At 69.3% G+C, this 52,684-nt stretch carries 46 protein-coding genes and 1 pseudogene; 19 read left to right on the forward strand and 28 right to left on the reverse strand.

What is annotated here, in order from left to right:
• Positions 1-69: 69 nt before the first annotated feature.
• Entirely contained in the window at positions 70-1,542 is a 1,473-nt protein-coding gene (locus tag ACN469_RS10320) for a serine hydrolase (protein ID WP_498766621.1), read from the reverse strand.
• A gap of 146 nt (positions 1,543-1,688) precedes the next feature.
• On the opposite strand from ACN469_RS10320, the gene ACN469_RS10325 reads away from it, so the two are divergent.
• The 10 genes from ACN469_RS10325 (at position 1,689) to ACN469_RS10370 (ending at position 13,789) form a co-directional block, all read left to right on the forward strand.
• Positions 1,689-2,201: a TlpA family protein disulfide reductase gene (locus ACN469_RS10325; RefSeq protein ID WP_498766623.1), complete on the forward strand. Its 513-nt coding sequence runs from the start codon at positions 1,689-1,691 to the stop codon at positions 2,199-2,201.
• A 35-nt stretch (positions 2,202-2,236) separates the two neighbouring features.
• Positions 2,237-2,539 carry a hypothetical protein gene (locus tag ACN469_RS10330; protein ID WP_498766625.1) on the forward strand — a complete coding sequence of 101 codons (303 nt, stop codon included), beginning with the start codon at positions 2,237-2,239 and terminating at the stop codon, positions 2,537-2,539.
• A 154-nt stretch (positions 2,540-2,693) separates the two neighbouring features.
• The gene (locus tag ACN469_RS10335; protein ID WP_498766627.1) at positions 2,694-2,966 is read left to right on the forward strand and encodes a hypothetical protein; all 273 of its coding nucleotides are present in this window, start codon (positions 2,694-2,696) and stop codon (positions 2,964-2,966) included.
• Positions 2,967-4,523: an efflux RND transporter periplasmic adaptor subunit gene (locus tag ACN469_RS10340; protein ID WP_498766629.1), complete on the forward strand. Its 1,557-nt coding sequence runs from the start codon at positions 2,967-2,969 to the stop codon at positions 4,521-4,523. It begins immediately after the preceding gene.
• Between the two features lie 5 nt (positions 4,524-4,528).
• Positions 4,529-7,657 (forward strand): efflux RND transporter permease subunit, encoded by a 3,129-nt coding sequence (locus tag ACN469_RS10345; RefSeq protein WP_498766631.1) that lies wholly within the window; start codon positions 4,529-4,531, stop codon positions 7,655-7,657.
• A 665-nt stretch (positions 7,658-8,322) separates the two neighbouring features.
• Complete coding sequence (locus tag ACN469_RS10350) at positions 8,323-8,499, forward strand: peptidoglycan-binding domain-containing protein (protein ID WP_498766633.1); 177 nt, start codon at positions 8,323-8,325, stop codon at positions 8,497-8,499.
• Positions 8,500-8,508: 9 nt separating this feature from the next.
• Positions 8,509-10,608 carry a hypothetical protein gene (locus ACN469_RS10355; protein ID WP_498766635.1) on the forward strand — a complete coding sequence of 700 codons (2,100 nt, stop codon included), beginning with the start codon at positions 8,509-8,511 and terminating at the stop codon, positions 10,606-10,608.
• Positions 10,605-12,197 (forward strand): hypothetical protein, encoded by a 1,593-nt coding sequence (locus ACN469_RS10360; RefSeq protein WP_498766637.1) that lies wholly within the window; start codon positions 10,605-10,607, stop codon positions 12,195-12,197. The genes ACN469_RS10355 and ACN469_RS10360 overlap by 4 nt, the downstream gene beginning before the upstream one ends.
• Positions 12,198-12,313: 116 nt before the next feature.
• Positions 12,314-12,817 (forward strand): cytochrome c-type biogenesis protein, encoded by a 504-nt coding sequence (locus ACN469_RS10365; protein WP_498766639.1) that lies wholly within the window; start codon positions 12,314-12,316, stop codon positions 12,815-12,817.
• 3 nt (positions 12,818-12,820) lie between these two features.
• Positions 12,821-13,789, forward strand: a complete 969-nt coding sequence (locus ACN469_RS10370; protein ID WP_498766641.1) for a tetratricopeptide repeat protein — start codon at positions 12,821-12,823, stop codon at positions 13,787-13,789.
• 87 nt (positions 13,790-13,876) lie between these two features.
• Here the strand turns inward: ACN469_RS10370 and ACN469_RS10375 are convergent, their stop codons facing one another.
• From ACN469_RS10375 to ACN469_RS10385, 3 genes are all read right to left on the reverse strand, one after another.
• A complete protein-coding gene (locus tag ACN469_RS10375) occupies positions 13,877-14,449 on the reverse strand; it encodes a tRNA-uridine aminocarboxypropyltransferase (RefSeq protein WP_498766643.1) in 573 nt (190 codons plus the stop codon).
• 132 nt (positions 14,450-14,581) lie between these two features.
• Positions 14,582-15,916, reverse strand: a complete 1,335-nt coding sequence (locus tag ACN469_RS10380; RefSeq protein ID WP_498766645.1) for a hypothetical protein — start codon at positions 15,914-15,916, stop codon at positions 14,582-14,584.
• On the reverse strand, positions 15,913-17,859 hold the full coding sequence (locus tag ACN469_RS10385; RefSeq protein WP_498766647.1) for a hypothetical protein: 1,947 nt from the start codon (positions 17,857-17,859) through the stop codon (positions 15,913-15,915). Before ACN469_RS10385 ends, ACN469_RS10380 begins: the two co-directional genes overlap by 4 nt.
• Positions 17,860-18,340: 481 nt before the next feature.
• On the opposite strand from ACN469_RS10385, the gene ACN469_RS10390 reads away from it, so the two are divergent.
• On the forward strand, positions 18,341-20,020 hold the full coding sequence (locus tag ACN469_RS10390) for a hypothetical protein (RefSeq protein WP_498766649.1): 1,680 nt from the start codon (positions 18,341-18,343) through the stop codon (positions 20,018-20,020).
• Between the two features lie 87 nt (positions 20,021-20,107).
• Here the strand turns inward: ACN469_RS10390 and ACN469_RS10395 are convergent, their stop codons facing one another.
• From ACN469_RS10395 to ACN469_RS10435, 9 genes are all read right to left on the reverse strand, one after another.
• Positions 20,108-21,310, reverse strand: coding sequence for a GNAT family N-acetyltransferase (locus tag ACN469_RS10395; protein ID WP_498766651.1), 1,203 nt, complete (start codon positions 21,308-21,310; stop codon positions 20,108-20,110).
• 52 nt (positions 21,311-21,362) lie between these two features.
• On the reverse strand, positions 21,363-22,541 hold the full coding sequence (locus ACN469_RS10400; protein ID WP_498766653.1) for a DegT/DnrJ/EryC1/StrS family aminotransferase: 1,179 nt from the start codon (positions 22,539-22,541) through the stop codon (positions 21,363-21,365).
• Positions 22,529-23,647 (reverse strand): GNAT family N-acetyltransferase, encoded by a 1,119-nt coding sequence (locus ACN469_RS10405; RefSeq protein WP_498766655.1) that lies wholly within the window; start codon positions 23,645-23,647, stop codon positions 22,529-22,531. The genes ACN469_RS10400 and ACN469_RS10405 overlap by 13 nt, the downstream gene beginning before the upstream one ends.
• 35 nt (positions 23,648-23,682) lie before the next feature.
• On the reverse strand, positions 23,683-24,774 hold the full coding sequence (locus ACN469_RS10410) for a gluconeogenesis factor YvcK family protein (protein WP_498766657.1): 1,092 nt from the start codon (positions 24,772-24,774) through the stop codon (positions 23,683-23,685).
• Positions 24,775-24,870: 96 nt separating this feature from the next.
• Entirely contained in the window at positions 24,871-26,238 is a 1,368-nt protein-coding gene (exoE, locus tag ACN469_RS10415) for a polyisoprenyl-phosphate hexose-1-phosphate transferase ExoE (protein ID WP_498766659.1), read from the reverse strand.
• A 103-nt stretch (positions 26,239-26,341) separates the two neighbouring features.
• Positions 26,342-27,082: a CpsD/CapB family tyrosine-protein kinase gene (locus ACN469_RS10420; protein ID WP_498766661.1), complete on the reverse strand. Its 741-nt coding sequence runs from the start codon at positions 27,080-27,082 to the stop codon at positions 26,342-26,344.
• A gap of 28 nt (positions 27,083-27,110) precedes the next feature.
• Entirely contained in the window at positions 27,111-28,520 is a 1,410-nt protein-coding gene (locus ACN469_RS10425; protein ID WP_498766663.1) for a GumC family protein, read from the reverse strand.
• Positions 28,521-28,553: 33 nt separating this feature from the next.
• Positions 28,554-29,705, reverse strand: a complete 1,152-nt coding sequence (locus ACN469_RS10430; RefSeq protein ID WP_498766665.1) for a hypothetical protein — start codon at positions 29,703-29,705, stop codon at positions 28,554-28,556.
• A gap of 59 nt (positions 29,706-29,764) precedes the next feature.
• A complete protein-coding gene (locus tag ACN469_RS10435; RefSeq protein ID WP_498766667.1) occupies positions 29,765-30,337 on the reverse strand; it encodes a polysaccharide biosynthesis/export family protein in 573 nt (190 codons plus the stop codon).
• Between the two features lie 380 nt (positions 30,338-30,717).
• On the opposite strand from ACN469_RS10435, the gene ACN469_RS10440 reads away from it, so the two are divergent.
• On the forward strand, positions 30,718-30,915 hold the full coding sequence (locus ACN469_RS10440) for a hypothetical protein (RefSeq protein WP_498766669.1): 198 nt from the start codon (positions 30,718-30,720) through the stop codon (positions 30,913-30,915).
• Between the two features lie 111 nt (positions 30,916-31,026).
• Here the strand turns inward: ACN469_RS10440 and ACN469_RS10445 are convergent, their stop codons facing one another.
• Positions 31,027-31,821 (reverse strand): SDR family NAD(P)-dependent oxidoreductase, encoded by a 795-nt coding sequence (locus ACN469_RS10445; RefSeq protein WP_498766671.1) that lies wholly within the window; start codon positions 31,819-31,821, stop codon positions 31,027-31,029.
• Between the two features lie 168 nt (positions 31,822-31,989).
• Here ACN469_RS10445 and ACN469_RS10450 point away from each other — a divergent pair, with 168 nt between their 5' ends.
• Positions 31,990-32,568 carry a TetR/AcrR family transcriptional regulator gene (locus ACN469_RS10450; RefSeq protein WP_498766673.1) on the forward strand — a complete coding sequence of 193 codons (579 nt, stop codon included), beginning with the start codon at positions 31,990-31,992 and terminating at the stop codon, positions 32,566-32,568.
• A 28-nt stretch (positions 32,569-32,596) separates the two neighbouring features.
• Positions 32,597-33,025 (forward strand): EVE domain-containing protein, encoded by a 429-nt coding sequence (locus ACN469_RS10455; RefSeq protein WP_498766675.1) that lies wholly within the window; start codon positions 32,597-32,599, stop codon positions 33,023-33,025.
• Here the strand turns inward: ACN469_RS10455 and ACN469_RS10460 are convergent.
• Genes ACN469_RS10460 through ACN469_RS10475 form a run of 4 tightly spaced genes read right to left on the reverse strand, consistent with a single transcriptional unit; the run spans position 32,988 to position 36,303 of the window.
• Positions 32,988-34,493, reverse strand: coding sequence for an amino acid permease (locus ACN469_RS10460; protein ID WP_498766677.1), 1,506 nt, complete (start codon positions 34,491-34,493; stop codon positions 32,988-32,990). The genes ACN469_RS10455 and ACN469_RS10460 overlap by 38 nt on opposite strands.
• A 51-nt stretch (positions 34,494-34,544) precedes the next feature.
• A complete protein-coding gene (locus tag ACN469_RS10465) occupies positions 34,545-35,135 on the reverse strand; it encodes a periplasmic heavy metal sensor (protein ID WP_498766679.1) in 591 nt (196 codons plus the stop codon).
• The gene (locus ACN469_RS10470) at positions 35,132-35,752 is read right to left on the reverse strand and encodes a hypothetical protein (RefSeq protein WP_498766681.1); all 621 of its coding nucleotides are present in this window, start codon (positions 35,750-35,752) and stop codon (positions 35,132-35,134) included. Before ACN469_RS10470 ends, ACN469_RS10465 begins: the two co-directional genes overlap by 4 nt.
• Positions 35,749-36,303, reverse strand: coding sequence for an RNA polymerase sigma factor (locus ACN469_RS10475; protein WP_498766683.1), 555 nt, complete (start codon positions 36,301-36,303; stop codon positions 35,749-35,751). The genes ACN469_RS10470 and ACN469_RS10475 overlap by 4 nt, the downstream gene beginning before the upstream one ends.
• A gap of 72 nt (positions 36,304-36,375) precedes the next feature.
• Here ACN469_RS10475 and ACN469_RS10480 point away from each other — a divergent pair, with 72 nt between their 5' ends.
• From ACN469_RS10480 to pheA, 3 genes are read left to right on the forward strand one after another with little or no spacing between them, the layout of a single operon-like run.
• Positions 36,376-36,837: a GNAT family N-acetyltransferase gene (locus ACN469_RS10480; protein WP_498766685.1), complete on the forward strand. Its 462-nt coding sequence runs from the start codon at positions 36,376-36,378 to the stop codon at positions 36,835-36,837.
• Positions 36,834-37,973 carry a bifunctional chorismate mutase/prephenate dehydratase gene (locus ACN469_RS10485; protein ID WP_498766687.1) on the forward strand — a complete coding sequence of 380 codons (1,140 nt, stop codon included), beginning with the start codon at positions 36,834-36,836 and terminating at the stop codon, positions 37,971-37,973. Before ACN469_RS10480 ends, ACN469_RS10485 begins: the two co-directional genes overlap by 4 nt.
• Complete coding sequence (gene pheA, locus ACN469_RS10490; RefSeq protein ID WP_498766689.1) at positions 37,966-38,790, forward strand: prephenate dehydratase; 825 nt, start codon at positions 37,966-37,968, stop codon at positions 38,788-38,790. The genes ACN469_RS10485 and pheA overlap by 8 nt, the downstream gene beginning before the upstream one ends.
• A gap of 4 nt (positions 38,791-38,794) precedes the next feature.
• On the opposite strand, the gene ACN469_RS10495 is transcribed toward pheA, so the two are convergent.
• The 9 genes from ACN469_RS10495 to ACN469_RS10535 all read right to left on the reverse strand — a co-directional run bounded on the left by ACN469_RS10495 (position 38,795) and on the right by ACN469_RS10535 (position 49,532).
• On the reverse strand, positions 38,795-39,913 hold the full coding sequence (locus ACN469_RS10495) for a 3-deoxy-7-phosphoheptulonate synthase (protein WP_498766691.1): 1,119 nt from the start codon (positions 39,911-39,913) through the stop codon (positions 38,795-38,797).
• Positions 39,914-40,085: 172 nt separating this feature from the next.
• Positions 40,086-40,652, reverse strand: coding sequence for a tetratricopeptide repeat protein (locus ACN469_RS10500; RefSeq protein ID WP_498766693.1), 567 nt, complete (start codon positions 40,650-40,652; stop codon positions 40,086-40,088).
• 144 nt (positions 40,653-40,796) lie between these two features.
• Complete coding sequence (locus ACN469_RS10505) at positions 40,797-43,028, reverse strand: caspase family protein (protein WP_498766695.1); 2,232 nt, start codon at positions 43,026-43,028, stop codon at positions 40,797-40,799.
• Complete coding sequence (locus ACN469_RS10510) at positions 43,028-43,918, reverse strand: ActD protein (protein WP_498766697.1); 891 nt, start codon at positions 43,916-43,918, stop codon at positions 43,028-43,030. Before ACN469_RS10510 ends, ACN469_RS10505 begins: the two co-directional genes overlap by 1 nt.
• A gap of 132 nt (positions 43,919-44,050) precedes the next feature.
• Entirely contained in the window at positions 44,051-45,109 is a 1,059-nt protein-coding gene (locus ACN469_RS10515) for a DUF3592 domain-containing protein (RefSeq protein ID WP_498766699.1), read from the reverse strand.
• Between the two features lie 13 nt (positions 45,110-45,122).
• The gene (locus ACN469_RS10520) at positions 45,123-46,436 is read right to left on the reverse strand and encodes a GNAT family N-acetyltransferase (protein ID WP_498766701.1); all 1,314 of its coding nucleotides are present in this window, start codon (positions 46,434-46,436) and stop codon (positions 45,123-45,125) included.
• A 52-nt stretch (positions 46,437-46,488) separates the two neighbouring features.
• Positions 46,489-48,135, reverse strand: a complete 1,647-nt coding sequence (locus ACN469_RS10525) for a sigma 54-interacting transcriptional regulator (RefSeq protein ID WP_498766703.1) — start codon at positions 48,133-48,135, stop codon at positions 46,489-46,491.
• A gap of 44 nt (positions 48,136-48,179) precedes the next feature.
• Positions 48,180-49,133, reverse strand: a complete 954-nt coding sequence (locus ACN469_RS10530; RefSeq protein ID WP_498766730.1) for a GGDEF domain-containing protein — start codon at positions 49,131-49,133, stop codon at positions 48,180-48,182.
• 120 nt (positions 49,134-49,253) lie between these two features.
• Positions 49,254-49,532 carry a glutaredoxin family protein gene (locus tag ACN469_RS10535; RefSeq protein ID WP_498766705.1) on the reverse strand — a complete coding sequence of 93 codons (279 nt, stop codon included), beginning with the start codon at positions 49,530-49,532 and terminating at the stop codon, positions 49,254-49,256.
• Positions 49,533-49,553: 21 nt separating this feature from the next.
• On the opposite strand from ACN469_RS10535, the gene ACN469_RS10540 reads away from it, so the two are divergent.
• Complete coding sequence (locus ACN469_RS10540; RefSeq protein ID WP_498766707.1) at positions 49,554-50,714, forward strand: DUF4388 domain-containing protein; 1,161 nt, start codon at positions 49,554-49,556, stop codon at positions 50,712-50,714.
• Between the two features lie 22 nt (positions 50,715-50,736).
• Here the strand turns inward: ACN469_RS10540 and ACN469_RS10545 are convergent, their stop codons facing one another.
• Complete coding sequence (locus tag ACN469_RS10545; RefSeq protein WP_498766709.1) at positions 50,737-52,263, reverse strand: penicillin-binding transpeptidase domain-containing protein; 1,527 nt, start codon at positions 52,261-52,263, stop codon at positions 50,737-50,739.
• Positions 52,264-52,418: 155 nt separating this feature from the next.
• Here ACN469_RS10545 and ACN469_RS10550 point away from each other — a divergent pair.
• A pseudogene (locus tag ACN469_RS10550) lies at positions 52,419-52,684 on the forward strand (ABC transporter permease); the annotation flags it as partial.

The raw sequence follows: 52,684 nt of genomic DNA on the forward strand, positions 1-52,684 counted from the left end.
CTTCAGCCGCCTCAATCATGAGCAGGAAGACTACTCCCGCGGAGCCCAGACCCCGCGGGAGCGGAGACGTCAGGGAGCCTTCGCCGCGCCCTGTTCGATCTCCTTGAGCACCTTCTCCGCGTTCGTGTTCGTGGGATCCAGCTCCAGCGAGCGGCGGTAGCTCGCCGTGGCCAGGGCCTTGTCACCGTGGGCCAGATACGCCTCGCCCAGGCTGTCATGGACGTTCCCATCCTGCGGGAACAGCTCCACGTTGAACTTGAAGATCTCGATGGCCTCCGGCACGCGGCCGCCCTGCATCAACTGATAGCCGACGCGGTTGAGCTCCCCTGGACCGAAGAAGTACTCGGCGGGCTTCTTCGCCTTGACCGTCTTGTACTGCGCGATGGCCTCCGTGGCGGTCCCCTTGGCGAGCGACTGCCACACCACGTCGCTGATCGGCAGCTGCGGAGCCTGGGGCGTGACGCCGTGCAGGACGCTCAAGGCGCCCACCGCCAGGCTTCGCGCCCGCACTCCGCGCCCCACGTTGCTCAGAACGATGACGACCTCTTTCTTCTCCGGCACCCGCAGCAGGAACGAGCTGAAGCCGTTGATGCCGCCGCCGTGGGCCACGGTCGCGACCTTCGACTTCCCGTCATCCAGTTGGGTCGGCTCCATGCTCCAGCCGAAGCCGTAGTCGTCCAGCCCCGGGGTGAACATCTTCTGCTTCAGCGCCGCCGGCAGCACCTTGTCGCCGTAGAGCGCGCGGTCCCACAGATAGAGGTCCTCCACCGTCGAGTACATCGACCCGGCCGCGTAGGGCAGGCCCATGTCGAGGTACGCCGCGTTCACGAACCCATCCGGGTTGCGCTCGTACCCGCTCGCGCGCTTCGCCAGCACCGTCGATGACACGTCGAAGCCCGTGTTCTTCATCCCCACCGGCTCGAAGATCCGCTCGCGCAGCACCTGCGCGTAGGTCTTGCCCGTCACCTTCTCGATGATGGCGCCCAACAAGAAGTAACCCGAGTTGTTGTACGAGTACTTCGACCCCGGCTCGAACTCCAGGTCGCCGCTGGCGAACTGCTTCACGAAGTCGGGCACCGTGTACGGGTTGCGAGAGATCTTCTCACCGAAGTCCGGCCGCGACGTGTAGCTGGGGATGCCCGACGTGTGGTTCAGCAGGTGCGTCACGGTGATGCGCGCGCCCGTGTCCTGACGGTAGTCCGGCAGGTGCTTCGTGATGGAGTCCTCGAGCCCCACCTTGCCCTCTTCCACGAGCTTCAGGATGAGCACGGCGGTGAACTGCTTGGTGACGGAGCCGATGCGGAACTTCGTGTCCGGCGTCACCGGGAGCTGCCACTCGAAGTTCGCCTGGCCATACCCCTTCTTGAGGATGATGCCCTTGTCGTCGGCGACCAGCAGCGCCCCGTTGAACTGCTTCAGCTCGGTGTACTTCGCCGCCAGGCGATCAATCGAATCCTTCCGACTCGCCGCGCTCGCGGGTGACACCCCGAGCAACAGCGCCAGTCCCACGACGACACCAACATTCATCCACCCGCGCTTCATTCAGAGCTCCCGCGACAATTTGAAGAACCAGCACCTGGCGTGCCCATGTGCTCGGGCCCACATCCACCTCCCAGGCACGAACGAAGGCGACTTCAATTGCGTACAGGCATGGCATGGGCCGGAGGCCCGCGCTACCTTGAGACCTGATGCGCAATAATCCCCCTTGGCACGCGCTGGCGATCTGTGTGCTCGCAGCGATGACCTGGGCCTGCCGGAGCGAGCCTCCCCCCAGCTACGTCCGCATCGAAGGCCCTGCGCCGGTCCTCGAGGACGCACCGGATGCACGCGCGGTGCTGGTGGTGTTCTGGGCGTCCTGGTGTCCCCCTTGTCGCAAGGAGACGCCCCAGCTCCGTGCCCTGGCCGAAGCACCTCCCGAGGGGCTCCAGGTCGTCGTCTTCAGCCACGACAAGGACTTCAAGGCCGTGGAGTCGTACTTCGAGGGCCCTCCCCCTCCCGAGCTGCGCGTGCGCCTGGACACGGGCAAGCAGGTCGCCCACGCGTTTGGCGTGGAGCTGCTCCCAACCAGCCTCCTCGTGGTCGACGGCAGGCTGGTCGCCCGCTTCCCAGGCCCTCGCGACTGGGACTCCCGGGCCATGCGGCGCCTCCTGGAGAAATTGACGCGCCCACCCGAGAGCCGGGCCACGGGCTCGGCGAATTGACTCGGCCCCTCCGTCCTGGCTAAGCCAGCGGGTGGATGCGGTTCCTCCTGCGATTCCTGGCCGTGCTCCTCGTCCTGATGACGGGCGGCGTCTTTCAGACGCTGGCCTTCGCATCGGACACGCACGCCGACTGCGCGGAGGACGAAGACGACGAGTGCACCGACTGCGCTCCCAGTTGCGTCCTGTGCCCGTGCTGTCCGCTGAGGGCCACCCCGGCGCCGGTTCCCTTCATCGAGGACCTCGCCACCGCGCCCACTCCCCCCCCGGTGCCTGGCCGCGTGGACGAGCCGGTCCTCTCCGGACTGGCCGCCGACATCTTCCAGCCTCCTAGAGCCTGACGCCTCCCTTCACGGGAGACGTGTGCCCTCCGCATGCCTCCTGGGCGTGCGACCGCACACGCGTTCTCGGTGCCTGAAGCCCTGTCCAACCGCCCCGCGTCCACTCGCGCGGGAATACCTCGCCGTGGGCGACCGCCCCGGCCGGAGCCTCCTCATGCGTTCACTGCGTTCGCTGTCCGTGCTCGTCGCGCTGCTCACCGTCTCCCCTGTCCTGGCCGAAACGCCCAAGGCCCCCGAGAAGTCTCAGACCTCCGAAGCCGAGAAGCCCAAGTGCGAGCACGGCGTGCAGAAGTCCCTGTGCACGCGCTGCAACCCGAAGCTCGCCGCGGTCTTCAAGGCCAAGGGCGACTGGTGCGCGGAGCACGAGCGCCCCGAGTCCCAGTGCTCCCTCTGCCATCCCGACCTCGCCAAGAAGGGCGTGAAGTAGATGTCCGCCTCCCGCGTCGGCCCGGTGATGCTGTGCGCCCTGCTCTGCATGAGCGCGGCGAGCTGCTCGAAGGAGTCCAAGCCCGCAGTGGCGGAGAAACCCTCCGCGTCGCGGGCCGTCGCGGGAGGCGCTTCCGCGCCCATTCCCCTGTGTGAGCACAAGGTGCCCGCGGAGCTGTGCACGCGGTGCACTCCTGACCTCATCGACGTCTTCAAGTCACAAGACGACTGGTGCGCGGAACACGGAGTGCCAGAGTCACAGTGTTTCCAATGCAACCCGAACCTCACCTTCACCGCGAAGGCCACGGAGCCGAAGGACTGGTGCAAGGAGCACGCGGTCCCCGAGTCGAAGTGCACGAAGTGCCATCCAGCGCTCGTCGCGAAGTTCATCGAGGCCGGTGACTACTGTCGGGAGCATGGCTTCCCGGAGTCCGTTTGTCCGTACTGCCACCCGGACCTCGTGAAGGCCGCGGGCGCGGCGCCGCCCACCTTCCCCGAGCCGGGCACGCGCGTTCGACTCGCCTCGGCGGAGACCGCGATCGAGGCGGGCATCCAGACCCGGCGCGTGGTGAAGCGCCCCTTCGCGCGCACGCTGGAGGTCGTCGGGCAACTCGACTTCAACAACAACCGACGGGCCCAGCTCTCGACTCGCGGTGAAGCCCTCATCGTCGAAGTCCGAGCGGATGTCGGCGACGAGGTGAAGGCCGGGCAGCCGCTCGTGGTGGTGACGTCCGGCGCGGTGGGCGCGGACCAGGGGCGGCTCTCCTCGGCCCAGGCACGGGTGGAGGCCGCGCGAGCCGCGCTCACGCGCCAGCAATCACTCGTCGCGGGCGGCATCAGCGCACGCAAGAGCGTGGAGCAGGCCCAGGCGGACGTCGTCGCCGCCGAGGCCGAACGCGACGCGGCCCGCGCATCCCTCACTGCCTCCGGAGCCTCCGTCCACAGTCAGCAGGGCACCTACGTGCTGACAGCGCCGTTCGCCGGCACCGTGGTGAGCCGCGATGCCGTCCCCGGACGACAGGTGGACGCGGGACAGACGCTCCTCCAGATCGCCGACCTGAGCACCCTGTGGGCCTTGCTCGAAGTGCCCGAAGCGGACGCCAGCGAGGTCCGCGCGGGCCAGCCCGTCACCCTCTCGTTCGAGAGCATGCCGGGAGAGACACGCGAGGCAACACTCACCCGCGTGGGAGCCTCCGTGGACCCGGCCACCCGCACGGTGCGCGCCCGCGTGGAGCTGCCCAACCCCGAGGGCGCCCTCAAGGCGGGCCTCTTCCTCCGAGCCCGGGTGCAAGTGGCCGCCGAGCACCCCGCGCTGCTCGTGCCTCGCGAGGCCATTCAACGCGCGGAGGGCCGAACGCTCATCTTCGTGAAGAAGGACGCGGGCCTCTACGAGCCCGTCGCGGTGGAGCTGGGCGCCGGGACTCGTGAGGCGGTGGAGGTGGTGAAGGGCCTCTCCGAGGGACAGGAGGTCGTCACCACGGGCGCCTTCCTCCTCAAGACGGAGATCCTCAAGGAGTCCATCGGCGCGGGCTGCTGCGAGACGTCGGAGGGCCCGTAACCCCCATGCTGACGCGAGTCATCGACTGGTCACTGGCGCATCGCGGGGCCGTCCTCCTTGGCACCCTGGTCCTCATCATCTCGGGGCTCTTGTCCTTCCACGCGCTGCCCATCGACGCCATCCCGGACACCACGCCCACGCAGGTGCAGGTGAACGCCGTGGCGCCAGCCCTCACACCCATCGAGGTGGAGCGGCAGCTCACCATCCCCATCGAACAATCCCTCGCGGGACTGCCGCGCCTGAGCGAGCTGCGCTCCATCTCCAAGTTCGGCCTGTCCCAGGTGACGCTCCAGTTCAGTGACGGCACGGACCTGTGGTTCGCCCGACAGCAGGTCGCCGAGCGGCTCGGCCGGGTGGAGGTTCCCACGGGCATCGAGCGCCCTTCACTGGGGCCCGTGGCCACCGGACTGGGCGAGGTCTTCCACTACCTCGTCAAGAGCCGCACGAAGAGCCTCGAGGAGCTGCGCACGCTGCATGACGGGGTCATCGCGCCACGGCTGCGCGGAGTGCCCGGCGTCGCCGAAGTGAATGCCTGGGGCGGAGAAGAGAAGCAGTGGCACGTCGTGGTGGAGCCGCGCCGCCTGCAACAGTTCAACCTCTCCCTCCAGGACGTCTACCGCGCGCTGGAGGAGAACAACGCGAACGTGGGCGGCGGAGTGGTGGAGCGCGGAGGCGCGGCGAGCCTCGTCCTCGGCGTCGGGATTCTGGAGAGCGGCAAGGCCGTCGAGGACGTCGTCGTCGCGGCGCACGAGGGCGTGCCGGTGCGCATCCGGGACGTGGCCCGCGTGGAGGTGGGCCACGAAATCCGACGGGGTGCCACCACGGCCGACGGTGAAGGCGAGGCCGTCCTGGGCCTGGGCTTCATGCTCATCGGTGAGAACTCCCACACGGTGACGCAGGCGTTGGCGCAGCGGCTCGACGAGGTGAAGCGCGCCCTGCCCCAGGACGTCTCCGTGGAGCCCGTCTACGAGCGCACCGAGTTGGTGGACCACGTGTTGCGCACGGTGCGCACGAACCTGATGGAAGGCGCGCTGCTCGTCATCGCCGTGCTCTTCTTCTTCCTGGGCAACTGGCGCGCGGGGCTCATCGTCGCGGCGGCCATTCCCCTGTCGCTGCTGTTCGCCTTCAACGCGATGCTGCAATTCGGCATCGTCGGCACCCTGATGTCACTGGGCGCCATCGACTTCGGGCTCGTCGTCGACTCGTCCGTCATCCTCGTGGAGAACGCGGAGCGGCGGCTCGCCGAGGCCAAGGGGAGCCGCTCCCTCCTCGAAGTGGTGCGCGACGCCGCTGTCGAGGTGCGCGGCCCCACCCTCTTCGGTGAGCTCATCATCCTGGTGGTGTACCTGCCCCTCCTCGCGCTGGAGGGCGTGGAGGGGAAGCTGTTCCGCCCCATGGCGCTCACCGTCATCTTCGCCCTGCTGGGCAGCGCATTGCTCTCCATGACGCTGATGCCGGTGCTGGCGTCCTTCGCGTTGAAGCGCGGTGGAGGACCTCACCGCGAGCCGCGCCTCGTCGCCTTCCTCAAGCGCTGCTACCAGCCGGTCCTCGACCTGGCGCTGGCGCATACCCGGGCGGTCCTCGTCGGCGCGAGTCTGCTCGTCGTGGGTGCGCTCGCCGCGGCCACGCAGCTTGGCAGCGAATTCGTTCCACGGCTCTCCGAAGGCACGCTCGTCATCAACACCGTGCGACTGGCCGAGGTGTCCCTCACCGAGTCCATCCGCTACGGCACGCAGCTTGAGAAGGTGCTCCTCACCCGCTTCCCCGACGAGGTGCGGCGCGTGTGGACGCGCACCGGTACGGCGGAGGTGGCCACGGACCCGATGGGCATCGAGCTGTCCGATGTCTTCATCACCCTGACACCACGGGAGACCTGGAAGCGCGCGGAGACCCAGGACGAGCTGGTCGCGGAGATGCGGGCGGAGCTGGCGGACATGCCAGGGATGCGCATGGCGTTCCTCCAGCCCATCGAGATGCGCGTCAACGAGATGATCGCCGGCGTGCGCGGCGACGTGGGCATCAAGCTCTTCGGCGACGACCTGGACATCTTGAAGGCCAAGGCCCGCGAGCTGGAGGGACTGGTGAAGTCGCTCCCAGGCGCCACCGAGGTCACCGTGGAGCAGCTCACCGGGCAGCCCGTGCTCGAGGTGACGGTGGACCGGGAGGCGGTGGCCCGTCACGGCATCTCCACTCGCGCGGTGCTCGATGTGGTGGAGGCGGTGGGCACCCGCACCGTGGGCGAGGTGCGCGAAGGCGAGCGGCGCTTCGACCTGGCCGTGCGTCTCTCCGAGGAGTATCGGAACGACCCGGCGATGCTGGCCACGATACCGGTGACCGCACCGGGTGGAGCCCGCGTGCCACTGGGCCGGCTGGCCCGCATCCGTGAGGTCTCAGGTCCCTCCACGCTCCAGCGCGAGTGGGGCAAGCGTCGCATCGTCGTCCAGGCCAACGTGCGGGACAGGGACCTTGGCGGCTTCGTCGATGAGCTGCGCCGCGCCCTGGATGAAAAGCTGGAGCTTCCCGCCGGCTACTACGTTCGCTTCGGCGGACAGTTCGAGCACCTGGAGCGAGCCCAGGCGCGCCTGCTCATCGTCGTGCCCCTGGCGCTGGCCCTCATCTTCTTCCTGCTCTACCTCACGTATCGGCGCGTCCTGGATGCGGTGCGCATCTTCGCGGGCGTGCCCTTCGCGATGGTGGGCGGCGTGCTCGCGCTCCTGCTGCGGGGCATGCCCTTCTCCATCTCCGCCGCCGTGGGCTTCATCGCCCTGTCCGGTGTCTCGGTGCTGGGAGACATGGTGCTCGTCTCGCGCGTGCGGACATTGCTCGCGGAAGGTCACGCGCTGGGCGACGCGCTCCGTGAAGCAGCCCTCTCGCGCCTGCGGCCCGTGCTGATGACAGCCGCGGTGGCCGCCATCGGGTTCCTGCCCATGGCGCTCAATACGGGCGTGGGCGCCGAGGTCCAACGCCCCCTCGCCACCGTCGTCATCGGCGGCATCCTCTCCTCCACCCTCCTCACCCTCGTCGTCCTCCCCGTCCTCTACGCCGTGTTCGGAGCCGGACGACAACAGCCCCCGCAGCGCCTGGAGGAAGCCGTCCCGCCCCCTCTCGCCTCGAACAGGTCAGCGGCGAGCTGACCCACCTGCTCGGGCAGGTCCGTCCCTGGATGGACTACCGCGTCGAGCAGCGATCACTCGCCCTACCCATCGGGCCAGGAGCGCGTCGCCTCCATGACCTGGCAGGTTCGGCGGGTTTCACCCAACCGACAGAATTGTGGATTCCTCACTGTCACGTGATTCCGGGTTCAGGTGCACTGCGCTTATTTTGGCGTCAACGGCATCTCGGTGACGGCACCTGGGCAAGTCGAAGCACGGGGGACGCGGCATGGTCAGTCCGAGGACGGCACCGATCCGGACAGGCAACACGAGCATCTTCACGCTGAAGCAACGACGCCTGCACATCATCCTGTTGGACCCGAGGGAGAGACCCTACGCGGGACGTGAGTATGTCCTGCGCGTGGGACGCACCGAGCACTGCGGAACGACAGCGCCCGACGGCTCGCTCTCGCACGAGGTGCCCGGCCTCGCCACCGGCGAGCTGCTGCTGCACCTGCCCCCACCCGACCCTGGCCCCGATGAGCCACCCACTCCGGTGGCGACCCGGCCCGGCCAACCCCCACGCTATCCCCCGTCCATCGTCGCCAGTGACTTCATGGACACGCACGCCCCAGCGGAGTCCCCGCCCGATCTGCTGAGCTGGGCGCTGCACCTCGAATCCCCCGCGACGTTCGACTGCCGACGCGATGACGGCGGCCCAGGAGCGACTGCACAACCTGGGCTTCCTCATCGAAGGCGAGCGCGGCGCACCGGGGCCCCGCACCCGCGCCGCCGTGCGCGCCTTCCAGCGCCACCATGGACTCGCTGAAACAGGGCAGCTCGCCGACGTGCAACGCGAGCTGATTCGCCGCCACGACACGTGAGCCCCCGCCATGGCACGCCTCGCGCTCTCGGCCCATGTCGCGCTCACTCCTCCCAGTGGACGCAATCGCAACCGGCTTCGTCTCGCCAGCTTCGGCGTCACGGACTTCCGGCTCTCCATTCCCGGCGGCGCCACTTCGCGCTTCCACCGCCCCGGACTTCCCTCGCCCACCACCGAGGCGCCCAAGGACGACTTCCACTTCGTGCCCGAGGTGGAGCCCGCGGAGCTGACGTATCACCTCTCCAATGACGCCAACCTCGTGCGCGTCGGCCGCCTGGAGCTGTTCACCCGCCACGCGAAGAAACCCCTGTGGACCCGAGACCTGTCCGCCGAGGAGCTCACGGGCGGCGAGCACCACCTGCCCTGGGACGGCACCGTCACCGCGTGCGAGGCCTTTCCCGACGGCGTCGTCACCGTGGAGCACTCGCCGTACAAGCTCAAGCTGACGCTCCAGGGCTCGGGCCTCGCGGAGTGCCCCGTGGCGTGGACGTACTTCCATGTCCTGGTGGATGGGATTGAGCTGGAGCTGGGTGACTCCCGCGTGCTCTCGCGCCAGAGGGACCGCGACGTGGCGACCGCGCTCGGACGGCTTCCCTCGGACGCGGAGCGGGCGGAGATTCGCCTCGTCAGCAACCTCTTCAAGACGCGCAGCGCGGAGATGGGCGACGACACCGACTTCCAGCAGTACCGCCGCGCCTGGGGCATGGGGCCCGATGTCCCCATCTTCGCCCGCGCGTGGCTCAAGGACTCACAGAACCGGCGCGTCGATGCACCGCGCGCACTCGGCAGGGTGCGCTTCCTCTGGGACTGGGAAGACGACGCAGAGGACCTCACCTCGCACTCGCCGCTCGCCCGCGCCTACCTGGAGCACGCGCTGGCGCGCCAATGTCAGACATCGCGCCCCAAGGGCGACAACGCCCACCGCGACGTGGGCGGCAAGCGCGGCCAGCCCAGCGCCACGGTGTTTCCAAGGCAGCCGGGTTACACACCCCAAGCCGAGCCACGGGACGGTGAGTTTCCCTTCCGCGTCGTCCCGTGCACGAAGCGCAAGTGGGCGGCGTACAGCCTGCCGTGGACGAGCGGCGCCTTCGCGGGGCGCACGGGTGTGGTGTTCCAGCCCTCGCGCATCGCCGGAGATGCGTGGCGTGTGACGGTGCAGCTTGCCTATGACAAGCGGAAGGACGGAGGTGTCGTCCTGGACATGGAGTGCGACGCGCCCCTCCCCGCCGCCGTGCGAGCCCGCACCGGCATCTTCGAGTCCTGGCGCGAGGTCCACATCGCCCGCGTCCTGCGCAAGCACCCGACTGTCACCGGCGTCAGTCTGGCCGACGTCCAACAACGCTTCGCCCGAGCCTTCCTCCGACTGGAGGACCGCAGCGGCGGCGTCACCGCCATGGACGCGGTCACCTACAACGCACGCATCGCCCGTGCCGTCGCCGCCATGTCCCCGGAGGTCCGCGCCGCCATCGACCCCGCCGTGGACCAATACACCGCGGGCCCGCATGCCCTCACATTTCGCACCTACCCGAACTTTCTCGACGAAGTGAAGCGGAGGCGAGGCGGGAGTCGCACGCTTGTGTCTCGTTGGCTCCTTCCCGGCAAGGTCGCGAGCACGGACAACAAGGAACACGCGTACCATCGTCTCTGTAAGGACTGGGCGAAGAGCATCCTGGTCATGGCCTTCGACGAGCCCACCGGTGACACGCCGGGCATCGTGCTCTTGCAGTTCGACGGCCTCTACAACCTGGAAACAGAACCCGGAGGCAGCCGAGTCAATGGATTCTCCCAGGAGTTTCCCTCGCAGGACCGCGCTCGCTGCGCCGTCGTGCAATGCGGGACGGCGAGGAACTACAGCGGCGGCGCCAACTCGCTCGTGCAGACCATCGCCCATGAGGTCGGCCATCAGCTCTTCCTGCCCCATGCCCCCTTCCCCATCCACCGCGTGCCCACGGGCGCGATGACCGAACAACATGACCAGGACGGGACCGACTGTCTGATGGGTTACGACTTTTCGGTGGAGCGAAGGTTCTGTGGCATGTGCCTGCTACGACTGCGGGGCTGGAACAAACAAGCGCTGAGCAGCATCGGAAGTCGGAACGCCCGGCCATGAGCCCGATTCTCCTTTCCTGCCACGTGGTCCTCGTGTCGCTGACGCTCGCGAGCACACCGCCCCGCCCCACCGCGGGCACGCCGAGCCCTTCCACTCCGTCTGGAGGTCCCTCCGTGCGCATCCAGTTCAAGCTGTCCAAGGAGCGCTTCACCGCCATCGAGGACCGCAGCCTGCGCCTCACCCTGCGCAACGAAGGCACCGCGCCGGTGGAGCTGGCGGACCCCTTCCGGAACTCCGATGCCACGCTCACGTATACGCTGACAGGCCCCGAGTATCCCCAGGGCCGCAGCGCCAACGGACGCGAAGTCACCCTGCGCAATCCAGACAACGCCGTCGGGCCCGAGGCCGCCCCGCGCGTGCGACTCGGCGCGGGGCAGGCGCTCGAGTCCGTGCTGGAGCTGCACGAGTGGCTCCCTGTCACGCAACCCGGCCGCTATCGCCTGGAGGCGAGGCTGGAGCAACCGTCGCTCACGGTGAAGTCCACGCCCGTCGAGTTCGACATCGTCGCGTCCACGCCAGGCCCCGCGTCCCTGGGTTGCGACGTGGCCGCCGGATATCACAGCAGCGTCATGGCCACGTGGATCCAGGACATCGAAGGCCGGCCGATGCTCGTGGCCGGCGTCTACGCGGACGCGACGGACGACAGCGAGTGGGGCGTGCGGTGGCGTCCCGCGACCATCCTCGGCCCCGTCGAGCCCGGCTCCAGCGACGCCCTGGCGCCGTGGTCCAACAACACGCAGGGCGCGCCGTGTGTCGACTGGGTGGTCTGGCGCAACGGCGCCTCCGTGATGGCCCTCGCCGAGCCCGCCACCACCGCGCATCCGTTCCGCATCGACCTGGAAGCGCCTCCCGAGCACCTGGTGCGTCCACCGCTCCAGACGGCCTCTGGAGCGCTCTTCATCCCCGTCATCGCCGCGGGCGGGAGGGAGCTTCGGCTGTTGCGTTTCCACTCCACGGTGGATGCGACGGAGGTCACACCCGGGCGTGAAGTCGGGCGCGTGCGCCTGCCGGCCCGGCCCGTCGCCTCGCGCGCCACCATCCAGCCCGACACCCTGGGGGATGCCATCAGCGTGATTCTCGTCGATGACACGGCCGAGGGGTTGGACCTGCACCATGTGCGGACCCGCCCCGGGGGTGGGCTCACCCGCGTGGCCAGCACCCGCCTGCCTGGGTTGAGCGCGCTGCCTGGCTCGGAGCCGGGCCTGTGGATCGACTCGGCGGGGCGGCTCAATGTCGCGTTGATCGCCGCGTCGCTGAAACACCCGCGCAGGGCCATGCTCGCGCAGGTGCGCTACCGGCTGGATGGGAGACTGGAGGCGCCACCCCGGGTGAAGGCCGTGGCGGAGCTCCCCGGGCCTGCTCGCGCGGCCATCGCCCGGTACCATCCGGAGAACCTGCGCCAGGGGGCGCTGTTCTGGGCCATCCTGCTGGAGGATGGGCGCCTGCTGAGCCCCTCCACCACGAAGCAGGACCAGGCGATGACACCCCGGCATCCGGTGGCACTGCCGCTCGAGCTGTACCCCGCCCGGGACACGTATGTGCTCACGGTGGACCCGGTGCTCGGACCGGCCTTCGAGCACCTGCGCTGACGCCGTGACGGATGCCCACCTACAGCCCAGGCGGCGGGGCGGGCGTCCGGCGCTCAGGTTTCGCTGTCCAACACAGGCCCGGTAGCGCTAGGTAGAGACGGCTCCCGGGAGTTCCGATGACCGCCGCCCTGCTGTCCCTGACCCTTGCATTCGGCCTCATCACCGGCCAGTTCGCGCCCCAGCAGGCGGCGAGCGAACCTCTCGCGCCCGAACTCGAGGTCCGCGTCCAGCAGCTCGGCAAGACGCTGCGCTGCGCGGTCTGTCAGGGCCTCTCCATCTCCGACAGCCCCTCGTCCATGGCGCGCGCGCAGCTCGACATGGTCCGCGAGCTGGTCTCCGAGGGGAAGAGCGACCAGGAAGTCGTCGACTTCTTCGTGTCCCGCTACGGGGAGTGGGTGCTGCTGGAGCCCAAGGCCGAGGGCTTCAACTGGTTCGTCTGGCTGGGCCCCGTCGCGCTCCTGCTGGTGGGCGGGTTCGTCATCTGGAGACAACTCCAGCAAGGGCCGCCGTTGCAGGCGCCCGCCACTGCCACTCCTTCCGCCCCCACGCCGGGCACTCCTTCCGCGGCGGATGACGCCGACCCCTACCTCCAGGCCGTGCGCCGGGAGCTGGAGCGCTAAGCCATGCAGCAACAGCCGACCAACTGGTTGCCCGGTATCATTGTCCTCGCCGTGGCCTTCGTCGCCGCCGCCGCGTGGCTGCTCTTCATGCGTCGCAAGGGCGCGCTCTCCACGCCCGAGCCCAAGGACGGGGTGCTCGACGACTTGAGCCAGCGCGCGCATTCGCTCATCGACCAACTCCGCGCGCTGGAGGCCGACAAGCACAACCTGGCCGCCGAGCAGTACGCCACGGAGAAGTCCCGCCTGGAGCAAGAGGCCGCCGCGGCCCTGCGCGCCAAGGACGAGCACCTCAAGCGCAAGGTGACGAGCAGCGGTGAGCCTCGCGCCCGGACGCACCAGGCGCCCGCGCCCACGGGCTGGGCCGCGCGCAATCCGCAGTTGTCGGGCGCGCTGTGGGGCGCCGGCATCGTCCTGTTCTTCGGTGGGCTGGGCTACCTGCTCGTCTCCGAGCAGCAGGCGCGCACGGATGGACAGGAGGCCACGGGTCGCATGCCTCCGGGTGCACCGATGCAGCAGGCGCAGCAGGGCGGCATGGGTGCGCAGCAGGAAGGCGCGGAGATGGCGGAGGCGCGCGCGCGGCTGGAGTCCAACCCGTTCGACCTGGACGCCGCGTCCATGCTCAGCCACGAGTTGATCCGCCGACAGGAGTTCGAAGAGGCGGCGACGGTGACGGCCAAGGGCCTGGCGGTGGACCCGTTCCACGTCGAGCTGCGCGTGCACCGTGGCGTGCTGCGCGCCACCCGGGGAGACCTGGAGGGCGCCGAGGCCGAGCTGACCGCGCTGGTCAACACGTGGCCCGACGCGCAGGAGGCGCTCATCTTCCTGGGCAGTCTGGCGCTGCGCCGTGATGACAAGCCCAAGGCGCTGGAGCACTTCGAGCGCTTCTCCGTCGAGGTGCCGCGCAACATGCAGCCCCCGCAGCTGGGGCCGGCGATCGCGCAGCTGCGCACGGAGATCGCCTCGGTGCCGTGATGGACCCGGGCTTCCGCTCCGGAAGCTCGCGGGGCTCACGCAGCTGATGGGATGGGCCCGTGATTGGACGGGCTCTGTGCGGCGAAGTCAGTAGAGCGTGCCGCACTCGGCGATGCGCTGCACTCGCAGCGCGGCCAGACGCTCCAGCTCCGCCGCGGCTTCGGGTCCTTCGAGCATCGCCACCGCGCGAGCAATCGCGTCCAGGGTGGACATCCCGGATGGATGCGTGGGCTCGCGGAGCATGAGCATTCCGGACTCGGGCGCGGGGAGGACGAGTCTCGGCAGTGTGCGGAGCTCAGGGATGCGCTGAGACATCCGCCGAGCCTGTGACCAGCTCCCGTCCAACACCACGAGCTGTCGCGGCGCGGGAGCATCTGGCGGTGCCGGGGGCCCGTCTGGAAAGAGCATCCAGGTGCCCGGCTCGGAGAGCACGGCGGTGTCGAAGGCCTCGTCCGGTGCGCCGTAGGTGAGGAGCTTCGCGTTCGACAGCGCGAGCGCGGCCACCCGCCCGGTGTTGCTCTTCTTCCACGTCTCCACGACGTGCTGGAGGAGGACGATTCTGGTGCGCGTCTGCACCCGAGGAATCTCGGCACACAGGCACAGGTGCTGCGACAGGTTGCAGCGGTGACAGCGAGGCCGGCGGAAGACGGGGACAGACATCCTCCCTCATCCTGTTCCGTGGGCTACGGGAAGAGAAGCGCTCGTTCCGTTTCACGTGCGGAACACGTGTGTCATGCCCGAGAGCAGGCAAGCTGCATCTCGCGGCGCCTGGCTGGGTGACCATGGCTCCCGTCAGCCCCGGTGCCTCTCCGCCTCCCGGAAGAACTGGATGAGCGAGTAGTCCAGCAGCGCCTGGCGGGACTGCATGTACCGACGAGCGCGGAGGAAGGGCAACCAGACGCGCATGCCGACACGAACCTGGGACTCCTCGAGCTTCTGGCGCGGAACCCACGTTCCGCCCAGCCGCCGTACCAGAACGCCGCCCAGGTAGGCGCCCAAGGCCGGCGCGGTGTGCTCGTCGATGAGCTCTCGCTTGTACCGCTCCGGGAAGTTCTCTCTCCAGAAGTAGAAGTCGAGGTCCGTGAGGGACTCGGGCGTCGCGTCGAAGATGCTGGGCACCTTGGTATGCAACGCCGCCACGAGGCTTTCAGACAGGTCGCCGTAGTCACCGCGGACGCGCTCCGGGTCTTTCACGTCCGGTGGAAGCACGGCAGGGAGCCACTCCTCCGGCTCGGGCGGCCGGAAGGCGTTGAGTTCAGCAATCTTCCGCTGCCGCTCGCTGATGGCGAACTCATCAGGCAGCCGCGAAAGGAGCGGCGCCAGGTCCGCTTGGAAGCGAGGTTCCACCGGAGCAAGGGCGGCACTGCGCTCTTTGAGGGTGCGCAGCACTGTGTCGAAGTCGAGGTCCGGTCGTAGGTGGACATGGGCGCGGGCCTGGGCCACGCGCGCCTCGTCACTGGCGAAGTCGGCGGCGGTGGGCCACAGCACCAGAAGGACAGAGCCGTTCGGAAGCTCTTCCACGAGGTGCGCGGGAGTCGAGAGCATCCTCTCGCGGCCTACCGTCTCCACCAGCTTCGGGCCGAAGACGTTGAGCCAGTACAGTTCGTAGACCTTGTCGAACCCGTCTCGCCGTTCCGTCTCATCGTCGCGACCGAAATTGGGCGCACCCGACAGCTCATCATCAGCCACGCTATGCGCCGTCGCATGAGCGGTAGGGTATCTGGTAGCCCAGACACGGACCATGTCGACAAAGTTACGACAACGCTCCGCATCGATGAACAAGGAGATGGGCTGGATGTTGATCCAGATGTGCAGCTTCGACGGAAGCGGCGGATACCTGAGCCTCAGCGTCATATCCAACGCAGGCCACGCTGTACGATAAAGCCCGATTGCAGAGACCCTCGTCTCGCGTCGCTCCTCCAACCCGCTCCAGACGGCCGCCCGGGAATATTGACGTTGGCGCTTGCCATTGACGACGTCCGGCATCCAGTCGCATGCGTAGGCCTCGAGGGCGGCGACGAGGGGCTCCAACTCGCGCTCAGTTTGAGCCTGCTGGTCAAACCCTCCGTCGAACGTGAGCAGGAGGCGATCCTCCCGAGGCAAGTCTTGAAACTCCAGAACCGTCATTGGAAAAGCACCTCTACTTCTGGGACGACATCCCGAGCGGCTTCGACAGCGGCCTTCGCTATTTTTGAGTTCTCAGGCCTAAGCGTGGCTTCGTAGACAAGACGAATCCTCCCAACCTGCACCTCCATCTCCAGTCCGGGCCGGCGGATGCTGAGTGTCTCCCCGTAGTAGGCCAGAGCAGCCTTCCCGTCCGCAACAATCTGCGCCGTCAGGGGGTCCTCTTTCAGTGTTCGCAGGTCCCGGCTCTTGAGGCTGAACGTCTCCACGCGGGGTGATTGGACAGCGGATCGAAGCTCCTCGATGACGAGCACGTCCGCGAAGCGCAGGTCCGCCTTCGCCACGCCCACGTGCGTCTCGATGCGAGGCTGGTTGAAGTCCCTGAGCCACGTCCGCTGAGCCCGTGGCAAGGCCGCATCCGCTCGCAGGAGGACAACCATGTCCCTCTCGAAGCTCAGGCCCCGGGCAAACAGCTCGCGCACGAACTGGTAGCCGGACCACTGCAGCGGTCCCTTGGACGCCGTGCCCTGCTCGATTTCAGCTGCCCTCTTCTCCAGGTAGGACAGGTAGTCGTGCCAGAGTGGATGCACGTCGGCACCAGGAGGCACGGTGCGAAGGAGCGCCTCGCGATGCTTCTTCAGGGCAGCCACGTCCATCGACATGCGGGCCCCACCAGCCTCGGCCTCCACCTGCCGGAACTTCGCCTCCGCCACCTCCGCGGGGATGCCAGCCGACTCGGGTGGCAGCGAGGGCCTGCCGCTGCTCTTTCCTGCTCCGCCCTTCGCTGGCGTGGCCCTCGAAGGCTCGCCATACCGCACCGCCAACATGGCCTGCGCTTGAGCCGGATTGCCTCGCGCCTCGTGAAGGGCCAGCGCGCCGGCTTCGCCCCACTCCACCACCAGGAGCGCCGCCTCACGGCTCTGCTGGAAGTAGCGGGCCAACTCCCCCACGGCGCTCGCCCCCGCCTGCGCCTCCAACCTGTCGAGCACGGCCTTCAGCGCTTCCACGCGAGTCACCGTCGCCTGGAGCCGTGTCCTCTCCTGCCTGACGAGGCCGGCTTCCCGGAAGCCGCGCGCTCCCTTTCCTCCCGCGTACAAGCCCACCAGGAGGGCCGAGGGCGCCAACTGCCGCGTGGCCTCCTCGTACTCTCCCTTCGCAAGAGAAGCCCCGCCGTGCGCCGTCCCAGCAGCCAGCGCGTAGAAGCCCAACGGCACGCCGAAAGTGAGGTGGTCGAAGGCCGCCAAGGCCACGTTGCCCGGTGCGAAGGCCCCCAGGTACTGCGCCTTCTCCACGGCCCAGTACGCCTCGCGGTACGCGGGCGGTAGCTGCCGAGGCAGCGACGAGGCACCCACGCTTCGGCTCCCACCGACGAGGGGAATCGACGAGGCAACGTCATCCGTGGCCCTGCTCAGCCCGCGTGCGATGTCGCTGGCGAGGAAGTCCCTCTCCGGAAAATCCTCCAGGTCGAGCCCCCGCCCCACCAGCTCCGCCCGGACGACTTCCATGCCGCCCAAGGCGCGCTTGAGCAGCTTGTCCTCGGCCAGCAGGCGCAGCACGTCCCGCACCTCGTCATCGAAGGCCGTGTGAATGACGAAGAGGGCGAGGATTTCCGCCTGGCCCGGCCCGTACTTCTCGGCGGCGGTGGCGAGGAAGACGACGCGCTTCTTGAGGAGAGCTCTGGCTGCCTTCGCCTCCAACGGGCCCAGCGCACCCAGTCGGACGGCATTCCAGGCCGAGAGGGACTCCACCAGCCGGGCCATGTCCGTCTTGCGCTGCAAGGCCAGGAAGGCCGCTGGAGTCGTGCACGCCAGGAAGGGCGCCAGCACCTCCTCGTCCGTGGACAGACGCGGCCAACCAGGGGCTACCTCTCCGCAGGCGCCGGACATGACGTCGACGACGGACAGCGCCGCCGTCTCACCTCTGCCGACGCCCGCCTCAGAGACCAAATATGGGCCTCGACGGAAGTACAACGGGGGTCCGACTTCAGCCTCCACAGGGGAGTCGTCCTCGGGCGCCTCGTCCTCTGGAAGGCTCGCGACGGCGCTGTTCCTCAACGCCGACGAGAGCGTCCGGCCCGAGAGGGATGAGAGGGTGTCCTCTGGGCCAGCACGGGTGGGCTGCGACGCACACCCCGCTGTGAGCAGGGCCAGCACCAGCGCCAGGCCGCCTCCGCCCCACGGTAGCCGCTCGACGCGTAACAGCAGCGGCAACACCACGGCCCAGCTCCGACGCGCGAACATCGACGCCCCCTGTGAAGGCCCCGATTGGGGATGGAGAGGGGCAGAGAGTCCCAGCTCGGTCCGACACGACGTCAGGCCATTGGCGCCTGCATGGAAGTGATTGGCACTGGGACGAGGTTGATTTCGCGTCCTGTCACAGTGTTACATCGTGACCGCAGTGCAGCACCGGGACTGAAGAGGGGGAGACATGTCGACTCGTATCTCGAAGGACGCATCGCCCGTCGCGAGTGCCTCGGCGGAGCAGGCCCGGCGTGCCGCGGAGGAAGCCGCGAGACGCGCAGCGGAAGAAGCCGCCCGGCGCATGTTGGAAGAGCTGACACGCCTCGCCGCCCAGGCCGCGAGCCTGGACACCCAGAAGCCCGATACCTTCAAGACCGCCCAACCCCAGACACGAGGTCCGGACCTCGCGACCGACGGAACCTCCGCGCCCGGAACCTCGCTCGCGAGCGAGAACGCGAAGGACGGCCGCGTGAACTGCCTGGACGCCGTCGCGGACTTCCTGTCGCTGGCGCCCGCTGTCATCCGCGCGCGCTCAGAGGTCCTCTTCCTGAAGGACAGCCGTCCCGGCGCCGAAGGCACCACCGGCCACGTCGTCATCCGCCAGGGCAACAACATCTACGACCCGACGACGCGCGAGTGGACCGCGTCCGAAACCTACTTGAAGCAGCACCCCGAGTACTCCATCGCGGGCTCCGTGCCAGGAAGCACGGTGAACACGATTCTCTCCGCGCCCCCAGGCCCGGAGCGACAGGCCGCGCTGGCGAAAGCCAACCTCCCACCGGACATCGCGAACATGGTGGTCGCGGACACGGGCGCATCCCTCCCCGTCCCCACCTGGCTCGAACAGGGCGGTATGCCTCCGTGGCTGAACGGAGCCTGGCACCGCCTGGACGCGACGACCCAGGCCGGCATCCTCGACGGAATCCGCGCGCGGTGGAGCCAGCACGTCACGGACATGGAACCCGCGTGGATTCGCGACCCGTCCCTGGCGCCTCCACCGCTGACGGAGAACTGGAGCCAGCTCACACCCGAGCAGCAACGCACGACGGCCGAAACACACTGGGACACGCTCGTCCAGGAAGAGATGTCCCTCTACTTCGGGTCCCTGCCTGAAACCGGCGTGGCCGCGGAGTCTCCCCTCATCGGCACGTCACGCGGGTGGCCCTGGGGCGCCGGCAGCGTCGGCGAGTGGGCCGCGAACCACGCGGCGGGACAGGACCCCATCGCCCAGTACCTGAACATCGGCGCCATCCTCAACGGCGAGGGCAAGGACTACACCCACGGCAACCTGTGCGGAGAGCTGACCGCCCTCTCCGTCATGGGACTGGAGCTCGTGGACGGGCTCACCCGCTTCGCCGGCCTCGGCTCCGAGTATCGAGGCATCCTGGGCAACGGCGAGATGCTGACGAACTCCACCCACCTGGAGACCTTCCTCGCCAGCCAGGGCTGGAGAATCGTCGGTCAGCAGGCGGGCGCCGAGAACGACCCGACCATGAAGGACCTGGACGGCAACTTCAGCGCGAGCGACACGTACAACAACAACCACGCGAAAGACCCCACGCCCGATGCCGTGCAACGCATTCTCGACGACGGCGGCTCGCTGCTGGTCCTCGTCAACATCGACGGCGCCGATGACGGAATGCTGGAGTCGGTGACGACGTCGGACCGCGACATCACCCACTGGGTGAGCGTGGTCGACATCACCAAGAACGCCCAGGGACAGACGTACGTGCGCGTCTACAATCCCTATCAGAACCGCGAGGAGGTCTACTCGTGGGCGGACTTCAAGTCGGCGTGGCAGAGCCCCAGCGAGACGGGCTTCACCTACGTCGCCGCGATGCCACCCGACGCAACCGGCGCGCCCTGAGCGTCTCTCTGGTGGAGGGCCCTCGGTCATCGTCCAGAACCCGTCCGGGCGACTTCCCGTGGCCCTCCCCCATCGAGGACAAAAAACTCAGCTCACCGCGGCGCGGCGACGCCGGAACCGGCGCACCTTCTCCACCCACGTGCCCGGCATCAACTGCTTCGCCGCGTTGCGTCCCTTGCGCGCCAGCTCCTCCGCCCGGGTGAACCAGTCCCCCGCGCGAGTCCCGCTGTGCACGCGCACGGACACCGTGCGCCGCTGCTTCGACACCCAGTCGGACTTGTACGTCTCGGTGCCGCGCAGGAAGTCGTACTCGGTGAGCCCGGCCTCCATCGCGTCCTTGAACGTCTCACCCACCAGCACCAGGCCCACGCTGCGGTTGCGCCACGCCGGGTCATACCCCGACTGGAAGTACACGAAGCGGTCCCCATGGACGATGCCGTACACCGAGGCCACCGCCTGTCCGCCCACCTTCATCGTGTACAGCCGCAGCCGTCCCCGCTCCGCGAGCAACTGCGTCGCGTCCCGGTGGAACGACTCCACACCCGTGCCCTTGATGCCCTGTGAGCCGCCGTCGTCCGCCCACCGCGCCGAGTGCAGCCGGAAGAAGTCCGTCATCGGCCCGGCCAGCTCGCCCGGCGCCTCCGTGCGCTCGATGCGGTAGCCGTCCTGCTTCTCCAGCCACTTGCGCCGCCGCAAGTAGTTGTCGCGCCGGCCCGTGCGCTTGAGGAACGCATCGAACGGCTCGCGAGGGTCCAACACGTCGTACGGACACACGTACCGCTCCGACAGCCGCACGTCGTGTCCGGAGAAGGCCTCGCGCAGCACATCCACCGTGACGGAGTCCTCGCGCAGGTCCGTCAAGTCCAGCACGTCCCACTCCTCACGCAGCGCCACCAGCATCCGCGCGAAGGCCCCCGCCACTTCGCGCTCCGCGCCCCGCCGGGCCACGACGTCCAGGTAGTCGCTGCCCACGTGCGTCTCGCCCAGGAAGCCCAGGCGCCGCACCGGCATGCCCGTCACCCGCCGCGTCTCCAACCCCAGCGGCAACAGCCCCACCAACGTCCCCGCCGCGTCCCGCGCGGTGAGCACCAGGGGCCTGCGGCCCGGCTCGATTCGCCGGCACCACGGGTACAGCCACTCCCACGAATTGAAGGGCCCCGCGTGGCTCGAATCCGCCAGCGTGTTCCACTCCGCGCGCATCCCCGCCAGCGCGGACAGACTGCCCACGGCGCTCACGTCCAGCCGCTGCGCGGCGCGCGGCCCCTGCCTCAGCTCGTCTTCGCGAATCACCGTCCCGCCTCCCCGGAGGGGAACATCGCCCCTCCCACCGCCACCGTCCCACTCATCCCGCGCGCTTCTTGTTCCGCTTCTCCGCGTGCACCGCGTCGCGCACCACCAGCGCCACGTCCGCCATCACCTCCGGCGACAGGTCCTGGTGACACGGAATCTCCACGATGCTGCGCCGCAGCTGCGCCACCTCGGGGAACGCCGCCGGGTCGCACGCCGGATGGAAGCGCTTCCAGAAGTCGATGGCGTCGATTCCCTTCGCCCTCAGCCGCGCCAGCACCTCCGCCTTCTCCTGCACCACCATCGGGAAGAAGAGCGGACACGCCCCCGGCGGGAGCTGGTTGAACAGCGGCGGCACCACGTCCCGCAGCCGTCCCAACAGGTAGAAGTAGTTGCGACGCCGCTTCTCGACGATGGACTCCAGGTCCTGAGCCAGGGCGATCCGCCTGGTCAGCGGGCTCATGCCCAGGTCCACGTGCTTGCGGTCGAAGTGCTGCGTGCCCGTGGCCACGCGCTCGATGCTCGCCGCCTTCACCGTGCCGTGTCCCAGCGTGCGGACCAGGCCGCGCAGCGTGCGCCCCGCCATCCCACCGCGCAGCTCCAGGTTCTGCAGCAGCGCGGACACCGTGTGGCTGAAGGTCGACGCGGACGGCGGCGACGGCGGCTCCGGCAGGCTGTAGGAGCGCGGCCCGTTCACCACCAGCGCGCCGCCGTTCGGCACGGGCAGCGTCTTGTAGAGACAGAAGATGCCCACGTCACCCGTGGTCCCCAGCGGCACCGAGCCGTCCGACGACAGGAGCGACAGCGCGCAGTCCTCAATCAGCACCAGCCCGTGCTGGTCCGCCAGCTTGCGCATCTCTTCCACCGGGCCCGGGAAGCCCGCGTAGTGCGTCAGGTACAGCGCCTTTGTCTTGGGACCGATGCGCCGCGCCACGTCCTCCAGGTCCACGTCCCAGCGGCTCCCCACCCGGTAGAAGCGCGGAGTCGCGCCCGCGTCCACCAGCGCCTCCACCTCCACGCCGTGGTGGTACGAGGGCATCAGGACCTCGCCCTTGTCCAACCCCAGCATCTTCACCGTGAGCCACACGGCGTTGCGGGCGAAGTAGAAGTACCGGACGTTGGGCGAGGAGAAAGGCGGCAGTGCTCCGGGCCGGGGCTTGGACAGCAGCATGCCAGGCCACAGCGTGGGCAGGGACGGCACGAACATCTTGCCCGGGGGAGTCATCGCTTCCATTTCGCCACCACCTCTTTCACAGCCGGGCTCCACCGGAACTTGGCCGCGCACAGCGCCCGGCCGAAGGCGGAGTCATTGAAGACGTAGAGCCACGTGTGGCGCCGGACCTGCTCCGTCCAGTCGCGCTTCCACACCATGTCGGGCCCCAGGAAATCGAACTCGCGCAGGCCCCGGTCGATGCAGGCCCCCACCACCTCCTCCATGAGGAGCTGGCCCGGGCTGCACTCGCGAAGCTGCTCGTCGTAGCCGGGCTTCAGGAGGAAGTAGCGACCGCCATCCTCCAGCCCGAAGTGGAAGGCCACCGGCCTGCCATCCAGCCGCAGGAAGTACAGCGCCAGCTTCTTGCGGTAGGCCGCGTCGCGCGCCAGCTCCGTGTAGAAGCCTCGCGTCGCCGTGTCCTGCGCCATGGCCGTGCCGCGCTCACCCTTCCAGCCGCTCTGCTCCAGGAGGAAGCCCTCCTCCAGCGCGCCTTCCAGGTCCAGCCCGCCGTCCACCCGCTCAAAGGTGACGCGACCCTTCTCCTCCAGCTTGCGACGCCGACGCCGGCAGTTCGCCTTGAACTTCGCCTGGAGCGACGCCTGGTACTTCTCCCGCGTGGCGGGCAGCGGAATGTACGGCGACTGGAGCGACTCCCACGCCCCCACGGGCATGTCCGCGCTGCGCGCCGCGCCGTGCAGCCGCCACGCCGCGCCGCTGTCCAGCACGTCCGTCAGCCTCAACACGTCCCACCCGCCCTGCTTGCGCAGGTGCGAAAGGAACAGGGCCGCGGCCACGTCCGGCTCGCGGGCCAGCAAATCGAAACGACAGGAGTGCGCGTTGGCCGCGCCGGAGAGCTGACGCACCGGCACGCCGTACATCGTGGTGCGCTCCTCCCACAGCGGCAGCGCCGCGCTCAGCTGGCCGTCCGCGCCCCGCAGCGTCAGCACGCGCAGACGCGAGCCAGGGGCGAAGTTGTCCAGCCAGATTCGCAGGAACTCGTGCCGGTAGAACACCTCGTTGGAGGTGGCCTCCACCAGCGCGTTCCACTCCGACTCCAGGGCCATGAAGGCCGCGCGGTCGCCGACTTCGTCGACGCGCGGCCCGGGGCTGCTCAGGGTTGCTTCCATGTTCGGGCGCCCAAGGTGGTGATGGGAAGGCGTGGCTACAAGCCGCTGCGAGCCATCTTCAGCAGGCAGGCGGCGACCTTGCGGCTGTCATGTCGGATCCTGGACCCATCCTTGAGGAGGTCGGCCCGCACCGGCACCACACCCGCGGCGATCAGCTCGCGCGTGTCCACGTCCACGGGGAACGAGCCCCGACGGCCGTACCGCCGCATCGCATCCGGCGTCGGCAGCGTGCCGTTCACCAGCACCGCGTCCAGCACCGGGCCCACGTGGTCTCGCACCGCCTGCACGTGGTCCAGGCACGACATGCCGTCCGTCTCACCCGGCTGCGTCATGAGGTTGGACACCATGACCTTGAGCGCGCGCGTCTCCTTCAGCGCCTGGGCCACGCCGTCCACCAGCAGGTTGGGCAGGAGGCTCGAGTACAGCGAGCCAGGTCCAATCGCCACCAGGTCCGCGCTGTAGATGGCCTCCAGCAGGCCCTCCACCGGCGGCGGCGAGCGCGGGCTGAGCGACACCTTCCGCACGCGCCCCTGCGCCCGGCAGATGTTGCGCTCGCCGACGACTTCCGTGTCGTCGTGCATCTGCGCCACCAGCTGCACCGAGGCCAGCGTGGACGGCAGCACCGTGCCGCGCGCGCCCAGCAACTCGCCGGACATGCGCACCGCCTCCATGAAGTCACCCTTCAGCTCCGCCAGCGCGGCGATGAGCAGGTTGCCCACCGCGTGGCCGGCCAGCCCGCGCGCCCCACCGAAGCGGAACTGAAAAACTTCCTTCAGGGCGCTGCGCCCGCCGGCCAGCGCGACGAGGCAGTTGCGGATGTCGCCCGGAGGCAGCGCGCCGTGCAGGCGACGCAGGCGGCCGGAGCTGCCCCCGTCGTCGCTCATCGCCACCACCGCGGTGATGTCCACGCCCGGGTTGCCCGGCTTGGGCTGCGCGCGCCTCGCCAGCCCTCGCAGCACCATGGGGAGCCCCGTGCCGCCGCCGATGGCGACGATGCGCGTGGGCCTGTCCAGGTGCGGCTGCAGCAGCTCGTTGCGGTCCCTCTCCCGCTCCTGCTCACGCTCCCGACGGGCACGTGCTTCGTCCCACGACTCAGAGAGCGGCGAATCCATGTCCATGCCCACCATGACCCAACCCCCATCCACGACGCCCAAACCCGCCACCCCTGGCGAGTTCCCCGCCCGGCCTTCCCCCCTTCGAGGGAAGGCCGACGGGAGGTGTGCCTACCGAGCTCCACGCCCGAGCAAAACATGCCTCACGGTGTGGAAAATGATGCCTACGTCCAGGAACAGCGAGCCGTTCTTCACGTAGTACAGGTCGAACTCCAGCTTGTTGCGCGCGTCCTCCACGGAGGCTCCGTAGGGGTAGCGAATCTGGGCCCAGCCCGTCAGACCCGGCTTCACTGCCTCACGCAGTCCGTAGAACGGAATCTGCTGCTTCAACTGCTCGACGAACACGGGCCGCTCCGGACGCGGACCCACGAAGCTCATCTCCCCCATCAACACATTGAACACCTGGGGAATCTCGTCGATTCGCGTGCGGCGGATGAACTTGCCCACCCGAGTGACACGGTCATCGTTCGCACGCGCCCACACCGCGCCGTTCTTCTCCGCATCCGTCCGCATGCTGCGGAACTTCCACAAGTAGTACGTCACCCCGCTCAGCCCCGTGCGCTCCTGCCGGTAGAAGACGGGCCCCTTCGAATCCAGCTTGATGGCCGCCGCCACCAGAAGCAGGAACGGTGCCGACAGCGCGAGCAGCAGCGACGCCACCGCCAGGTCGAAGGCCCGCTTGAACGCCCGCCGCAAAGGAGACACCGTCAGCTCATCCGCGAAGGCGAAGTCGCTCGCGCGGAGGAACTGCACCGGAATCCGCCGCAGCACCCGCTCGCAGAAGCCCGTCGCGTCATAAACGCGGCGGCCTTGCAGCCGACAGCTCAGCAGTGAGTCCACCCAGTTGGCCCCGCGCATGTCGTCAGCAGCTTGCACGACATATGCCGCGCCCATCCGGGCCGCCATGTGTTCGAGAGGCTCCTCCGTGGTGCGCGGGTCCACCAGCGCGACGACGCGGTAGCTGCCCTCGCCGCCCGCATCGATGGCGGTCGCCACCGCGCGGGCCTTGAGGCCGTCGCCGACGATGAGGACCGCGTGCGGCGCCCCCACCAGCGCGCGAATCGACACCCGGACGACGAGCGTGCCGGCCAGCGCGCCCATGGCACCACCGAGCAGCGCGCCCGGAGGCAGCGCGACGGGCAACACCAGCGGGGCCACCAGCATCACCCCGCCCGTCACCATCGCCGTGACACCCGCGGCCTTCAGGAAGCGGTAGCCCCGCGCCCGGTCCTCCGCGGCGATGCGCAAGTCATACAGGTCCAACAGGTACAGCGTGAACTGGAACGTGACGACGAAGGCCGCGCTCAGCCCCAGCAGCGTGGGCCACAGCGTCATCAACGGCGGCTGCGTCCCAGCAGGCGCGAAGAGTGCCGCACAGGCCGCCGCGCCCATCACGCAGGCCAGTGCGATCGCCGAGCTTTCGGCGAGGAAGAACATCAGCTTCTTTGCAGAAAAATAGTGGTGAAAAACCCGGAGCACATGCCCCTCCAACCAACCCGCCCGACTCACGACAGCCCCCTGGAATCCTCAACCTCCGCCCCACTCCCGTCGCCAGGAGTGGGGCGGAGGCCACCGCCCTCTTCTACTTCTGCTTCTCGTAGTTCTTCAGGTACGGCGTCGCGTGCACCTCCGCGCCATTGAGCACGCACCCCAGCAAGGGCGCGCCGGCCAGCTGCTCCACCGCCTGGTGCACCGTCTTGCCCGGCGTCACGTTGGCGCGGATGACCATCAGCACCCCGTCCACCTGGTGACCCAGGATGGCCGCGTCCGCGAACGGCAGCGTCGGCGGCAGGTCGATGTACACCTCGTCGAAGCCCTCACGCACCGCCTTGAGGAACTGCTTCATCCGGGGGCTCGCCAGGACCTGCGAGGGCTCCTCCGGCGGGGCACCGGCGGGGATGAGGGCCAGGCGCGTGGCCGCGAAGCGACGCACCACGTCCCGCACCTCCACCTCGCCCGACAACAGCTCCGCCAGGCCCGTCTTGTTGCGCACCCCCAGCGTGGCCGCCACTCCGCCGCGCCGCAGGTCCGCATCCACCAGCAGGATGCGCCGGTCCGGATTCGCCCGGGCCGCCGCCATCGCCAGGTTGACGCTCGTCACCGTCTTGCCCTCACCGGGCATCGCCGACGTCAGCGCCACGACCTTCATCGGGCGCAGCTCCCGCATCCGCTCCAGCCGGTAATACAGGCTGCGGTACTGCTCCGCCGCCGCCGAGGCCGGCGCGGTCAGCGTCACCACCCGCCGGTCCACCGCGTTCGGGTTCGTCGCGTTCTCATCCACGCGGGGGAGGAAGTTGCCCGCCCGCTCCATCGTCTGGTCCATGTTCGGTTTCCGTCCTTTCCTGTGGGTGTCAGTTCAGTGAGGTGGGGGAAGACACGTTGTTGCGCCCTCCCTGGGACGGCATCAGCACGCGCCGCTCCGTCTTGCCCTGCATGTCCGGCACCACCGCCAGCACCGGCAGCGTCAGGCGCTGACGCACTTCCGTGCCGTCGCGCAGGCTGTCATCACGCATCTCCAGCATCGCACCGGTGAGGACGCCCAGACCCAGCGCCACCAGCAGTGCAATCGCCAGCCCCGACATCCGGTCCGGCCGGGCCGCCGTCACCGGCACACCCGCGGGGGAGATGACATTGAACAGGCTCTTGGAGCTCTTGGCCTCCAGCTCCTGGGCAATCTCCGCCTCCACCTTGCGGCTCACCACGCTCTGGTACTTGGTGCGCGTGATTTCGTAGTCGCGGTTCATGACACCCAGCTCGTGCGCCCACTTCGGCGTGTTGTTCAGCCGGGCCTGGTACGCCTCCGCCTTGCCCTGCAGGTCGACGATGTCCTTCTGGATGCCCTCGATGAGCCCCGCCACCCGACCGCGCTCGGCACGCTCGGCCCACAGGCGGCCTTCGGCCTCCTTGCGACGCGTCGTCATGCCGTCCAGCTCCGACTGCATGCGCTTGACCTCCGGGTGGTCATCCGTCCACGTCGTCTTGGCATTCACCAGGGCCCGCGTCAGCCCGCTCTCCGCGGACTCCAGCCGACCGGCCTCGCTGTCCACCGCGTTGCGAGCCCGCGCCAGGTCCGAGCGACGCGCTTCCGCCACGCGCAGCTCCTCCGACTTCGTCTGCAGCTCGTGCGACACGCGCTCGAGCCCTCGCATGTTCATCTCCATCTGCTCGGGCAGCTCGCCCAGGTGGTCCACCTTGAACTGGGCAATCTTTCGCTCCCAGTTGGAGACCGCCTTGCCCATGTTGCCCATCTCCTCGTTGAAGAGGTCCGTGGCGCGCGCCGCCTGCGCCTGACGCAGCTTCAGCGTCTCCTCGGAGAAGATGGTGGGCAGCCGGTTGGCCACCTGCGCGGCCACCTGCGGATCGCGGTTGGCGTAGGTGATTTCAAACGCCGTCTCACCCTCCACGCGCACTTGCAGGTCCTTGCGCATCTGCGCGACTGCCGACTCCATGCCCTTCTCGGACACGATGTCCGGATAGAGGTTCATTTCCTCGATGGCCTTCTGAAGCACGGGCCGTGCCATGAGCTCCTGGCGCACCGTGAGCAGTCGCTGTTCGATGAGCTCGCTCACCGTGCGCTGCACCATGTCTTCCCCTGGCCGCTGCGGCTCCACGCGGACCACCGCCGACGCTTCGTACATGCTCGGCCGCGTCATCACGATGGCCGCTCCCACCGCGAATACCGCTGCTGTGATGGCTCCCACCAACGCCTTGCGGCGCCAGAGAGAGGCCAACAGCTGGTCCGCCGTCATCCCACGCTCCATGATCCGCTCCTCCACCAACCCACTCACGTGTTGTCACCACGCCGTCACGATGAGACGGACAGCGAATACGTTGCGCGTCAAATCCCCCGCAGCGCCCGCCGACTCCGCCACGCCCACCTGGGCAATCCTGTCCACCGCTCCCTGCGCCGCCACCCGGCGGTTGAAGCGGTACTCCAACCCCGCACCCACTGCGTACCCCTGGGAGACCAGGGGGGTGCTGCTAAACGTCGTCCAGTCCCGCGAGGGCGCTCGCCCGTTGCGGAAGAAGCTGGCCGCTCCAAACGCCGAGAACTGGTGGTCGAACCGCCGCGCCAGCATCAGCGACGCGTAGTCCGCCCACAGCGCCGTGGCGAAGCCGCTGGCTCCCACCAGGTCGTGCCCCACCGCGAAGCCCAAATCGAACAGCTCACCCTCGCGCGCCAGCTCCAGATTCACACGAGGCACCCATCCGCCCTCCTGGCCATTGGGGGCCAGGTAGCGCACCGGTCCACCACGAACGATGAGCGTGGTGGGCCGCGTCAGGCGGTAGCGCAGCGTGGCCGCCGCGCCGTGCGCCTGGGACAGCGTGTTGTCGTAATAGAAGCCCTGGTAGCGGTACTCCATCCCCAGGGTCAGCCTGCGCGTGGTGCGGTACATCACCTCCAGCGACGGCGTGTGGGCATAGCCCGGCTCCTGGCCGTTCTCGAGGATGCGCACCACTTCCATTGCGTAGCCCACGCGCACGTCCACTCGCTCCGACGCCCGGGCGGTGAGTCCCAGCCGGGCCTGCGTGAAGAACGTGGGCGAGGTGGAGCGAGCCAGGCCGTCTCGAGGCAGCGAGGTGGGGTCCGTGACGCGGAAGACGCGCACGTTCGTGTCCACCCGGAGCCGCCGCGACAAGAGGTGCCGGAGCTCCAGTCCGCCGCGGTGGTCCAGCGTCACCTTGCCGGAGCCGTGCCGCATCAGCACGTCCGCGGCGTAGTAGCTGTTGAGGTTGAGCCGCTCGTCCTTGCCTTCCACTCCCAGGCGCGGCGACAGCTTCGTCATCAGCTGGCCGCCCGTGGCGCCCGCGCCCAGGCGCAGGTCGTCGTCGTAGCGCTCCTCGGCGGAGATACGCAGCCGAGGCTCCCACACGGTCGCCGCCGATACGGCCGGCGCGGTGAGCATGAGGCCCGTCAGCAGCCACTTCTTCCAGGTGCCCTTCACCGTCGTCCTCCCTCGCCTACGCCACCCACCGTCCATGGACTCTTCACCTCGACGCTGCTTCACGGCACGACGATGGTGTCACCGGGCCGAAGCATCACGTCCTGACCACCGTCGGGCGAGATGAGGTCGCTGTAGCGCACCGGAATCTGCCCGCCGTTGCCGTCGCTGCGAATCACCACGATGCCGTCGGAGTTGGCGAAGTCGGTGAAGCCGCCCGCCAGGGCGATGGCCTGGATGAGCGACACCCGGCCGCGCAGCGGATAGGCACCCGGATGCGTGACTTCGCCGGTGACGAACACGCGGCTGCTGTTCACCTCGCGGACAATGACCGTCACGCGCGGCTCCTGCACATACGGCTGGAAGCTGCTCTTCAACGCCTCTGCCAGCTCCGTCGGCGTCTTGCCCGCCGCCAGCACCTCGCCCACCATCGGCATGGAGATGTAGCCGTCGGGGCGAACCGGCAGCGTGCGGGACAGCTCCGCGTCACGCCACACCGCCACGTCCAGCACATCCTCCCGGCCAATCCGGTAAGGCTGCTCGGAGTTGTCCACCTTCACCGCCGGCTGGTGCGCACACCCGCCCAGGAGCATCACTCCCAACACCGTCCAGAACCCCGCGCTCGTCTTGCCCATCGTCCTCTCCCTCGCCGCTGCGGATGTCTCGAGGGCTCCCGCACCCGCGGGGCCCGTTTCGTCCTACTCGGCGCGGTTGCCATAGCAGCGGGTGTGCCAGCCAACCCTGGGAGGGAAAACCCATGGATCGCCGTGGGTTACGAAATGCCCAGTGAATCGAGCTCGCCCGCTCCGGGAAGAATTACTGGCATCGGACGGGGGGATGACCCTGTGTTTTCGACAGTCTCCCCTCCCGTTGATGGAAGACATTTTCCCACTGCGGGGCGCATGGCTTCTCATTCCGCACCGTGTGTGCGCGGCACGCGAATTGAAGAGTGTTGAGGGAGAGGAGTTTTGGTTCCACAACGGGCCCCTGGGCCCGGCAGACAGGGAGCGAGCGGATGAGGAAGGCAGCGGGGGCGGTGGCGGCGGCGTTCGCGATGGGAACCGGAGTGATGACGTGGATGGGCGTCGCCTTCTCGGCTCAGACGGAAGCGGCGGCGCTGGGGGTGATGGGGCTGGCCCTCTACGCGAGCAGCGCGCTGTTGAGCGGCAAGACGGCTGAGGAATCGACGCGGGGCATGGCGAACCAGACCTGACGCTTCGACTCGAGATGTCAGTACAAGGCCCGATGCCCGCGAGGACATCGGGCCTTTTGTTTTCCGGACGTCAACCCCGACAGGGGGACGTCATCGACGTCATCGACGTCATCAAGGGATGGCCCGCACCACTCCGCCATCCACGCGCAGCGCGGAGCCGTTGATGCCCGACGCCTGGGGGCTGCACACGAAGGCCACCAGCGAGGCGACCTCGTCCGTGCGCGCGAAGCGCTGGAGCAGCGACGACGGCCGCGCGCTCTTGAAGAACTCGCGCTCCACCGTGGCCACGTCCACGCCCTGCTGCGTCGACAGGCTCTTGAGGAACTCCTCCACGCCTTCCGAGCGCGTGGGCCCGGGGAGGATGGAGTTCGAGGTGATGTTCGTCCCGGACAGGCCCTCGGCGATTCCGCGCGCCAGGGCGATCTGCGCCGTCTTGGTGACGCCGTAGTGAATCATCTCCACCGGAATCTGCACGCCCGACTCACTGGAGATGAAGACGATGCGGCCCCAGTTCTTCTCGCGCATGCCCTTGAGGTAGTGCCGGCTGAGCCGTACGCCGCTCATGACATTGACGTCGAAGGTCTTCAGCCAGTCCTCGTCGGAGATGGCCTCGAAGGGCTTGGGCTCGAAGATGCCCAGGTTGTTGACCAGGATGTCCACGTGGGGAACGGCCTTGATCATCAGGGCCGCGCCCTCGCTGGTGCCCAGGTCGCCCGGCACACCGCGCAGCTTCGCGTCGGGCTGCTTGCGGCGGACCTCCGCGAGCGCCGCGTCCACGCGCTCCTTCGTGCGTCCGTTGACGATGACCTCGGCGCCCTCGCGCGCCAGGGCCTCGACGATGGCCAGGCCGATGCCCGCCGTGGAGCCGCTCACCAGCGCAACCTTGTTCTTCAAGTCCAGGTCCATCTGTTCCCTCTCGAAATAGGCGGCGGTTGGTAACGCCTGGAGCGGCTCCTCGCCAGCCTGGCGACACGCGGACTCGGGCGACGACGCCGCCGCTCACCCACCTTGCGGAAAATCGACGAGGAGGTGTATCGAGACTCCCTGGCTCGGCCGCGAGGCCCCGGACAGACCATGAGCACTGAGCACCGCACCGCCATCCTCGCCGCCGCCATGGAGAGCTTCGCCCGGCTCGGCTTCTCCGCCTCCTCGCTGGAGGACATCGCCCGCCGAGCGGGCCTGGAGCCAGGACGGGTCCACGGCCACTTCGAGAGCAAGGAGGCCTTGTTCGCGGTGGTGGTGAGGCAGGTCTGGCATGAGGCCTTCGCGGCGATGGAGCAGGCCGTTGCTCGCGCCCCTACCCCGGAGACCAAGGTGGCGGCCTTCGTGGAGGCCCGACAGGAGCAGGTCGACCGCATCCTCCTGGAGCTGCACGTGTCCTCGGAGGCCCTGCTCGACGTCCTCCCACGCGTGGAGCCGCTGCTCGCGGACCTGTGGGAGCAAGAGGTCGCCCTGCTCGAGTCCGCCCTCACCTCTGGAAACACGCGAGGCGGCTCCACGTTCCAGGACCCGAAGGGCGTCGCGCTGGCCCTGGCCTCGGGGCTCCGGTCCGTCGAGCGCACCCTGCTGGAGGTGCGTGGGACGACGGGCCTGGAGGACGACTCGAGCACGTCGCCCCGGAGTCCCGGCGCACTGTCGCGTTGGCTGCACTAGCGGCCGGGCTGCTCTATGGTGCGCCGCCATGGCGAACCCCCAGTACTGGCTCATCAAGAGCGAGCCGTCGGTCTACGCGTACGCTCAGCTCGAGAAGGACAAGCAGACGGAGTGGACGGGCATCCGCAGCTTCGAGGCGCGCAACAACCTGCGGGCGATGAAGCCCGGCGACCTCTGCCTCTACTACCACTCCAATGAAGACAAGGCCGTGGTGGGCGTGGCGAAGGTCCTCACCGCCGCGGGCCCCGACTCCACGGCCCCCGAGGAGGACTGGGCCTCCGTGAAGGTGGCGGCCATCACCCCCTTCAAGCAGGCCGTGGACCTGGCCACCGTGAAGGGCACCGCCACGCTGAAGGACTTCCCGCTCGTCACCCGGAGCCGGCTCAGCGTGGCCCCCGTCAGCGCCGAGCACTTCAAGCTCATCCTGAAGATGGGGAAGACGGCGCTGCCGAAGTAGCCGTGGCCGCGGGAGGCCGCAACAGCGTCACCTGCGGCCCCGTGAAGGTGTGGCGTTGGACGAGCGCCCAGTAGAGCCCCAGGAGCACCAGCGCGCCGGCGAACGTGTAGCCGGCGAGCTGGTTGGGTGGCAGGACGAACAGCACCATCACCACCGCGCTCCACGCCAGCGCCACGCCGTTGACCCACGGCGACGCGCGGCCCAGGTCCCAAGGCCCCCGGTGAGCCCACGTCCCGGCGCGGCGGGCGCGGAAGCCCACCCAGACGGGTAAGGCATATGACGCGTAGAGCGCCAGCGTGCTCAGCGCCACCATGGCCGCGTACGCCTCCGCCCACAGCGCGACGACTCCCGAGCCCGCCACGGACACCCAGACCGCCACGGCGGGGCTCCGGAAGCGCGGCGACACCTGGGCCAGCCACTTCGACGCGGGCAGGCCGTTGTCTCGCGCGAAGGCGAACAGCATGCGCGAGTTGGACGTCACCGAGGACAGGCCACAGAACCACATGGCGCCAATGGCCACCCACACCAGCGCGCCGCCGAGCGCGGGCCCCAAGGCCTGCGTCAGCACATACAGGAAGGGATTGGCCGCGGCGGCCGTCGTCGGCAGGTCTTGGATGGCCAGCGTCACCGCGCCCAGGAGCAGGTAGCCCGCGACGGCGCTGACGGCCACGGACAGGAAGATGCCCCAGGGGGCATTGCGCGTGGGGTCCCGGGTCTCCTCGGAGATGTGCGCGCTGGCGTCGTAGCCGGTGAAGGTCCACTGCGCCTGCAACAGGCCGATGAGGAAGCCGTAGGCATACAGCGGCGTCTCCGAGCTGAAGCGCGTGAGCAGGAAGCTCGCGTCCTGCTTCGGGGCGAACAGCGCGAGCGCGCCGATGAGCACCGCCACGCCCGCGACGTGGTACCAGGCGGAGAAGTCATTGAGCCACGCGACGACGCGCACGCCCACGTGGTTGAGCGCCGCGTGGGACAGGAGGATGGCCAGGTAGAGGGGCAGCACCGACATGCGCTCGCGAGGCCAGCCGAGCATGTCCGCGAGGAACTCGGCGAGGCCGTAGTCGATGCCCGCGGTGATGGCGAACTGGCCCAGGGTGTTCAGCCACGCGGTGAAGAAGCCCACCCGGGGCCCGCCGAGCATCGCGGCCCAGTGGTAGAGCGCGCCCGCGGTGGGAAAGGACGACGCGAGCTGCGCGAGGCTCGCCGCCACCGCCAACGTCATCACCGCGACGAGGGGCCAGCCCACGCCCATGACCATGGGGCCGCCGAAGCGCAGCCCGTGGCCGTAGAGCGTCACCGCTCCGGTGAGGATGGAGATGATGGAGAAGGAGACGGCGAAGTTGGAGAAGCCGCCCATGCCGCGCAAGAGCTGCTGCGCGTAGCCCAGTCGTTGAAGCTGGGCGGCATCCTCCTCCAGCTGACGCTCATGGTCCGGCGGGTTGGCCATGGCGCCCAGGATACGCGGGCCCATCCGCGACACCTTGGAGGGGCAAGTCGAATGGGCCCGCGTCTGTCCGGAACGCTACGGCTTGCGCGGCGGAGGAGGCGGCGGAGGGGCACCGGGGCCATCGTCTCCCGGAGGACCCTTGCGAATCTCGATGCGCTTCTGGATGCGCACCGAGCCCATCTCCGCCTCCAGCTTGCGCCACAGCTCGGGGCCGAGCAGCCGCTTGATGCGGACCATCAATCCCAGACGGTTGCGGCGCACCGCCGTCTCCGCGCGGCCCACCTCCTCCACCTGCTTGAGCACGGCGCTCTCGTCGGTGGAGTCCGCGCTCAGCAGTCGCTCGAGCTGGAGCTGAGCCCGCTTCAGGTCCGCCTCCAGCGGGATGATGGCCTCGTTGGCATCGAACGTCAGCTCTTGCACCTGCTTCGCCACCTCGCGCGGCACGCCGAGCTTCTCCACCAGGTGCGGCGGGATGCCATGCGCGGCGGCGGGGAACTGTCCCGGAGGAAGCGCGCCTCCACCGGGGCCCACGTGAAGCGTGGTGGCGCCGGGCGGCGCGCGGTGGAGGACGAAGTCGTCCTCTGGCTGGGCCAGGGCCGACGTGGACGACAGCAGCAGCGGGGCCAGCGCGGCCGTGAGCAGCGCGGAGACGCGTGTCTTCTTCATGGCAATGACTCCTGTGAATCGAATGAGAGGACCGCCGTTCGGAACGGCGGGGTTTCCAGCGCGCGGGAATCAGGGGGACGCAGCCAGGCGGCCATCGTCCCGAAAGGTTTGTAGGTGTCGTCGCGGGCCACCACGTCGCGGCGCGAATAGCCGCGCACCTCCGTGACGAGCCACGACAGCGAGCCACGCTCTTCTCGAACGAGCCGCGCCACGGCGCCCAGGTCGACGTCGTCCATCCCCTCGGCGCGCCGCAGGCCCAGCTCGGGATGCGGCGCTGTGCCGGGCTCGAACACCTCGGCGTACTCGGACTGGAGCGCGGGGGACTCCGGTGACGGGGACTCGGAGCTCGACAGCCACGTCAGCAGGACGACACAGCAGGAGGCGGCGGCGCCCGCGACGACGCGGCGGCGGACCTTGCGACGGCGCACCACGCACAGCACGGCCTCGCGAGGAACCGGGGCCAGGGGCGGCGGTTGGGGCAGGCGCAGCGCGGACGCCGAGGCATGCCCCGCGGCCAGCGCGCGACAGTCCTCACAGCCCTCCAGGTGGGCCCGCGCTTCCGGAGCCCACGGCGGCGCGGACTCCAGGAGGATGGTGGCCACGTCGTGGCATCTCATGGCGTGTCTCCTTCCAGGGCCTGTTCGGCCTTGAGCTTCTTGAGTGCGCGATACAGGTGGATGCGGACGGTGCCTCGTCCGATGCCCATGGCCTCCGCGACGGAATCCAACTCCAGACCCTCCAGGTAGCGCAGGGTGAAGGCGGTGGACTGCTGCGCGGGGAGTGCCCGCACCGCGAGGCCCAGGGCGCGCCACCGCTCCGCGCCGACGAACTGCTCCTCTGGGGAGAGCGCCAGCGGCGTGCCCCAGTCCAGCGCCTCGCGCAGCACGTTCCACACGCGTCGCCGACGCAGGTGGCCCATGGCGCGGGACACCAGGATGCGCCTGAGCCACGCGGGGCCCGCCTTCGCGTCCCTCAGAAAATGACGCTTCTCGTAGGCATCAGCCAGGGCGGCTTGCACCAGGTCCCTCGCCTCCTCCCCGTCCCACACCAGCCGACGCGCCAGCCGCAGCAGCCCGGCCTGCTCCGCCTCCAGGAGCGCGTCGAAATCCCACGCGGCCTCGGCGCGCGCTGGACTTCCGGGCTGCTCCAGGATGGCGGTACCCTTCACGGTGAAAAGACCTCCTCATCGGCTTCCACGGAATGAGGACGCACGAGGTCGGAAACCGGCATACTCGAATTCGTGAGCTCATCAGAAATCCGCCGGATTCCAGCCGCGGAGACACGCGGGCTGCGCCGCGCCGTCCTTCGCCCCCACCAGCCTCCCGAGGCCGTCGTCTATCCGGGGGATGACGACAGGGACACCCTCCATCTGGGCCTGTATGCGGAAGGCCGCCTGCTCGGGGTGGCCTCCCTGTACCGGGAGCCGCCACCTTACGCGCTGAAGGCCATCACCGCCTGGCGCCTGCGGGGCATGGCCGTGGAGCAGGGACGACAGGGTCAGGGTCTGGGCGCGGCCCTGCTGAAGGCTTGCATGGAGCACGCCGTGACACAGAGGGGCACGCAGTTGTGGTGCAACGCGCGGTCGACAGCCTCGGGCTTCTATCGCTCACTGGGCTTCGTCCCGCACGGAGACCCGTTCGAGATGCCGGGCATCGGCCCGCATCACCTCATGTCCCGGGAGCTCGCGGAGACCTCGCGATGACGTCGCCGCTGGACCTGGACGCGCTGCGGACCGCCATCGAGAACATCGACGAGGAGATCCTCGACGCGCTCCGACGCCGCATGGACCTGGCGGATGACGTGGCCCGCTCCAAGCTGGCCACGGCCGCGCCGTTCAGGGACCAGCGCCGCGAGGACCTCCTCTTGCGCCGCATCCGCACCCGCGCGGCCGAGCACGGGTTGGATCCACACGAGGTGGAGCGCTTCTGGCGGCTGGTCATCGACATGTCCGTCGCGCGGCAGCAGGCGCTCGTCACGCGGCTGGACACGACGCCGCTGCGCGTGGGCTACCCTGGCGTCGAGGGCTCCTACAGCCACCTGGCCGCGCGCCGCCGCTACACGGGCCGCGCCGGGGGCGTGCTGCTCACCGGGTTCGACCACTCGCGCGAGCTGGTGGAGGCGCTGCGCCGAGGGGAGATGGACCTGGCGCTGTTGCCGATTGAGAACACCACCGCCGGCAGCATGAACGAGACGTACGATTTGCTCGCCGAGGGCGGCGTGGTCATCACCGCGGAGCTGGTGAGCCAGGTGGACCACCGGCTGCTGGGCCTGCCGGGCGCGAAGCTGGAGGCCCTGCGCGAGGTGATTTCGCATCCGCAGGCCCTGTCCCAGTGCGAGGCGTTCCTGCGCGAGAAGCTGCCGTGGGCGCGCGCGGTGCCGGACGCGGACACGGGCGGCGCGGCGCAGAAGGTGCGTGAGCGCAATGACCTCACCGTCGCCGCCATCGCCAGCGAGACGGCCGCCCAGCGCTTCGGCCTGGAGGTGCTCGCGCGCGGGCTGCAGCCGGAGTTCGACTACACGCGCTTCGTGGAGGTGGGCCGCGAGCCCACGCCGCTGGCCCCGGGCGTGCCGTGCAAGACGTCCCTGTTGATGGTGCTGGAGCACAAGCCCGGCACGCTGGGGGAGATGCTCCAGCGACTCACCCTGCGCGGCGTCAACCTGAGCAAGCTGGAGTCGCGTCCCATTCCGGGCAGCCCCTGGCAGTACCGCTTCTACGTGGACGTGGAGGGCCACGCCGCCTCCGCGCCGCTGACGGCCGCGCTGGAGGACATCCGTCCGCTGACCTCCTTCCTGCGCGTGCTGGGCACGTATGGCCGCGCCGAGGGGAGCCATGGCTGAGGCGTCCCAGCAGCGCGTCGCGTTCCAGGGGGAACACGGCGCCTACGGCGAGGAGGCGCTGCGCGCGCTCTACGGGCCTGACGTGGAAGCCGTCCCCTACCCCACCTTCCGCGCCGTCTTCGAGGCGGTGGCCGAGGGCCGCGTCGCGGCGGGCGTGCTCCCCGTGGAGAGCTCACTGGGGGGACCGGTGGTGGAGAACGTGGACCTGCTCCTGGAGCACGACCTGGAGGTCTCCAGCGAGCTGTCGCTGCGCATCCACCACTGCCTCGTGGCGCCGTCGGGCCTGGCGCTGGAGGACGTGGAACGGGCCCTGTCGCATCCCCAGGCGCTGGCCCAATGCGCGGGCTACCTGCGGCGACGGGGAATCCAACCGGTGGCGGAGGCCAACACCGCCATCGCCGCGCGCAAGCTGTCCGAGCAGGCCCCGCCGCGCACGGCCGCCATCGCCAGCCGCGCCTCCGCGGAGCTGTACGGGCTGAAGGTGCTGGAAGAAGGCGTGGAGGACTCGCCGGACAACCACACGCGCTTCATCACCGTGGGCGCCGCGCCGCCGCGCGCGTGGACTCGGCGAAAGACGGCGCTGGCCTTCACCGTCCAGAACGAGCCCGGCGCGCTGTACCGCGTGCTGGGGGCCTTCTCCGGACGAGGGCTGGAGGTGTCCCGCCTGGAGTCCCGTCCCCAGCGCCGCGCGTGGGAGTACGTGTGGTGCATGGACGTGGGCGGCGCGCTGGAGGACCCGCGGGTGCGCGAGGCGGTGGAGGCCGCCCAGGCTGCCTGCATCACCCTGCGAGTCCTCGGCAGCTACGGCGTGGCCTGAGCGGCTACGCCGGCGTGGACTGGCTGCCGTCGCCATTCTTCACGACGGACAGGTACGCCTCGCGGACAATCTGCGTGTAGCGCTGGAGCGACGCCAGCTGCTCCAACCGCAGCGCCTGCGGACCGTCGCACAGCGCCGCTTCCGGGTGCGGGTGGAAGTCCACCAGCACCATGGACGCGCCCGCGATGAGGCCCTGGCCAATGGAGTGGAAGATGTCCGGCAGGCCGTCCGGCGGCGCGTCCGCGCGGCCGATGGCGTGCGACGGGTCCACGCACACGGGCATGCGGGTGAGCCGGCGCACCACCGGCACATGGGCGAAGTCCACCATGTTGCGGTGCGGGTCGCCCAGGTGCGTCTTCACGCCGCGAAGGCAGAAGACAATCTTCGGGTTGCCCTCGCTCGCGATGTACTCGCACGCGTTGAGGGACTCCTCCAGCGTGATTCCCATGCCGCGCTTGAAGAGCACGGGGAAGACGCGCTGCTGGCCAATGGACTTGAGCAGCTCGAAGTTCTGCGCGTTGCGCGTGCCCACCTGGAGCATGACGCCCGTGGCGTTGCCGGAGCGCTCCAGCGCGTCGCGAATCTCGTCGATGTGCCGGGGGTGCGTCACCTCCATGGCCACCACTTTGATGCCGTGCTTGCCCGCGGACTCGAACACCCACGGCAGGCACGCGGCGCCCAGGCCCTGGAACTCGTACGGGTTGGTGCGCGGCTTGTACGCCCCCATGCGCGTGGTGCGGATGTCGCAGCGCGCGAGCGCCGCCATCATCGACTCCACGTTCTCCTTCGTGTCCACCGCGCACAGGCCGGCGAACAACTGCACGCTCTTCTCGTCGAACGTCACGCCGTTGTAGTCGAAGCCCGTCGACGCCCGCTGGCCCTTGTGCCGGCCGATGACGCGGTACTTCTGCGACACGCGCACCACCTGCCGCACGCCCGGAATCTGCTCGAAGACCTCCGTCGGCACCTGCGCCGTGGGGCCCAGCAGGTAGACCTCCGTCACGGTGTACTCAGCACCCGCCATGACGTGGGGACGGGGCGTCACGCCCTTGTACTGGGAGGCGACTTGGAGGACGGCGGACACCACGGACTCGGGGGAGTCCGGCTCGAGCATGACAATCATCTTCTGGGTTCTCCGGGCAGTGTTGTCGGACTAATCTTGAATTGTAGCGCGGAATGCCCGCGCGGAGGGGTAACAGCGGGAACGCGGCGATGCGTCCGCGAAGGGCGTCATCCCTCGCGAAGCCGTGCGTGGAGGCGCGTCGGGGCGCGCGTTCCCCTGTCCCGTCGCCTGCTCAGCCCGCCACGGGCCGCAGGCGGAGGGCGAGCTGGGCGTAGTGGTCTCGCTGCGCGGTGTCGCCCAGGTGCTCCCAGACGTCGGCCAGAGCCTTGGCGGCCTCGACGTAGGCGGGGGACAACTCCAGCGCCAGCTCGAAGGTGTGGCGGGCCTGCCGGTAGCGCGCCTTGTCCGGGCGCCGGGGGCCCCGGGTGAGCAGCGCGTTGCCCCGCTCGTAGACCTCGATGGCGGAGGCCTCGCGGTAGCCAGGGTCCGAGTTGAGCTGGACGGCGCGCTCCATCAACTCGGCCGCCGCCTCGGGCTCACCCAGCTCCAGCTGACAGAGGGCGGCGTCGCGATGAGGGTCCGCGGCGGAGGGGTCCACCTCGATGGCGCGCTCGAAGCAGCGCAGGGCTTCGTCGGCGCGGCCCAGTCGGGCGAGGGAGGAGCCCTGGGCGGTGAGGGCCGGGAAGTGCTTCGGGTCCACGGCGAGGACCTTGTCGAAGGCGGAGATCGCGGCTTCATGTTGGCCGGTCATCGAGAGCTTGGCGCCCTCGTTGAATGCCGCGAACAGCAACTTGGACATCGTGCCCCCAGGGCAAGGATTGCCCGGCCATGCCAACGGCCGTTCGGCCAGCCTCTCACCGGGAAGCACCCGGTGGAAAGGCATACCGGGGGCATCGATTTCGTCCGGCTGATGGGAGCCATCCGCTCCACTCCGGGAGGCCCGTCAGAGGCGCAGACCTACCTGGACACCGGGCCAGAACAGGAGGTCCCGGTCAGTCGTCTTGGAGAACTGGCTCAGCGACGTGACGGGTTCACCGTCCGTGGTGTGCATGACGTTGAAGGTAGGGCCCGCGATGATGGCGAAGCGGGAGGCGAGCTGGAAGCCGGCCATCAACCGGGCCTGGTGCAGCAGCCGGTTGTCCTCGAACGAGCCGCCCCACTCGTGGATGCTGTTCGTCACGATGTCCACGTCGAAGAAGAAGCGCTCGGACAGCGGCACATGGCCGCCGATGCCCACGCCCATCGTCCAGTGGCTGGGGCCGCGCGAGTCCGACACGGAGCCCATGCCCGCGACGAGCGTGGTGTACAGGTAGCGGCTGCCGACCTTGAGCGAGATGTTGGCGAAGTTGACGTCGCTGCCGTACGCCTCGACGTGGAACTGGCCGTTCTGCACGATGTTCAGCAGGCCCACCGGGATGCCGGACTCCAGGTTCTGCGCCACGTTGATGAGGCCCAGCTGCACGCCGTTCATCTTCCCGGCGATGTTGATGAGACCCAGCTGCATGCCGTCCACGTCACCGCCCATGTTGATGAGCGAGAGCTGCGCGCCGCGCGCGGAGTCGGCCCAGTTCATGCCCACCGACATCTGCACGCCGGACATGTGGCCGCGCACCATGCTGAGGCCCACCGCGGCCTGGTAGCCCTCGAAGTCGCCGTCCACCCAGCTGGAGCCCACCGCCATCTGCAGGCCGGACATGGACGTGCTGGACACGTTGGCGCCCACCGCCAGCTGGCCGATGGTTCCGCCCTGGCGCGCGACGTTGACACCCACCGCGGCCTGCACGCCGCCCACCCGTCCGCTGGCCCAGTTGCCGCCCACGGCGATCTGCATGCCCGACACCTCGCCGCGCACCACGTTGCCGCCAATGGCCATCTGCACACCGCGGATGGAGGCCGAGTTCCAGTTCGCCCCCAGCGCCATCGCGAAGCCATTCAGCTGCCCCAGGCTCGCCACGCCCAGCGACACGGAGAGGGCGTTGTCGACCTCGCCATTCGCGCCGAAGAGGTCGTTGGTCTGCAGCTTCGGAGCGAGCCCCAGGTTCAGGAAGCGATAGCGGCGCCCCGAGCCGTCCAGCGGCGTCACCATCGGCTGCGAGCCCGCGAGCGGAGCGCCGCCGCGCATCGCCGTCAGCTCGCCATTCATCGCCACGAAGGCGGTGTCGGCCAGCACCGTGCGTCCGCCATCGCCCACCGTCAGGGCTGCCTGGGAGCTGGCGCCGCGCGACTCGCGCATCACCGTGTAGCGGCCGGGCTGCAGGCCCAGCTCCGTGGCGCGGCCCGCCAGCTTGTTGAGCTCCACGACGAGGCGCCCGGGCTCGTCGCGGATGTAGAGGCGGCCCTCGACGCCCTCGCCCACCACCAGCACGGCGGACGTGGTGCGCAGGTCCGTCATCACCAGCTCGCCCGTGCCGGCCAGCTCGATGTCATAGGCGGGGTGCTGCGCTCCGGCGCGCGTGCGCTCGGTGCGCGCGAGCGTCTCGTGGAAGGCGAACTGGTACGCCTCGTGGAGCGTGACGCGCCCGTCGCCCGTGGAGTCGGCGGCGCCGCGCAGGCCCGACACCAGGTTGTGCGTGAAGAACGAGCCGCCGATGCGGTCGGACTCCTGCGACACCTCGTCCTCGGAGGAGGACGTGAGGATGGCGTGGCCGCGCACGGCGGAGGACGTGTCGACGAGGAAGGCGGGACGGCGCACGCCTCCCTTCTGCCGCGCCAGCGTGCCGGAGGCGCACGAGTCGAGGATGGCGATGCGCACGTCGGCGGGGAGCTGCTCCAGTGCCTGGCGCAGCTCGCGGTAGCCGAAGCGGTCCTTGTGCAGCAGCAGGCCCTCCTCGTCCGAGTGGCCCGAGTAGTAGATGAGCGCCTCGGTGCGCGCGCCGGGCGACTTCGCCGCGGCGACCATGGCCTTGAAGCGCGCCAGCGCCTGCTCCAGCGCGGCGCGGTCTCCCTCCAGCATCATCAGCCGGTCTTGCGGCAACACCCCGCCCAGCTCCTCCAGCACGTTGCCGAAGGAGCTCGCGTCGGTGACGGCGTAGCGGAGCCGCGCACGGCCAGGGCCGCCGTCATTGACGCCCACCAGCAGCGCGAAGCGACGGACGGCGACGGGCGCGGGCGTGGCGGGAGCCGCCAGGGCCAGCGAGGGGAGCAACAGGGACAGGAACAGGAGCGACCGCGGCATCACGGCACCTTCTCCAACGTGAAGGATGTCTGGGCCAGGGTACCCGGAAGCGGGAGCGGCCGGATGCTTGCCTCGGTGGGGTGACGGGCCAGCAGGCGCGCTGCCTCTAGCACGGTGCCCACGTCCAGCGGTGAATCCGAGGTGACGAGGAAGAAGCGCTCGAACCCCGGGGCGTCGTCCAGCTCATAGGAATGCATCAAGGACACCGCGTCTCCCGACTGAAGCTTCGTGGGTCCCACCAGCGTGGTGGGATGATGCAGCGTCACCGCGCCCCGCCCGTCCACGGAGACCACCACGCCGTGGCTCCTGCCTCCGGAGATATAGCTGAGCTGGAGCAAGTCTCCTCGTCGCGCGGGCGTGTGGTCCGACAGCAGCTCCGCCTCGCGTTCGTCCTGGCGGTAAACCAGGAGCCGCGCATCGCCCTTGATGCCCACCGTCTCCAGCAGTTCGACGCGTGCGGGCATCAGCGCGGGCGGCTCCATCGCCATGTCCTGCTGGGAGGACAGGAACAGCAGCACGAGGCACGCGGCCACCGGCATGCTCAGGGACAGCCCGTGCCAGCCCTGGCGCGCTGGCTGCCGGGCCGCGTGGGCTTCGATGTGCGCGGAGGTCCGCAGGCGACGGGCCACTTCCCGAGCCACCACTTCCGGCGGGTTGCGGGCCAGCGTCTGGGCCGAGTCCGTCTCCAGCCGGGCCAGCCGCGCACGCCCGTGCGGCTCCTGCTCCAGCTTGGCGCGGGCGGCGGCGAGCGCGTCCGAGGGCAGCTCGCCCAGGGCGATTCGCTCCAGCAGCCAGTCAGGGGTGCACAGGGCCATGCTCACGAAGCCTCCAGCGCGGTCAGTGCGGCCATCCATCCAGGCCACCGCCGCGTCCTCCGCTGCCTGGAACACCAAGGCGTCGTGGATCTGTCACCCGTCAATCCCAGGTGGCGCGAACAAACCGGTCGTCGCGGGCTCGACACGAAGCGCCATACCCAGGTGCGACGATGTACGCCTGGGGTTGGCTCGGACTCGCGGCTTTCGCTAGCGCACGCCCACTCCTCGCGAGGCGGAAGGGAGAGTCATCTTCGGAGCCGCCTCGCCAACCTCGAGGTGCGTTCGCAGCCAATGTGCGAGCGCGTCTGCCTGCTCCTTGCGCGAGAAATGGGTGATGGTTTCCCGGCGCGATTCGCCATCGGCGGTGACGTGTTCGAGCGTCAGAGGGTAGCGGTTTTCGCTTCCCCGCTGGTTCCCGCGAACCGGCGGGTCTACGCGGAGCGACCGCACGTCGCGCCACCGGAGGTCGAGCCGGTGCTTCCGTCCGGAGATGGCCGGCAGGGAGAGCCTTCGCGCCTGGGTGTGGAGGCGCAGATCGTAGCGCCCGGACTCGCGCCGGGCGCGCGACATCCTGCTGGTGAGCACACCGCAGGCGATGATGACTCCCCAGGCCCCCACCCCCACGGCCAGCGGTGCGTCATATGCCCCGAGGACTCCTCCGAGCACGCCACACGCGACGGCGGAGCCCCCCAAGGCAAGCAGCACCCAGACAGCGGTCTCCATCCCGGTGAGCCTCACGCACTCGCTGCCGTCCTCCCAGACGAAGGTGGACAAGAGCGGCGGCTTCGGCAGCCAGATGCGCGCCACCAGGACCCCGAGACAGAGCGTTGTCAGATTGAAGGGCAGGAGAATCATGAGCAGGAACAGCTCCGCGTTCCCCATGCCCGGCTGCAACACCGCCTCCGAGGGCTTCGCGGGACGGTAGTACACGGGGATGCTGGACCCCACGGAGTAGCGCGTCACCAGCGCCTCCACGTGCTCGGGGGCCCCCGCGCTCCAGGAGGACCAGCGGTACTTGCTGCCCTCATGGGGCTGCCCGTCGACGGAGTAGGTGTAGGCCAGCTTCGGGCGATAGGTGGTGCTCTTGTTCGAGCGCACCGTCTCCACCTCGCTCCGGGTGATGGTGCCCTGCACGGACGGCCAACTCGCCGACCACGCCTGGAGGCCCGCGGTGGACAGGGCGAAGTAGTCCATGGCCACCGTGCCGGCCGCCACCGGCAATACGGCCACGAGCCAGAAGGCGGTCGATACCACGCGAGAAGACATGGCCCCAGTCTACTCAGAGCGTGAGGACCATCAGCTCCTCGTCGACGTAAGCCCCTCCAATCTTCAGGGCGCGAGGCTCCACGCCATACGTCTGGAAGCCGAGGGACCGGTACAGGGTGTGGGCGGCGGCGTTGCCGGAGACGACGGCCAACAGGAGCTGCTCGACGCCCGGGAGCTTGCGGCCCTCCGCGAGGATGGCGACGAGCAATCGCCGGCCGACACCGCGCGAGCGCGCCTCCTCGGCCACGTACATGCCCCAGACGAAGGCCTTGTGCGCGGACTTGCGACGAGGCTCCCGGCGCACCCCCACCACGGCCACCAGCCGCGTCCCGTCGTAGGCGCCCAGCACCCGCTGCGAATCCGTCGACGCGAGCCGCCCGCGAAACACCTCCACCGCGAACTCGGACTCCTCCTCGAACGAGGACCCGAAGGCCTCCGGGTGCTCCGTCAGCGAGCGCAGCCGCATCGCCCGGAAGGCCTCCGCCTCGTCGGGAAACACCGGGCGGATGACGATGTCGCCCTCCCCGCTCGTGCGCCCCTCCTCCTTCAGCACGGCGGCGAAGCCCACGGTGAAGTCCGGGTAGCGAGGCAGCCAGCCCAGCTCCTTGAGCCGCGCGTTGGAGATGGCCCTGTCACCCCGCAGGGACTCGTGCAGCGTCTCCAGGGGCACACGCGGCGGAACCGACATGGCCAGCCGATGCGCCAACCAGGTCACGGTCTCCTCCAGCGGAGCGGCCCTGTCATCCGCCACGCAATACAGCGCTCCGGGCGAGCCCTGCTCCAGCGCGGCGAGGATGGCCGCGCCCAGGTCGTCCACATGCACGCGGGAGATGCGCCCTCCCTTCTCCGGCAGGCGCAGGTTGCCGGACAGCAGGCGCGAGTGGGCACCGCGTCCGGGGCCGTAGATGCCCGCGATGCGCAGCACCATGGCGCCGAGCGGCAGGTAGCGGGACTCCGCCTCCAGCCGAGGAAGTGACGAGGGCCAGGTGACATCCACCGGCGTCTCCTCGTCCACCTCGCCTCGCGCGCTGCCGTAGACGCCGGTGGAGGACAGGTAGACGAGCCGCGCGGGAGGCCGGGCCGAGAGCGCGCTGGCGATGGCGCCGTCGAGCCCCGCCTCGGGAGGAACGGAGACGATGACGTGCGCGCCCTGCGTCTGGAGGAGTGCGTCCTCCAGCGAGGCGACGCGGGCGCCCGCGCGTGTCAGCTCCTCGCGGCGGGCGGTGTCGCGGGTGGACGCGAGGACCTCGCGTCCCGCCTGCGCCTGCGCCACCGCGAGACGCGTCAGCGTGTAACCAGAGCCCAGAAGGACGAGAGGTGTTGTCATGCCCCCCGCGATAGCGAAAGCCGGGGGGCGATGGCAAGCCGTGACGTCGGGCCTACAGCTCCGCGCTGGAGCGCGGGTCGATGATTCCGCACTCCTTGATTTTGTAGAGCAGCGCCTTGTAGCTGATGCGCAGCTTGCCGGCCGCGCGGCGCTTGTTCCACGCGGTGCGCTGGAGCATGGCGAGGATGGCCTCGCGCTCGGCCAGCATCGCCGCGCGCTTGCCGATGTCCTTCAGCGACGGCTCCCCGGCCGGAGGAGGCGGAGGAGGAGGCTGCGGCACGTCGAACGGATTGATGTAGCGCGGCGCCGGAATCACGGAGTTCATCGGCTCCATCATCGCGGCCGCATGAGCCTGGGTGTGTGCCGCCGCCGTCGTGGGAGACACGCTGCGCGAGGGCATCTCCAGCACCTGCACGGACGAGGACGGAGGCGCGCGAACGTGCTCCTCCACCGCGCGGTGGTTGTAGCCGCTGTCGTCACCGGCGTACGACGTGGGCAGGTGCGGCGCGCTCGCCGGAGTGCGGCCCGGCGCGTTGAGCTCGTCGAGCACGAGCGTCGGGTCCTTCAGCACGCACAGCCGGCGCACCATGTTCTCCAGCTCGCGCACGTTGCCCGGCCAGTCGTAGTCCGCGAAGGCCTGGAGCACCTCGGTGGGCAGCTCCGCGATTCCGGAGATGTACTGGCGGCCGTACTTCTTGAGGAAGTGGTCCGTCAGCGGCACCACGTCCTCGCGCCGCTCGCGCAGGGGCGGCAGGCGGATGGCCACCACGTTGAGGCGGTAGTAGAGGTCCTCGCGGAAGTTGCCGAGCGCGATCTCCTTCTCGAGGTCGCGGTTCGTCGCCACCACCACGCGGCTGTCCACGCGGACGCTCTTCTTGCCACCGACGCGGAAGAACTCCTCGTCCTGGAGCACCTGGAGCAGCTTGGCCTGGAGGCGGATGGCCATCTCGCCAATCTCATCCAGGAAGATGGTGCCCTGGTCCGCCAGCTCGAACTTGCCGGGCTTCTCCGCCGTGGCGCCCGTGAAGGCGCCGCGCTCGTGGCCGAACAGCTCACTCTCCAGCAGCTCGCCGGGAAGCGCCGCGCAGTTCACCTTGATGAAAGGCCGGCCACGTCGCTGGCTGCGCGCATGGATCTCCCGCGCGATGACCTCCTTGCCCGTGCCAGACTCGCCCAGCAGCAGCACCGGGACGTTCTCGTTCGCGATGCGCTCCACCAGCGCCCGTGCCCGTCGCATGGACGGAGACGAGGAGATGAGCACCCGGGCATCTCCCGCCGGGTCCGCCGCCGGACGCGGCGCCAGGGGTTGAGCCACGACCTGACGATCCGGCACGCGCGTGCCCAGAGCCCGGGCCAGTGCGTCCTGCAGCTCGTCATTGCCCAGGGGCTTCGACAGATAGTCGGTGGCGCCCATCTTCATGGCGCGCACGGCGTCATCCGCGCCCGTCAGGCCGCTGAGGACGACCACGGGGGCATTACCCCCCTGGGCCCGGTAGCGACGAAGCACCTCCAGGCCACTCATTTCCGGCATCACGACATCGAGCAACACCGCGTCGAACGAGCCCCCCGCGAGCATCTCCAGCGCCTGCGCGCCACTCCCAGCGCAGCGCACTTGATAGCCCGCGCTGCCGAGCAACTCGGACAGGAAGGTGCGAACCGACTCCTCGTCATCCACCACCAGCACCGCGATCCGATCCATCCCCTCGCCTCCGCTCGCCCTCTGCATCGAACCTCCGCCCATCCTCACACCGAGAGCCGGGCCATGGACCCGGTCATCCGACGAAACTCACGCGTGCGCCGCATGTCTTGCTGCGCCGCGTTCAAAAGCTGCTGAGGCGTCCCCACGGTGTCCGGGAAGCTCACCGCCCCCAGCTCCAACGTGGTGCGCACCACCCGACCATCCACCTGGAAACGCGCCGACTCGAAGCGCGCGGCCACCCGCGACAGCATCACCGGCACCGCCTCCGCCGGAGTCCCCGGCAACATCAGCGCGAACTGGCAGTCGCCCACCCGGGCCACCGCGTCCGCTTCCCGCACCGTCTGCCCCAGCACCACCGCGCTGTACACCAGCAGACGCTCCGCCATGCCGCGCCCGTACTCCTTGCGCATCGCGCTCCATCCCCCGACCTCCGCGGAGATCACGGAGAAGCTCCCGCCATACCGCTCGCACCGGCGCACCTCCAGCCCCAGCAGCGAGAGCAGGAAGGGTTTGTTGTACAGGCCCGTCACCGGGTCATGCAGCGCCAGCGCCGTGTCCTCTTCCTCACCTGAAGCCGCCCTCAGGACGGCCGCCTTCAGGCGCAGCTGCGCGTGCAGCTTCACCGCCAGCTCCGAACCGCTGCCCGAGCGTGGCACCACGTCCACGCACTGCCCCTTCTCCAGACAGTGCTGGTAGGCCCCCACGTCGTGAGGGTCCACCATGTAGAGCAACGGCACGGTGCCCCGGCTGATCTGCCGCAGCCTCCTCGCCACCTGCACGGCGCCATAGTCCGGCGCCTGCACCGCCAGCAGCACCGCGTCCGGGCGGATGACCTCGAACAGCGGCACCGCCGCATCGAAGCGAGTCACCGGTACCACCCGGAAGCCAGCCTCCCCGAGGAGCGTCCGGGTCCGCTCCAGGTCGTCCGCCCGCGGCTCGATGAGCAGCACGGTGGGCGGCTGCGCCGCCTTCCCCACCCGCTTGCGCCTCACGCCCACCACGTCAGCCTCCCCACCAGAATTTTCTCCACCACTCCCCCGGCACGTGCCCGGAATTACAGTCCCCAGCCCCTCCCTACTCTCTTCATCCCCCCGGATTTCCTAGGGAAGGGCACTCGGCTACCCATTCTGGGCATCGGTTTTAGCAATGGACATGCCACCTTGGACCTCACGCAACCGGGCCTCCAGCTCGGCCTCCGTGACGTGGTGCTTGAAGGCAGGCACGTCGTTGATGACGATCACGGGGATGTCGTAGCGCCACCGCTCGAAGAGCGCAGGGTCCTCCAGGATGGAGATGAGCCTCAGCTCGAAGGGGATGCGAGCGCGGACGGCGTCCACGACGTCGGCGGCCTTGTCGCAGAGGGAGCATTTGGGTTTCGAGTAGATCTCGACTCTCATGGCGGGCAGGATGGACGGTCGATGCGAGGTCTGACTGGTGACTTACCGACGATGCCCCTCAAGGACCTCGTCGTCCACCTCGGGAACCGTCGAGCCACTGGCTCGCTGAAGGTGGAGCGTGGAGAGGTCCGCAAGCAATGGGTCCTCCGCGATGGCCAGGTGATTTGCGCCAGCTCCAATCAGCATCGGGAGTACTTCGGTCAATTCCTCATCACCATGGGGCATGTGACGGAGGCCCAGCTCGAGAAGGCGTTCGGCACGCAGGCCCAGACGCGGGTCTTCCTGGGCAAGGTGCTGGTGACGACGGGGGTGGTGACGGAGGCGACGGCGCGCTCGACGCTGAGTCACAAGTTCCGGGAGATGATGTTGGATGCCTTCCATTGGCGGGAAGGCGAGTTCACCTTCGAGGCGTCGGACACGGCCCCGGAGATCGCCGGCCTCGATATCGAGGTGGACCTGATGGACATCCACCGCGAGGGCGAGTTCCGGGAGACGGCGTGGGAGGCCATCCGCGCGGTGTTCCCCTCGGGCGGGGTGCGACTGTCGGTGGATGAACGCAAGCTGCCCGACCGCAAGCCCGGCAGCATGGACGAGCGAATCGTCCAGCTCATCCAGGACGGCCTGAGCATCGACGGGCTGGCCCGGGCACTCCACGCCACGGACTTCTTCCTCTACCAGCGGCTGTACGCGCTCTATCGCCTGGACGCGGTGAAGGTGTCGGACGAGGCCCCGGTGCCCGTCACGTCCGCGGTGGTGGAAGAGGAGAAGCTGGAGGACACGGGCGTCATCGGCTCGGAGTCGTCGTCGGACGAGGTGCTCCAGGCGGCGCAGCTCTTCATCGACGCGGGCAACGTGCGCGACGGCGAGGCCCTGGCGCGACAGGCGCACGAGATGTCCCCGTCGCCCCGCTCGGCGGCGCTGTTGAAGACGGCCCAGGAGAAGCTGCTGAAGGAGCTGCGCCGGGAGTTGATGGATGCGTCGAAGGTGCCGGCGCTCCAGGTGGCGCCCTCACACCTGAAGACGCTCCAGCTCACCGCGCCCGAGCGCTACCTGCTCTCACGCGTCGACGGCCGTCGCGACATCGCCGCCATCGTCAACGTGTGTCCGCTGCAGGAGCTGGACGCGCTGAAGTTCTTCCACGGCTTCGTGGACATGGGGTTGGTGAAGCTCACCGCGCGCTAGGCAGCGTCGAGCCTCCCCCCGCTCAGTGCTTGCCCGCGGCCGAGGCCGGCGCGGTCAGCTCCACTGTCGCTGGCACGCGCTCCAGCCCGAGCCGCAGCGCCTCGCGTCCCAGCCAGGTGCCACGGATGCGCCACTTCGGATCATTGACCACGAGCGCGGCCACGGCGACGCGCGGATTGTCCCGGGGCGCGAAGCCCACGAACCACGAGTAGTCCCGAAAGGGATTGCGGTCCGCGAGCGTGCCCGTCTTGCCCACCGCGCTGTCCACGCGGAAGTTGCGCTCCCGGAAGATGCCGCGCGCGGTGCCGTGCGTGACGGTCTCCTCCAGCATGTCCGTCAACGCCTTGGCCGCCTCGGAGGTCAGCACGCGCTCGCCCTCGGGAGGCAAGAGCGAGCCCTGCTCCGGCTCCACCAGCACGGGGTCCACCCAGCGTCCATCATTGGCGGCCACCGAGGCCAGCAGCGCGCCGTGGAGCGGCGACAGGTAGACGTCCCCGAAGCCAGCGCCCGTGTTGGCCAGGGCAAAGCCATCCTCCGGCACGGCGGCGAGCGACACGTCCGTGGGCACCACGAAATCAATCTCGCGGTTGAAGCGGAAGCGCGCGGCCATGCGGCGCAGGGTATCCGCGGTGAGGTGCTTCTGCGTCAGCTTGGCGAAGATGACGTTGGCGCTCTTGCCCATCGCGAGCGCCAGCGAATAGCAGGCCCCATCGCGCTCGCTGTCCTCCAGGTGCTTCTCGGTGAGCCGTCGCTTGCCCCCGTGGAAGCACTCCTCCATCGTCGGCGAGACACCGGCCTCCAGCAGCGCGCTGCCGGTGACGATCTTGAAGATGCTCGCAGCGGGGAACACCGCGCGGTACGGCAGCCCCCGCAGCTCCGGCTGCGCCTGCGAGTGCTCCGCGAGCGCCAGCACGCGCCCCGTCGAGGGCTCCAGCACCACGACGGCGCCATACGGCGTCTCGTAGTCACGGAGGATCTTCGTCAGCGAGGCCTGGAGCACCGGGTCCACGGTGAGCGCGCGCGTGTGGCCATCCTTCTCCTTCACCACCAGCCGCTCGCCCTGCAGCTTCGCGCGGGCCAGCAGGTCCGCGGCGCGAGGCATCGTCTGGAGCTTCGCCATGGGCGGAGCCGTCAGTCGCGAGGGCACCGGCGCGGGAGGCACCAGGCCCGGCACCATCACCAGCGTGGTCAGCCCCGCGTCCGGTCCACCCTGCACCGCCGCGGCAGCCACCGCGTCGGCCTCGGGGCTCGTCCCACCGTCCTCCCCACCCACGTGAGTCAGGGACGTCGCGGTACCGCCACCGCCCGCATAGGCGCCCGGGTCACCGCCAGCGTCCTCGGCCCCTCCGGCTCCTTCGGCTCCGGAGCCAGCCACGAGCGGGCCCGTCCCTGGGAGCGCCGTCTGACTGGAGCCAGGAACCACCACGCCGGAGTCAGGGGCGGCCGAGGCCTCGGGCAAGGCATCGCCCCGCACCGGTTCTTGGGCCCCCAGGAGCAGAGCGAGGGGGAGCAGCGCTGCGGCGGACAGGAGGCGGCGGCGAATCGTCATGTGCGGCGCGAGTGGGGGCTGAGGGGGCGGGAGCAGCAGGCGAATCCTACCGGCTGGAGGCTCGCTGTCCACGGACGGTTCCCTGTCCGCCTGGTTGCCGCTCCTGTCAGAAACTTGGCGGTGGGGTGTGCAAGTCCGATAGGGTCACCCACACTTTGGACGGACTGAAAGAAACCCTGGTCATCTGGGGCGCCGAGTTCCGCCGGGCCGTGCGCAGTGGTCGCACGGTGGTGCTGCTCGGGCTCTACAGCATGTTCTCCGCGCTGGTGCTGCTGGTGATTGGCAAGCTGACCAGCGACCTGCGCTCGACGATGAACGAGCGGCTGGCCGGCGCCGGCGCCGACGCGGAGGCGACCGCGCGGATGATGGAGGAGACGCGCAACGGCGTGCTGGGCTTCCTCACCAGCAACGACAGCGCGAT

This window comes from Corallococcus terminator (assembly GCF_049194865.1).
In the GTDB taxonomy this organism is placed as follows: domain Bacteria; phylum Myxococcota; class Myxococcia; order Myxococcales; family Myxococcaceae; genus Myxococcus; species Myxococcus terminator_A.

Excerpts from the sequence above, each read along its gene's own strand:
- ACN469_RS10420 (WP_498766661.1), bottom strand. The coding sequence starts at position 27,082 with ATGGACCAGACGATGGAGCGGGCGGGCAACTTCCTCCCCCGCGTGGAT.
- ACN469_RS10450 (WP_498766673.1), top strand. The coding sequence starts at position 31,990 with ATGAGCACTGAGCACCGCACCGCCATCCTCGCCGCCGCCATGGAGAGC.
- ACN469_RS10525 (WP_498766703.1), bottom strand. The coding sequence starts at position 48,135 with ATGGATCGGATCGCGGTGCTGGTGGTGGATGACGAGGAGTCGGTTCGC.
- ACN469_RS10545 (WP_498766709.1), bottom strand. The coding sequence starts at position 52,263 with ATGACGATTCGCCGCCGCCTCCTGTCCGCCGCAGCGCTGCTCCCCCTC.
- ACN469_RS10435 (WP_498766667.1), bottom strand. The coding sequence starts at position 30,337 with ATGGGCAAGACGAGCGCGGGGTTCTGGACGGTGTTGGGAGTGATGCTC.
- ACN469_RS10500 (WP_498766693.1), bottom strand. The coding sequence starts at position 40,652 with ATGTCCAAGTTGCTGTTCGCGGCATTCAACGAGGGCGCCAAGCTCTCG.
- ACN469_RS10455 (WP_498766675.1), top strand. The coding sequence starts at position 32,597 with ATGGCGAACCCCCAGTACTGGCTCATCAAGAGCGAGCCGTCGGTCTAC.
- ACN469_RS10445 (WP_498766671.1), bottom strand. The coding sequence starts at position 31,821 with ATGGACCTGGACTTGAAGAACAAGGTTGCGCTGGTGAGCGGCTCCACG.
- ACN469_RS10320 (WP_498766621.1), bottom strand. The coding sequence starts at position 1,542 with ATGAAGCGCGGGTGGATGAATGTTGGTGTCGTCGTGGGACTGGCGCTG.
- ACN469_RS10325 (WP_498766623.1), top strand. The coding sequence starts at position 1,689 with ATGCGCAATAATCCCCCTTGGCACGCGCTGGCGATCTGTGTGCTCGCA.
- ACN469_RS10485 (WP_498766687.1), top strand. The coding sequence starts at position 36,834 with ATGACGTCGCCGCTGGACCTGGACGCGCTGCGGACCGCCATCGAGAAC.
- ACN469_RS10515 (WP_498766699.1), bottom strand. The coding sequence starts at position 45,109 with ATGTCTTCTCGCGTGGTATCGACCGCCTTCTGGCTCGTGGCCGTATTG.
- ACN469_RS10400 (WP_498766653.1), bottom strand. The coding sequence starts at position 22,541 with ATGGAAGCGATGACTCCCCCGGGCAAGATGTTCGTGCCGTCCCTGCCC.
- ACN469_RS10465 (WP_498766679.1), bottom strand. The coding sequence starts at position 35,135 with ATGAAGAAGACACGCGTCTCCGCGCTGCTCACGGCCGCGCTGGCCCCG.
- ACN469_RS10335 (WP_498766627.1), top strand. The coding sequence starts at position 2,694 with ATGCGTTCACTGCGTTCGCTGTCCGTGCTCGTCGCGCTGCTCACCGTC.
- ACN469_RS10440 (WP_498766669.1), top strand. The coding sequence starts at position 30,718 with ATGAGGAAGGCAGCGGGGGCGGTGGCGGCGGCGTTCGCGATGGGAACC.
- ACN469_RS10520 (WP_498766701.1), bottom strand. The coding sequence starts at position 46,436 with ATGACAACACCTCTCGTCCTTCTGGGCTCTGGTTACACGCTGACGCGT.
- ACN469_RS10330 (WP_498766625.1), top strand. The coding sequence starts at position 2,237 with ATGCGGTTCCTCCTGCGATTCCTGGCCGTGCTCCTCGTCCTGATGACG.
- ACN469_RS10460 (WP_498766677.1), bottom strand. The coding sequence starts at position 34,493 with ATGGGCCCGCGTATCCTGGGCGCCATGGCCAACCCGCCGGACCATGAG.
- ACN469_RS10360 (WP_498766637.1), top strand. The coding sequence starts at position 10,605 with ATGAGCCCGATTCTCCTTTCCTGCCACGTGGTCCTCGTGTCGCTGACG.
- ACN469_RS10380 (WP_498766645.1), bottom strand. The coding sequence starts at position 15,916 with ATGACGGTTCTGGAGTTTCAAGACTTGCCTCGGGAGGATCGCCTCCTG.
- pheA (WP_498766689.1), top strand. The coding sequence starts at position 37,966 with ATGGCTGAGGCGTCCCAGCAGCGCGTCGCGTTCCAGGGGGAACACGGC.
- ACN469_RS10390 (WP_498766649.1), top strand. The coding sequence starts at position 18,341 with ATGTCGACTCGTATCTCGAAGGACGCATCGCCCGTCGCGAGTGCCTCG.
- ACN469_RS10535 (WP_498766705.1), bottom strand. The coding sequence starts at position 49,532 with ATGAGAGTCGAGATCTACTCGAAACCCAAATGCTCCCTCTGCGACAAG.
- ACN469_RS10345 (WP_498766631.1), top strand. The coding sequence starts at position 4,529 with ATGCTGACGCGAGTCATCGACTGGTCACTGGCGCATCGCGGGGCCGTC.
- ACN469_RS10405 (WP_498766655.1), bottom strand. The coding sequence starts at position 23,647 with ATGGAAGCAACCCTGAGCAGCCCCGGGCCGCGCGTCGACGAAGTCGGC.
- ACN469_RS10470 (WP_498766681.1), bottom strand. The coding sequence starts at position 35,752 with ATGAGATGCCACGACGTGGCCACCATCCTCCTGGAGTCCGCGCCGCCG.
- ACN469_RS10425 (WP_498766663.1), bottom strand. The coding sequence starts at position 28,520 with ATGGAGCGTGGGATGACGGCGGACCAGCTGTTGGCCTCTCTCTGGCGC.
- ACN469_RS10355 (WP_498766635.1), top strand. The coding sequence starts at position 8,509 with ATGGCACGCCTCGCGCTCTCGGCCCATGTCGCGCTCACTCCTCCCAGT.
- ACN469_RS10495 (WP_498766691.1), bottom strand. The coding sequence starts at position 39,913 with ATGATTGTCATGCTCGAGCCGGACTCCCCCGAGTCCGTGGTGTCCGCC.
- ACN469_RS10375 (WP_498766643.1), bottom strand. The coding sequence starts at position 14,449 with ATGTCTGTCCCCGTCTTCCGCCGGCCTCGCTGTCACCGCTGCAACCTG.
- ACN469_RS10350 (WP_498766633.1), top strand. The coding sequence starts at position 8,323 with ATGACGGCGGCCCAGGAGCGACTGCACAACCTGGGCTTCCTCATCGAA.
- ACN469_RS10340 (WP_498766629.1), top strand. The coding sequence starts at position 2,967 with ATGTCCGCCTCCCGCGTCGGCCCGGTGATGCTGTGCGCCCTGCTCTGC.
- ACN469_RS10365 (WP_498766639.1), top strand. The coding sequence starts at position 12,314 with ATGACCGCCGCCCTGCTGTCCCTGACCCTTGCATTCGGCCTCATCACC.
- ACN469_RS10505 (WP_498766695.1), bottom strand. The coding sequence starts at position 43,028 with ATGCCGCGGTCGCTCCTGTTCCTGTCCCTGTTGCTCCCCTCGCTGGCC.
- ACN469_RS10410 (WP_498766657.1), bottom strand. The coding sequence starts at position 24,774 with ATGGTGGGCATGGACATGGATTCGCCGCTCTCTGAGTCGTGGGACGAA.
- ACN469_RS10370 (WP_498766641.1), top strand. The coding sequence starts at position 12,821 with ATGCAGCAACAGCCGACCAACTGGTTGCCCGGTATCATTGTCCTCGCC.
- ACN469_RS10540 (WP_498766707.1), top strand. The coding sequence starts at position 49,554 with ATGCGAGGTCTGACTGGTGACTTACCGACGATGCCCCTCAAGGACCTC.